Raw genomic sequence first — 57671 nt, 5'->3', positions numbered from 1 at the left:
CGACAACCTGCCCTACAAGTTCCGCCAGGACCCCGGCCCTTGGAATGTGCTTGGCCCGGTGCGGTTCAACTTCAACAACAACCACTCCGTCTATCTGCATGGCACCTCGAATGAGGAGCTGTTTGAACAAGCGACCCGTACGTTTAGCTCTGGCTGTGTACGTGTCGATGGGGCGCTCGATATCTCGGCCTATCTGGCCTCAGCCCATGACAAATGGGATGTGGATCGGGTGCAAGGCGTGGTTGAGAGCTATAAGACCCGCAGCGTGACCCTGGATGATCCAATGCCCGTGCATCTGATCTATCGGACCGCCTGGGTTGACCATGATGGCACCGTGCAATTCAGACCTGACGTTTATGACTGGGATGCGGTGCTAGACATCAAGTGGCGTCATGTGGCAGACGTGCCTTGTGTTTACGGGCTGCGCCAGAATGCGGAGCAGCGCGTGCTCGATGCCAATGCCAGCTTTGCCAATGGCGGCTAAATGAGCCAGGGCTGACTTGCCGTTCTAGTGTGCAATTCTAGGTAACGCTTCTAGTTCAGACTTCCCGGTCGTACTAAGGGCACAGCGAACGACGCTGACCCGGCCAAGGCCACCCGCACCTTCGTTCAAAACACCGATCGCATGCTTGGCAAAGTTGCGATCTTAACCGCCTGGATCACCGCCGATATGAGCAGCGATGTCCGAGCCGTCATCTTGTCCTTGGGGCCCTTACTGCTGACCTTCACCTTCTTTGTGATGGGGCATGGGCTGATTGGAACCGGGACGGCGATCCGTCTCGACCTTGAAGGTTTCTCATCCGATGCCATCGGGATCGTCGGCACGACCTATGCCATTGGATTCATGATCGGCACCCTGATCGTGCCGAAATTCATTGGGCAGGTCGGCCATATCCGGGTGTTTGCCGCCTTTGCCAGCCTGTTCGTGATCAGTGCCTTGGCCCAAAGCCTGTATGTCGACACCTGGCTCTGGGCCCTGCTGCGCCTGGTCGCCGGTTTCTCGATCGCCGGTATCTTCACCCTGGTTGAGGGCTGGATTAATGAATCCACGCCCAACACCGTGCGTGGCCAGGTTCTGGCCGCCTATACGGTCGTGAACTATTTCGGCATCAGCCTGGGCCAGGGCCTTATAGCCGTCGTCGACCCGGCGCAGAGCTTTATGTTCCTACTCACCGCTTTCCTGGTCTGCGCCTCGGTCTTGCCGCTGATGCTGGTGACGATCCAGGCGCCAACACCGATTGAGACTGAACGCTTTGCCTTAAGGCAATTGTTCAAGGTCTCGCCCCTGGGCTGCTTGGCCGTGATGGCAGCGGGGGTCTTGAACTCTGTCCTCGCCAACTTCGTGCCCGTGCTGGGCCGGACCATTGACCCTGACAATGCCTGGATTGCGCAGCTGATGCTGGCCTTCATCTTGAGCGGCATCGTCTTTCAGGTACCGCTTGGCCGTCTCTCGGACATGTTTGACCGGCGTATTGTCCTGATCGCCTGCGGTGCCGCCACCGGCGTGACCGGGCTGATCGGCCTGATGATTGGTATCGACGGCAAGGTGATGGCGCTGGTCCTGATCGCGATGAGTGGCGCCCTGATCCCGGCGCTCTACTCAATCGGCGTCGCCCACACCACGGACTTTGTCGATAACTGGAACATGGTGGCGGCCAGTGCTGGCCTGCTTATGATCTACGGCATCGGCACGGTCATCGGCCCCGCCATTGCGGGTCAGCTACTGCTGATCACCGGCATCGGCCCCGGCATCTTCCTATTCGTGCTGGTTATTGGTGGCGGCATGGCCGCGTTTGGCACCTATCGAAGCACGGTCCGTGACACGGTTGATGATGAGGAGAAGGGCCAGTTCCAGGCCATTCGTCCAACCTCCACCGTCGCGTTTGAGTTTGACCCCCGCGCCGAGGAAGACCAGCTCACTCTGGATATGGGTGAGGCGGGTGAGGCCTATCTGACGGCCAGTGCTGCCGGTCTCGAATCGATTGAGTATTGCGGTGAGGCTAGCGTCCTCGGCAACACCATGGTTCAACAGCCAGAGGCAACTTGACCGCCAGGCTGCCGCTGATTGTGTCACCGGCGCAGCGCTCCTGACGCCCCGACGGCTTTTCTAGGCCAATCCCACAACCGGCCTTGCCGCATCATTTCGGTAGCGGAAGGATAACGATGTCCTTTGATTTCGGGCCCGTTATCCAAACCATGACCAAGCCGCATAATTCGACCGCCGCCCTCACCTGCGACCTGCCTATCGCCGCTACCCATGATGGACCGGTGACCGATATTCATCTCGTTCGCGATGCGGCGGCCCTGACCGCCTGGAGCGGCAAGGCGAACAAATCCCATCAGGTGTATCTTGAGAACATCGACTTCTCAGCCAGTGCTAACCGTTGGGTGGCCCTGCCGAACCGTGATGGTTCGATCCAGATTCTAGGCACCGCCATGGGTGATCGGCCGCTGTACCAGACGGCCTATCTGGCCCCCCAGCTACCGGCGGGTGCATACCGGATCGCCAGCATCGATGGCAGCAAACCGGCCAAGGATGACCTAATCAAGATCACCGTCGCCTGGGGCCTCGCTAGCTATCGCTTTGCCATGATGAAGAGCAAAGAGGCGACATCAGAGCCAACGCTGTTGGTCACTGGTGACGAGGTGGATTTGGATGCCCTATCCCACCACATCCGAGCCACCTGGCTGACCCGCGACTTGGTCAACCTACCCTCAAACCATATGGGCCCGGCCGAACTTGCTGCCGCTGCTAAGGCACTAGCAAAGCATCACAAGGCGAAATTCTCTGTAATCGATGATCAGGAGGAGTTGGATCGGGAGTACCCGGCCATCTACGCCGTTGGTAAAGCCAGTGACCGTGCCCCGCGATTGATCGATTTCAGCTGGGGTAAGAAACGGGCACCGAAGGTGACGCTGGTTGGCAAGGGCGTCTGCTTTGATACCGGTGGCCTGGACCTCAAGCCATCCAACGGCATGCTCAACATGAAGAAGGATATGGGTGGCTCAGCCCAGGTGCTGGGGCTTGCCCACCTGATTATGGCGCGCAATCTGCCGGTTCGGCTGCGCGTGCTGATCCCGGCGGTTGAGAATGCCGTATCTGGAAATGCCTTCCGTCCCCGCGATGTAATCCGCACCCGCGCTGGGATGACGGTTGAGGTCGGCAACACTGATGCCGAGGGTCGTTTGGTTCTGGCCGACGCCCTCACCCTTGCCGATGCCGAGGAACCCGACCTGATGATCGACTTCGCGACCCTGACAGGGGCCGCGCGGGTCGCGCTGGGCCCCGATCTTCCGGCCATGATGACCGATGATGATGAGCTGGCTGACGGCCTCTACCAGGCTGGCATGGCGGTGGGTGATCCGGTTTGGCGCCTACCACTATGGAAGCCGTACACCCCGTGGTTGGATAGCAAAGTTGCCGACACCAACAACATCAGCAGCGCGCCATTCGCTGGCACGATTACCGCTGGCCTGTTTCTGAAGAAGTTCGTGAAGAAGTCCAAATCCTGGGCCCATTTCGATGTCTTTGCCTGGACGCCATCCGGTCGCCCAGGCCAGCCGGATGGTGGGGAGGCACAAGCCATGCGCGCCGCCTTCAGCCTGATCAGCAAACGCTATGGTGGCATAGATGATATGGCCAGCTGAGCCGGCCCAAGAAAGAGAATNAGTGAGGCAAGATGAGCGAGACCATCGATACCCAAACCGATCCCCAGGCCGACCCCCAGGCCGAAACCAATGGGGGGATGCCAGGCGGTGATGGCGCCGGTCTAACCAAGCTAACCGGCGAGAGCATGTCGCAACGGCTTGAACCGCTGGAGCTTTGGCGCCGGGTACATCTGTCCATCGTCCGCTCAGACGCGCCGGATTTGACGATCCGGCAATACGCGCTGCTGCTAGCTGTCTACATGAACGATCCACCCCACACGGTGCGGGGGCTGGCCGAGCAACTAAGCATCTCAAAACCGGCTGTGGTCCGGGCCGTCGATACCCTTTCCCGCCTCGGTTATGTGAAGCGCAAAGTGGATACTGAGGATCGGCGGTCGGTCCTGATCCAGCGTACGGTGCCAGGCTCCGTATTTTTGAGTGAGTTCGCCGATCTGATGCAGCGGGTGAACTGGGACTATGCCGCCGAACGCGGCGACCCCTTTGACCCTAACGGCTAAGCCAGTGTCAGTATGAGCAGTACCCTAGACCCGCGTATTCACGCCTATCGTCCAGACATGGCCGATCGGCGTTTGGAAGGTAAGATTGAGGCGCCCAGCTTTGTGGATGGGGCCACCTTCACCGTTTCCGTGACCCGCGTTCCGCTTTGGCAGAACAGCCGCCTCGACAGCCGTTGGGGCAGTGAACTGCTCTATGGTGAGACGGTACAGGTCTTCGATATTCGCGGTGGCCTCGCCTGGTGCCAATCGGATGTTGATGGCTATGTCGGCTATGTCGCCGCCGAGGCATTGCAGGCCGCCACCAACCCGCCAACCCATCGGGTACGGGCCATCCGGGCGCCTGTATTCCCCGAGCCTGATTTGAAGAAACCGACGATCAGCTGGCGCAGCATCGGCAGCCGCGTTTCCCTTACCGGGCAGGAGAAGAACCGGTTCGTCGAGCAGGCCGATGGCAGCTGGATCTATAGCCGCCATGTTGAACCCCTAGATACGGTTACCGAGGACTACATCGCGACCGCCAGACGGTTTATGGAGCTGCCCTATATCTGGGGTGGCCGCAGCGGTGCTGGGCTTGATTGCTCAGCGCTTGTTCAGCTGGCACTAAACTTCGCCGGGATGCATGACTGCCCGCGTGATACGGATCAGCAGCGTGAGGGGCTGGGCCAAATGCTGCCACCGGACACGCCACTCAAGGTCGGCGATTTCGCATTCTTCCCCGGCCATATCGGCATAATGCTGGATGACACCCAAATGCTTCACGCCAATGCGACCCATATGGCCGTCAGCATTGACCCCGCATTAGAGGTGGCCAGCTGGACCCTAAAAAGCGACGGCGCTGGCATTACCGGTGTGAACCGTTTGTAGCGTTGGGCGGTACCAGGGCACTCAAAACCCGCCAAACCGTTCTCAAACCCGCCAAAACGCGTTACACTTTGCCTGTTGCAGGATAAATGCTGATATTTGCATGAGCGGTAATGGGGTACGCAATTACGTTGTCGTGCCCTTTGGGGAAGTGATTATTGTCGCAAGCGACGACTGATAAGGACGCGCTGCCACTCGTCGGTGCGGGCTGTAAATCCGAAGAGATGCGTGAGTTGGGTGCTGGCCATGGGGGCGGCAAGCTGTCCCTCGACAGCCCGCCTGAGCATCTGCTTGCCGACGAATATTACTCCATCATCTTCCACAACGCGCCGACGCCGATCTGCATGAACATGGCGGATGGCACGCTGGTCCGTGGCAACCAGGCCTGGGCTGATTTCATCGGCTATGATCTGGAAGAGCTGGGCAGCGTTCATTGGCGTGAGATTACCCACCCCGACGATATTGAACCCGACCAGGCGATGGTCGATGAGATCCTGGCCGGCAAACGCTCCTCTGGCCATATGGAGAAGCGGTATTACCGCAAAGACGGCCAGATGGTCTGGGGCATGCTGAAGATGAACCTGATCCGCGATGATCAGGACAAGCCGATCTATTTCGTCTCGCAAATCATCGACATCACTGAGATCAAAGAGGCCCAAGAGGCCCTGAAATTCGCCCGCGATCGTCAGGCCGAGCAGGCAGACCGCCTGGCCCAGCTGAATACTGAGCTTGAGGCAGCCAAGCTGGCGGCAGAGGCAGCCAACTTCAATAAATCCGAGTTCCTGGCCCAGATGAGCCACGAACTCCGTACACCGCTAAACAGCATCATCGGCTTCAATGAACTGATCCGGGATGAGCTGCACGGCCCCCTCGGGGCCGATATCTATAAGGAATATGCAGGCTATATCGGACAGAGTGCCCAGCACCTGCTGTCGATGATCAACGATCTGCTCGACCTCTCCAAGATTGAGGCGGGCAAGATGGTGATTGAACCGGAGTGGCAATCGGTAAAGCCGATGCTTGAGACCGTCGTCACCCTGACCCGTGGCTACGCCAAAGAGTACCGGATGGAAGTGCAGGTCGAGATCGCGGAGGGGTTAGATGGCCTGTTCGGCGATGCAAGGGCGGCCAAGCAAATCCTGGTCAATTTGGTCTCCAACGCCATTAAGTACTCCGAAGAGGGGCGCATCGTTGCCCTGGCGGCAAAACCGCTTGAGGACCAGAGCGGGGTTGAGGTGACGGTGACCGATAACGGCATCGGCATGACCGCCGAAGAGGTTGAGGTCGCCCTACGGCCGTTTGAGCAGGTTGATAGCGAGCTTGCCACAAAGCGCGAGGGGACGGGCCTCGGCCTGCCCTTAGCGCGTGAGCTAGTACAGCTGCATGGCGGGCGGTTTGGTATTGAAAGCGCGCCCGGTGAAGGCACGAAGATCACCGTGACCTTCCCGAACCCAGCCGAAAATGCTGACGACGGTTAGGCGTTAAGCCACCGGTTTTGGCGCTTTAACGTACCTTCCAGAAATAAACAGACCGAATACGTGTCCGCCGCGAATGGGATGGGGGATGCGGCTGGACGTATCCGGTCTGTTCATGGCGACGAGCAAGACCTGGCATCCTAAGGGATGGGGAGTGATGCGAGGCCCGAATGGGGAGAGCCCGTCGTTATGTCAAAGCCCTAAAGGGCAGGGTTTTAGAAGATGAAGTCGCTATCGGTGAGGGTTTCACCATCGACATCATCAAGGGTCAGAGAGGCGCTACCGAAATCGATAACCGCGTCGCCATCACCGTTTTGGGAGATGTTCAGGCTGTCGACACCACCATTCACATTGAAGGCTGAAACGTCGATGCGGTCGTTACCGTTGCCGAAGTCGAGCACGAAGTCGTGGCCGCCAACACGGGTCAGAACGAAGATGTCTGCCGCGTTACCGCCTTCCAGAACATCATCACCGCGCTGACCATCGAGATAGTCTTCGCCGCTGCTGCCCTGAAGGGTGTCGGCATCATCACCACCGTAGAGGTCATCATTACCGGTACCACCGCGAACGGTGTCGTTGCCGCGGTCGCCATAGACGGTGTCATCACCGCCATTGCCGTTCAGACTGTCATTGTCGTTCTGACCGCGAACGATGTCATCGCCATCATTGCCGTCCAGGCGGTCATTACCGTTGCCACCGAACAGGGTGTCGTTACCGGTTTGGCCCTCAACGGTGTCGTCACCATTGCCGGCACGAACCAGATCGTTATCGGTCTCATCCGGTGAGATTTCAGCCAAATCATCGGTGCCAACGCCGGAGATGATGACATCATCACCATTGCCACCGAACACGGTGTCATCGCCGGTGAAGCTGCGGATCATGTCGTCGCCATTGCCACCATGGGCACGGTCGCCGCCGGTACCGCCGAAGATCTCGTCATTACCGCTACCGCCAGCCAGGCTGTCAGCACCGTTGCCGCCTTCAAGCGTGTCATCATCATTGCCGCCACGGATAGTGTCAGCGCCGTTGTAACCGAACAGATGGTCATCGCCATTACCGCCGGTCAGGCTGTCATTATCGCTCTCGGTTGGATCGAACGCATCGGCGTTTGGATCGACGCCACCGAACACACGGTCATCGCCATTGCCGCCATGGATCGTGTCATCACCGTGGAAGCCACGCAGGCTGTCATTACCGGAGCCGCCATGGACGCGGTCATCGCCATCATCAGCAAAGACGGTGTCATCACCGCCGCCACCAGCTATAGAGTCAGCACCGTTGCCGCCATCGAGGAAATCATTGCCCTCGCCGCCGCGCAGGGTGTCGGCACCCTCGCCAGCCTTGATGGTGTCGTCGCCGGTGTGACCGGTCAGGCTGTCATTGCCATCGCGACCTTCAATCGTGTCAGCGTCGCGGCCACCGTGGATGGTGTCATCGCCAGCCTGACCAAATAGGGTGTCACGACCTTCACCACCAGAGAGCAGGTAGTTGCCATCGGCACCCTCAATGAAGTCATCGCCATTGCCACCGCGGGCAGTATCATCGCCATTGCCGGTGATGATGGTGTCATCGCCATTGCCGCCGGTCAGGCTGTCATTGCCTTCACCGCCATAGATGAGGTCATCATCATTGCCGCCATGGACGGTGTCGTCACCGTCTTGGCCATAGAGGGTGTCGGCGCCTTCGCCGCCGCCGATGCGGTCAGCATTGTCGCCGCCCTCAACATAATCTTCGTCGTTGCCAGCATGGATCGTGTCAGCCCCAGCGCCACCGAAGATGGTGTCGCGGTCATTACCGCCGGTCAGGCGATCATCGCCGGTGCCACCATCGATTGAGTCGGCGCCATTGCCACCGTGAACGGTGTCGGCCTCAGCGCCACCGTCGAGGGTATCGTCGCCATTGCCGCCACGGATGGTGTCAGAGCCGGTGTCGTAACCTGGGCTCTGGGTACCGCGCTCATTATCGCCAGTGATGAAGTCGTTGCCGTTACCGCCGGTCAGGCTGTCATTGTGGCCGTCACCATAAAGGGTGTCGTTGCCATCGCCGCCGCGCATGGTGTCGTCTTGCTGACCACCGACCAGGGTGTCGTCGCCGCGACCGCCGAGGATGCTGTCATCACCCTTATGGCCATGGGCGTAATCATTACCGTCACCGCCGTTCAGCGTGTCCTGGCCATAGCCAGCGCGCAGGGAGTCATCACCAGCCATACCTTTAAGAAGGTCGTCACCACCACCGGTGGAGAAGGTGTCATTTCCGGATGTGCCGATTTTGATTTGGCCAGTCATGGTTTTTCATCCTGCAAATAAGCGTTCTATCTACGCGGCTGAGTTTCACCCAACCGGTTGGCCGTTATGGCCAGTCACCGCGACGCTACCCCAACGCTTCAGTTCTCAACGAAACCAAACTCGCGTTAACGATATCTAAAAAGCAGCACGGCTAATCTGTGTACGGGGCTTAATCTCGGTTAACGAAAGCACCGACGCCAAACTGGTCCGAAACTTGCTTATTCCAGCTATGCAGAAAGGCCATGTCTTGTGAGTTCGGCACTTTCGCAAAGCACGCGTAAAAACTGTGTCATACACAGTCGTGAAAGTGGATTACCCGCTTAGGCGAGTTGAACCACACCACTACAAAGTGTTTTAAATCAACGAATTAGGGTTACGCCCCCGGATCAACCGGTCGGCCGCCATTGGATAGTGTGTGTAATACAAAAAATAAAGCTTAAATTTTAAACATTTTCAAAATATGACACCCTCCTATTGATCAGGCTTGTTGATCAAATCCGGGGGCTCTGAGGCGGCAAAAACCGCCTCAAAAACAGGTGAGAATGGGTCACGTAAGGGAGTGCGACCATGTGGGGATTTAGTAAAGGAAAACAGAACGGCCAATCCGGCGCTGTGACTATCGGCGGCCGCAAGCCCGTTGCTGAACAGAATACCCGGGGATCAAACCAGCCAACACGGCCAGTTCGTGCACCACGGACCAGCTGGCATCTCTGTGTCGTCGGCGGCGATGTTGAAAACCTCCCACCCGTTTCTGGCATTACCTATGAGCGCCGGTTGAGCAAGAACACCGATGCCTTGCTGGCCATGCCGGGTGCCAACCCATCACGCATGTTCCGTGGCCTTTGGGCGAACCAGCGCAGCCTGCTTCCCGTAATCGATGCCATCGGCAATCTCCCACGCGCCGATGCCCGCATCCGCCGGATTACGGAAGAAACCCTGCGTGAAGCCCTGAGTGAAATCGAAGACGCTCGCAACCTGTTGGATGACATCCCTGAGATCCCAAGCGAGCAACGCGAAGAGTTCCTGGTTCTCGCCATGGCTTACTCACGCCAGCAACAGATCACCGCACAATGGGCCCCCCACAAGCCTGGTGTGACTGCCTACCCAACCCTGACCGGCATCCCATTCTCTAACGAACGACTTGAGAACCTGGCGAATGATGGCCTGCTTCAACGCAGCTTCTTCCAGCGCGTGCATGAGTGCAGCCATTGCGATTCTGCCCGCCTCATCGCGCAGGAAGAATGCGAGAGCTGCCACTCCAGCAACATTCAATCACTGCCTCTGATCCACCACTACAGCTGTGGCCACCAGGGCCTACGCAGCCAGTTTGTGCAGGGTGAGCGGCTTGTCTGCCCAAAATGTAATGAGCGCCTGCGCCATTACGGTGTCGACTACGACATCTCAGGTGACGTGACCCATTGTAATGATTGCGGCCACCAATCCGGTGATGTGGAAGTTGGCTTCACCTGCATGGATTGCGGTGAGCACACCGCCGGCAAGGATGCCGCGACCCGCGATATCTACCATTACGACCTAACCGCCGATGGCCGTCAGGCTGTTCTATCGGGTGCCCTACCTGGCCTGCTGGGTCAGATCGGTGAGCCCGCGCGGATCATTTCGGTCGAAGAGTTTGATCGCCTGGTCATCATTGAGGGTCGCCGCACCCGCCGCAGCAATCGCCCGCATGTAGTATTGCGCGTGACGCTGCAAGCCAGCAGCAAACAGATTGAGCGCCTAGGCATGGCCTCAATCAACGCCCTGTATAAGCAGGCCGCTGAGGTGACCGCAGAGCGTCTACGCGATAGTGACTTGCTCGCTTGGCGTGGCCCGCAGATCTATGTGCTGATGCCCGACACACCACCTGAGAATGTGCAGGTTGTGGTGAACAAGCTGTCCAGCTCGCTGCACGACCTGTTCGGCATCGACCCAAGCTTTGCCATGCTGTCTGGTGGTGAAGAGACTGATGTGACGGTTGAGGCCAACTGGTCCGACCTAAGCGCAGCCGCTTGAAAGTAACGGGTTAGGGCGGCGTCATGTTTTCCGATTGGCTCAAAGAGGGGTTCTTGTTGGCTGGCCAGCTTGACTGGCAGGCAGCCTTCTACCTGTTTTGGCCACTGTTCCTCTTTGACTTGCCGCGCTTCACCCTCTCAACCCTGGCAGTTGGCCTGACCTGGGCCCTGGTCCGGCGTCCACCGGCGCCAAGCCGCCGCGAGGTACCGGTTAGTGTCCTGCTAGTGGGCCATAACGAGGGCAGCCGCCTGCCGGCAGCGGTTCGCACCCTGCGCCGCCAGACCCAGGAAAACATCCAGATCGTCGTAATCGACGATGGCTCAACCGATGATATGAGCTCAGTCGCCCGCCGCCTAAAGCGTCAGGGTCTGATTGATGACTACCGCTCAACCGATCTACGTGGTGGTAAGGCAGCGGCGCTCAACCTGGGCTTCAGTCTTTGTAAGCATGATGTGTTGGTGTCCTGCGATATCGACACCAGCTTTGATGATGACGCGATTGAGCGCATCGTCGCCCGCCTATTATCCGATGATGAAATTGGCGCCGTGTCCGGCAATATTGCCGCGCGCAATGTTGACGACAATTTGATCACCCGGTTCCAGGCGATTGAGTATCTCGACAATATCAGCCTGGGTCGTCAGTTCCTCGATCAGATGGATTGGCTGATGATCGTCTCTGGCGCGTTCGGTGCGTTCCGGCGTGAAGCCGTTGAGCGTGTCGGCGGCTGGGATGTAGGCCCGGGCGATGACAGTAACCTGACCATCAAGCTGCGCCGTGCCGGCTGGAAGGTTGGCTTTGCTGAGGATGCTTGGTGCCTAACGAATGTGCCAGATAGCGACCTGGGCGTTATCCGCCAGCGCATGCGTTGGGATCGCAGCCTGATCCGCAACCGCTTCCGCAAGTTCCGCAGCGTGTTCAGCCCGACCTCTAAGCAGTTCCGCTGGCGCGATATCTTTGCCAGCGTTAATGCGCTGTTCTTCAATGTGTTGCTGCCGTTCAGCTGGCTGCTGTACCTGCCTTACGTGGTCATCTTCTTCCCGCATCTCTTGGTGCCGTTGGTCCTGTTCCTTTGGGCCGTTTACACCACGATGTCTGCTTTCACCTTCTTCACCTGCGCTTTGGTGGCGCCGCGCCGCGGTATGCACCGGCTCTGGATCTACATCCCGGGCTACAGCGTCTATGTTAGTTTCTTCCTACGTTTCATCCGGATTGCCGCCTGCTTCACGGAACTCGCGTTCCGCAGCAGCTACAAAGACAGCTTCTATCCGGAGAAAGTGCGCCGGAGCGTCCAACAATGGTAATGCGTCGTATCAAACCCAAGGCCCGCGTCGACCAACTGGTTACCGAAAAGCGTAAGCCTAAGAAGAGCTATGGCCGCCAGATTTATCTGGGGCTGCTGGGCATTGTTGCCCTGGGCATCGCCGACCTGGCCTTCGGTCACCTGCTATACCTCGATGCCGATGGTCAGGTGATGCAGGACAATTACGCCGTCGCGACTGAGCATCGCGGCACGGTAATGGAGCTGTTTGTTGAGGAAGGCACCGTCGTCCAGAAGGGCGATTTGCTGGCCCGTATCCGCAGCCGTGACGTGCTTGAGCGTCTGGCCGACCTCCGCTCCCAACAGCTCACCATGCAGCGCGATTTGAACGCCATGGTCTCCCGGCGTGAGGTGCTGCTCGCGACCCGCACCGCCGCACTCGAACGCTCCCGCATTTTGGAAGAGAGCCTGCGCAACACCCGCGACGCGAAAGAGCGTGGCCTGGTTCGTGCCGACCGGCTGGCCAATGCGGTTGATGAGGCGTTCACCAGCATGCGCGACGCGCAGCAGGTTATTGCTGACGCCAAGACCATCGACAACACGATCGAGTTGATGAGCCACAGCCTGGATGAGCTGACTGAGGCGTTGAGCCTTCTGGAAGACGCTTACAACAACGGTGATGTCCTTGCCGCCCATGAGGGGCTGATTGCCAATCTGAACATCCTTGAAGGTGCCGTCGTTGAACCCGGCGATAGCCTGATGGAGATCTACTTCAACAAGCCCTTTGTATTGGCGCAGGTTCCTACCGGCACCGCCTATAACCTAGAGCTTGAGCAAGAGGTCGTTATCCAAGCGGGTGTTGAGAGCATGTCTGGCCGGGTGAAGCACATCTATCCAGTCGCCTCCAAACTGAGTGAAGAATTCCAACGGACCTTCGAGCCAACGGATCGTCGCCAGCTGGTGCGCATCGACTTCATGCACACTGAGAGTGATTTGCCACTGTTCAGTAAGGTGCAGATCACGACCACAGCCCTGGGCCGTCCATTCAGCCGCCTGGCCGAGACGGTGTTCCGCCCCCGCGCCTATGCGGAAAGCGAAGAAACCGCACAACAGTAAGCGGCACCGCTAGCGCTCTAAACAATCCAGCGACTGCCCCAAGATCCATCCTTCGATTGATCGGAAGATTGGGTCTTCTGGGGTTGGTGCCGGTTGGTGGTCGGCAAGCACGGCAACCAACCCCAGCGCGCCAACAAAGCAGTCAAAACGGTCCTCACCCTTATCATCATCGCCAAAGCCATCGGCCAGCTGCTGCTTAGCGTCAGATGAAAGCTGAAGCTCCAGCTGGTCGATTGCTGCTTCTAAAGCTACGACCTGCTCCAACCGGGAGTCTCGCTTGGTCTTTGATCTGGGCTTGCAACCAAACCAGCCATAGATTTCACCCGGATAGGCCTCAACGACTGTGACCCGCCGGTCCTGGACGAGTGCCGCAAGGTCACCATCGAATGGCCAAAGGCCAACCTGATCCGCCTGATGGCGAAGCAGTGGTGCGATCAATTCAGACCAGCCGGACAGCGCTGCCTTACCTACCTGATTGGCCCCCTTGGTCCAAAACAGGCTTGCCGCTGAGGCGCGATCATCCGTGCCCAAGTCGCAGCGGCGATAGGTTTCCGCTTTCTCCATGCCCAGCTGCTTTAGCCAGTTCTGCTGTGGCTTGCCGCCCTGCTTGTCAGTGTCAGCGATATTACCCTTCGGGAAAAAGGGGCGGTTCGGGGTAACGGTCGCAAGCCGCTCAGACACGGTTGAGAAATCCGACCAATCTGGCCCCTCCTCACCTTTGAGGAAGCGACAAAAATCAGTGATCCCGACCCTTCTGGCATAGGGCTCAGGCAGGCCAATGGGCATGTCCAACCCGATCACCAACGGCGCGGGTAGAACGCCATCAATGCTGAGTAACTTGTCGAGCTGGGGCTGAAAAGGCTGTGGGCCAGAGGCTATCAAACGGCCATCAGTGGCCATGGTAATAGCGGTCATCCAGCGTTTAGCTGGTCGGATACTCCAATCCACATGCCAAACAGCGCCACCAGGGGGCAGCGAAATTGCGGTCATAGTTGGGAAGTATCAGTCGCGGCTTAGGGCAGCAACCACACGATCATGAAGCTGCTTTAGCGGGAATGGCTTAACCACCACGTCATTGGCGCCAGCACGCGCGGCCTTAAGCACCGTATCTTTGGAGGCATTACCGCTAAGGGCGATGATCGGCACCCGAAACAGATGATCATCCTCACGGATCTTCTTCATCACTTTGAGGGAGCAGTCCTGCTCAACATCCATATCGGCGATCAGTAGATCCGCGCCTTGACTGCGCATGGCGGTCATCAAACGCTCAGGATCCGTAATAACGGTTACATTCGTGAACTTGCATTCGCGCAGATGGTCACGGATCGCCCGCATCAATACCGGCTTATCACTGAACAGGATCAGGTTGGCATCCAAGGCCACGGTACTGGTCATGCTGCTCATAAAGGGATCTTAAAACTGATGCGAAATGAAACACTTTTGGCAGAGTATCCTTCACAAGACCGAAGAGCAAGCGAAGTGGTGCTAACCACTAAGTGACTGGAAAACAAAAAGGACGCCCGAGGGCGCCCTAATCAAAACTTACAATGGTATGTATCGCGCAATTTGCGCCGCCTACCGGCTAGTTCGCCTAGTTATCACTGAGTAGCGCGGCACTCCGACGCTGTTGTTTAAAGGCGTCAACGGCATCCCTTGAGGTTGGCTTCCGTTCACCCTGTTTAAGGCGATTGGTTCGCGCGGCTTGTTCCGCCATGGCGATACGCTGGGACATCTGACCAGCGATCATATGCTGGTGCACCTTACCGCCCTTCTCCTCCGCCATCTCACTCGCGGTGCGGCCATCGCTGGCTGGTAGCTCGCTATCAGCACCAGCGGCCATCAAAGGCTCAATCGCCTTCTCCCGTGAGTGCATAACGGCGATATGCAGAGGTGTACGGCCGGTTTCATCGTAGCTGTTCGCCACTTCCGGACCCTGGACCGCACGACGAAGATCATCGGCGTCATCAGTTAGAATAGCACGCACCATCCGCGCATATTCGAGCATAAATCCCCCACCTGTTCCGAGAGCCATAAGGCCCGAAGGTTAAGGTGCCAGCACCCTAACGCTAGTCAGTTCAGGATTAAGTATCCCCTCTTAAACGGCCGCAACTATCCGCCATGCATCTAGGTCACGACCAATCTCAACCCCATTGAGATTTGCCAAACCCCGCTCGACATTCCATGGAATGCGTAGCGATGAACACGCAGCACACAATCGCGCACAGATAATAACATACACTGCCAGTACGCCAGTTAAACCGCAAACGGGAAATTTTTCGAATATTGCTGTGCCTAGTTGGCCGGATCTAAATCGGAAGGCCAATAGTAAGGATCAGTCCAGTAGCCTTCCAACTGCTGCAGCGGGGTGAGCCGCGGCGCCTTCGGATACGTCATGCTATCTGGCCGTTCACCGTAGAGATAAGCTGGCTGCGTTGATGTCGTGCAGGCGCCCAAGCCGAGCATGACCATCACCATAAGAACCGTTACACGCCGCATCTTCGCCTCCGCCGCATTCTGCAGTCTGACCGTGATCAACGGCGATAGCCCATATCGGGCGGCCTGATCACTACGCTGTTCGCATTATGGCGAGTCTTTCTAAAACGCCCATGGCGACGACGACTCTGACGTGTTTTCTCAACGAACTGTGATTCTTTGATCAAGCCCACTTGCCCTATTCACCGCCCATCAGGCGTTGGCCATCTGTAATCCGGAAGCGCGCGCTTTCGCTGGGCTGTTGTAAGATTTGAGGGCAGAAGCAGCGGTAGAAACAGCTGACAAACCAGCCCTGCCAATTACGCACTTCAGACATTCATCGAATGTTACAGATATTTAAAGCACCAGCGGCTTTCTTACCCATCCGCTAAAACAGATTTGGACACAATTTTGCCTTATTTCGAATTGGCGCTATAAACCGCCGCTCGCAAAGGGGCATTCAACCGCCGGGTCTAGGCGCCGCCTAGGTCATTACCCGCAACAAGCATAGGGAGACGACGTCGCGTGTTCGCAACACTGATCGGTTACGCGCCAATCATGTTGATCGTCATTATGCTGCTCGGCCTAGGTCGATGCGGGGCAATGCTCTTTCGCGACTGGGAGCGGCGCCAAACCGCCCAGACCTTCCTAGCCAAGCTCGATCTTCTGATTGCTGAAGAGGGCCGGAACCGCCGGACCTTTGAGTGGCTGAACCGGCACGCCCGTCGGATTCAACGGGATATGGGCCGCCTGGGCATTGTTAAATACAAGCCACGTGGCGCCAAATTCCTGTTCTCCAAATACCACCTGGTCATCAACCTGATCGCCGATGTCGGCAAGAACCGCCTAAACGGCCACACTCATCTGGTGATCAAGGATGCGAATTACGTTCGGGACCATGTCGAACAGTATGCTGGCGGCCTTAATGTTGAGTTGCGCCGGTCGATTGAGGGTCTGATCAATCCGTTGACCTGGTTGGCTTTGGGCACCGGCATCTTCACCACCTTCCCGCTGCGCCTTCTGCGCAAATTTGGGTTCTGGCGCAGCATCGAGCCCATCTCAATCGAGCGTGGCCCCGTTGCCCGGGCGATTAATCTGGTGATTGCCTTGGTCTTTATGGGCCTGACCATTCTGCAGGCCGCCGTTCCGGCAGAAACCGCCATCTTTGCCATGGCCTACCTACCCTAAGCGTCATTTTTTACTGCTAAAGCGGGCGCGGGGCTTTCATCAAACCGGCCTAATGTTACAAGGGTGTTACCGCTTGTCGCAGCTTAGGCTGGTTTCGTGCCTTTAAAAGTTAAGCAAATAACCGATCGCCTCAAGGAAGAGGGCTTCGTCATGAAGCGCCAGAAGGGTACCCATACCCAATGGTTCCGCGAGAGTGACCGGCGCTATGTGACAGTGCCGAAGATGAAGCGGGTGCTGTCTGTGGGCACCGTCGCCGGTATTGAGCGCAGTACCGGGATCGACCTCCGCAACCGCGGTATCAAGCCAAGGGAAGCGACGGACCATACGTCACGGCCAGCCCCTTAAGTTTGGCCCGGCTCGCAAAGCCTGCTTGCGCATGAGCATCGAACCGTCATAAATCGCGGATTAGTTTGCTTCCTTGCTCACCGCTAATGCACCCTATTCCCCATGACTGACCGTGATCGCCCAACCTCTCGACGCCCAGCACGTGCTGGCGCACCGCCGCGCCCAGGCCGTGATCTTCGCGCCCGGGTGAAACTGGATGCGTTGGAGCCGACGGCCTATGCCGGTGTGTTGAGCAAGGATCCGGATTCCGAATACAGCATGTATTTCCCAGATCTACCTGGCTGTGTGACTGCTGGCCGGACGATTGAAGAGGCGCTGTTCTCCGCCCGCGAGGCGTTGGCGCTTCATCTACAAGGCCTCATGGAACTGCGACGCCGGCCGCCGCGCCCAACCAATCTCTATGACCTCGCCCGCGACCCACAACATGGCGAGGGGTTGGCGGTGATGATCGAGCCTTGGCCCGCCGATGATGACAACGAGCCAGAAACAATTGAACTGAAGCTCTCCGCCCGCACCATTCAGGCCCTCGATAACGCTGGAGCGGTGCGTCATAAGACCAGGGCCCAGATCGTCGAACTGGTACTTGCGGAGTGGTTCGAACACGTGAATAGTGACGACGAAGAATAACTCGGCCTAGCCTCCCGAAGCTGTAGGTTAGCCGATTAGAGGTCAGTGAGGGGACCATTGGCTGTCGTCAACACGCCATACCGCAACATGGCAAACATCAAGGATCGGCCCTCATCGGCTCGGATCCTAAACTTGCTGGAACGCACCCCCTCCGTCGCCAAGATGGTGGCCGATACGGATGGTGACTTCGCCCCCTTCTTCCGCAATGCATCCCTTAATCACGGCATCTTCCTCAAGCACCGCCTGCGCGAGGATGAGCTAGAGATTTTTGATGGTGGCCGCAGTGTCGGCACCAAAATCTTCGCTGCCTTTAACGCCGACCGCCTGGAAGAAGGCGGCAAGTATATCTTCGTGGATCAACGCGGCGCCGCCGACGTGTTCCATGAGCATTTTGGCCTAGGCCCAGAAACCAACCCAGACGATGTGGTGAAGGACATCAACCTGCTCCGCATCCTAGACCATCTGCCGTCGCTTGATCCGTTCCTACTACGCGAGAAAATGCGCCTTGAGGGCTACAATCCTCACATGGCGTATTTCGACCTGAACCCGGCGGAGTACAAGCAGATCCGCGGCTTCGTCGAACGCGAGTTCACCCCGCTGGCTGAGCTTGCCTATGAGGGCCAATCCGAAGGTGGGGCCACCAGTGATGAGAGCATTCAGCGGCTTGTCGACAAGATGTGGGACAGCCGGGATGTTGAGGCCATTCGCCCGCTGATTAATAGCCTGCAGATCAAGCCCGAGGATGCGCCAGAAGTGCTCTTCGCCTGGAAGGGCTTCATCTACTACAAGAGTAATCTTGGCATGGTGAAGCAGAAGTTTGAGGGCTTCCAGAACCGGGTCAAATACATGCGGATCACCCACTTCTCGAGTAAGGACATTGAGTTCCAAATCGAGGACATGCGCAGCACGACCATCACCGGCATGAAGCGTGAGTTGGTGGAGATCCAAAAGACCATCGCCAAATATGATCACGCCTATAAATCAGGGCTGATCCGTTCGCGCGATCCGAAGGCATTCCGAGCCTTCCTCGATGATGCACCAAAGATGTTTTACGATCTGGGAGCCTCAATCGCGGCGATTAAGCACGCGATGTCCTTTTGGGACTTCCGCTTTGGGACGGAAAGCAAGACCAACTGTACCGCAGAAGAGTTCCTCGACATCATGAACGACTTCCGCAAGGGCCTCCGCCCAGAATTCCTCAAACAGGAAGAAGCCGCCTAAGCGCGTATCCGTGGGCGGCCAATATCCTGCAGCGTCTTCAGCGCCGCGACCCCGGCCATTGGGGAGGGTTCGCGTTCAGGCTTATAGAGACGCGCGAAGCGGGATGACAGCCGGCTCGTCTTGCGCGCCAACTCTGGACGGCCAGTATCTTCCAGCGCGCCAGCAATGGTCGAGAGCACTGATTTGACCGTGGAGACCGCATGAAGGCTGCTGTGTACGCCTGCCTTAACGCCCTCCACACTCCAATCGACGCTCTTATTGTCGAGGACACCAAGGGCTGATCTAGCCGCGCGTCGTACTGGCTCTTTAAGCGTCCGATCAAGGTTCGTTGTTGTCAGGACCTTACGCAGACGCTCTGCCATGCTGTGATCGAGGGCATGCGGCCCACTTGCCAATGCTTGGGCCATTTGCGGCCTCCATTGCTTTGTTAACTCTTGGCATGGGGCGCTTATGCTAGCGGGCCTGCCAAGTTGCTGGCGGGCAATTAGCGCCTTTGTACTGAAAACACCAATTACACAGGCTGGGATCGGCATTGCGCTTTGTGCAGAACGAAAAAGACCAGGGGCCAATCGCAGGCCCCTGGTCTTTATTGTTTCATCAAGCTGACTAAGAGCGACTGCCCTTACTTGTTCATCCGCTGCTCAACCAGATCATCGACGACGGCTGGATCGGCGAGGGTTGAGGTATCACCCAGCGCATCATGCTCATTGGCGGCAATCTTGCGGAGGATACGGCGCATGATCTTGCCCGACCGGGTCTTTGGCAGGCCAGGCGCCCATTGCACCAGATCAGGCGTCGCAATCGGGCCGATCTCTTTCCGCACCCATTTGACCAACTCCATGCGGAGCTCCTCGGTCGGCTCTTCGCCTGCAACCAGGGTCACATAGGCATAGATGCCCTGGCCTTTCACATCGTGCGGGTAACCAACCACAGCGGCCTCAGCGACCAGGTCATGGGACACCAGCGCGCTCTCAACCTCTGCCGTACCCATGCGGTGGCCGGAGACATTGATCACGTCATCAACCCGGCCGGTGATCCAGTAATAGCCATCCTCATCCCGCTTACAGCCATCACCGGTGAAGTAGAGGCCCTTGAAGGTTGAGAAGTAGGTTTGGACGAACCGCTCATGATCGCGGAACACGGTGCGGGCCTGACCAGGCCAGCTATCGCGGAGGCAGAGGTTACCCTCGGTGGCACCATCTAGCTCTTTGCCATCGTTATCGACCAGCAGCGGTTGAACGCCGAAGAATGGCTTGGTTGCAGAGCCCGGCTTCAGCGGGATCGCGCCGATTAGCGGCGTGATCAGCGCTGCACCGGTTTCGGTCTGCCACCAGGTATCGATGATTGGGCAACGCTTCTCGCCCACCACCTCATAATACCAAAGCCAGGCCTCAGGATTAATCGGCTCACCAACCGAGCCGAGCAGGCGGAGGCTGGATCGATCGGTCTTCTTAACCGGCTCTTCACCTTCACGCATCAATGCGCGGATGGCGGTCGGGGCGGTGTAGAAGATCGTGACCTTATGCCGGTCCACGACGTCCCAGAACCGGGAAGCATCTGGATAGTTCGGCACACCCTCAAACATCAGGGTGGTCGCACCATTCGCCAGCGGGCCATAGACGATGTAGGAGTGGCCAGTGACCCAACCCACATCAGCCGTGCACCAGTAAATGTCATCAGGTTGCAGGTCGAAGACATATTGGTGGGTGAAGGATGCATAGACGAGGTAGCCACCCGTCGTATGCAACACGCCCTTTGGCTTACCGGTGGAGCCGGAGGTGTAGAGGATGAACAGCGGATCTTCCGCGGCCATCTCTTCTGGCGCGCAGTCATCGGAAACCTTGGCCACCTCATCATGGTACCAGACATCCCGGCCGTCCTGCATGGTGACGTCAGCGCCGGTACGCTTCACGACCACGACCGACTTAACCATATCGGCCTGGGCGACAGCCGCGTCTGTGTTTGCCTTCAACGGCACCTTCTTGGTACCGCGAAGGCCCTCATCCGCGGTGATCACGCAGTTGCTGTCACAATCGATGATCCGGTCCCGCAGGGCGTCCGGGGAGAAGCCACCAAAGACAACGGAGTGGATGGCACCAATCCGCGCGCAGGCGAGCATGGCGTAGGCCGCCTCTGGGATCATCGGCATGTAGATGGTGACCCGGTCACCTTTGCTAACGCCCTGAGCTTTAAGAACGTTGGCGAACTTGCAGACTTGGCTCTTCAGCTCAGCGTAAGAGATGTGCTGGGGCGCTTCGTTCGGGTCGTCGGCTTCCCAGATGATGGCGGTGCGATCTGGTGTCTTCTCAGCATGCCTGTCAACGCAGCTCTGAGTGACGTTTAGGGAGCCATCCTCAAACCATTTGATATCGACGGGGTCAAAAGAGGTGTTCTTCACCTTGGTGTAAGGCTTCATCCACTCAACGCGCTTGCCATGCTCAGCCCAGAATCCCTCTGGGTCTTCGACAGAGCGCTTGTACCAAGCCTCATAGGTTGCCTGGTCGATCAGGGCCTTGGCCGCCACTGACTCTTTGACAGGGAAAATCGCGCCGTCAGGCATGGGTCTAATCCTCCGCTTACTCTCTTATTCGTTGTCTTTTCGCCGGTTTCTCAGCAGCGCTGGGCCCGGGGTAATTTGTTTGTGGACAGCAGAGTGCAATGTAGCGGCCCGCGCGACAAGGAATTTGTCCGTGCTGCGCCGCACCACGCCTGGCTAAAGCGAATTAACGAAGCCCTAGGCAATTGCCGTCATCGTGCATGACAAGGCCGGTGTCACCGGTCGATCCCCGCTTTCAGGAGTCAGGCCCGTATGAGCGCCCCGAACAAGGTTCTTCCACTTCAGCTAAACGACGAAAACCCAGCCGACATGGCCGATCAAGCACGCCTGGATGCAGCGGAGGCTGGCTGGCAGACGACATTAGAAGCCCTGAACCTTGTGCTGACCGCAGCGGGGCAAGTTGGCCACCCGGATCAAGTCGCCCTTGATACCGTCGCCCTGGCAAAATCAAGGATCGATAGCGCGCTCGCCATGATGGAGCGGGTACAGGATGTCAGCGATCAGCTTGAATTTAGCGCCACCAGCACAGCACAGCACTGACAGCGAGCTCAGCTTACGGGTCGACGCCGCCAAGCTTACAGATGTGGTGCCACTCATCTGACCTGACCGGGCAAACCGACAGCCGTGACTGCTTAATCAACGCCATGTTCTCAAGTGCTGGGTCGGCCTTAATCTGCTTGAGGGTCACCGGCGTCTTCATTGGGTAAAGTGCCTTAAAATCCACCATGCCAAACCGGCCCGTCTCGTCGGTGTGATCTGGATAGTAGAGCTTCACAACCTCAACAATGCCGACAATCTCCAACCCCTCATTGGAGTGGTAGAAAAAGGAACGGTCACCCAGCTCCATCTTCTTCATGTTGTTGGAGGCCTGGTAGTTACGGACACCATCCCAATGCTCAACCCCCTTCTCGACCTGCTGGTCCCAGGACCATTTGAAGGGTTCTGATTTCACCAACCAATACTGCATCGTCAATATACCTTACGATTAACGCTTTTAGCCATCAACGGGTGGAACAACCTGCTTCCAGCGGCCGATTTCAACACTCTCAAACAGCCCCGCCTTGGCATAGGGATCGCCGGCGGCAAAGGCATCGGCCTCCGCACGATCATTGAAGTTTAGGATCAACAGGCTGCCAATCATTCCCTCACCCGCCTCATCCTGAAGCGGACCAGCGGCGACCAGCTGCTCTTTATGCTGGCCGAGATAAGCAAGATGCGCTTCACGGTTCTGCATCCGAACCTCGGCGGCGCCGGCCTTATCTTTACAAAGGAAATAGAATGCCATGTCGGGCCCTTTCTGGGCTGTTAGCCGTTTTTTAGGGGTGTCACCAAGCGCGGCTGCGCGGCAACAACTGGAAGCGGGACGGTACCGATATGGGGCAAGACGGGCAAGATGCCATCGGAATGCCGCAAGATCACTGCAACCTGGTCATCACAAGACCACCAGGACTTAGAACCAAGAGCAGCCGAGTAACCCATGTCGCAGAAAAAGCTCGCCGTCAAAGCGCCCGCGAAGGTCCAACCAGCGGTCAAGCCGACAAGAACTGTCGCGGTAAAACCGAAAGGCTCCGGCCTGTTTGGCATGATCCGGCGCCTATTCTCGATGGTGCTGTTGCTTGCCATCTCGATGCCGCTAGCGCTTATCCTGTGGCTTGAGACTGTCGATTGGCGGGCACCGCCAGACGCCCTGCCAAGACCAAGCAGTGACGCAACAGCCCGCGCTTCGGGTGAGCCAAAACCGGTTGGGGACCTCGACACGGCACCCCACCTCCAGGACTGGACCATCGAGGAGCCAGCCTTAGGCCAGATTGGTTTTACCGTTCAGAAGCCAGCACAGCTGGAAGAGGAAGAACGCCTGCCCGTTATCATTCTGCTCGGCGGTGCACCAGAGGGGCGGCAGGCTCTGACCTATATGCCGCCGGTTGGCCAGAATGCGGTCATCTCGCTCGACTGGCCAATGCCAGTGCCAGACGACATGCCCCGTGGCTGGGACCTTATTCCTGCGGCACCAAGCCTACGCACGGATATCCTGGCAGCGCCCGGGCAAATCGCGGCCATCTATCATTGGGCAAGGTCACAGCCCTGGGTTGATGCAGACCGTATTAGCCTGGTGAGTGTATCGCTCGGCGCCTTAATCGCACCTGCGGCCCAGTATCTGATCCAAGAGCAAACCGAGGGTCAGCCACTTGCCGCCACACTTCTGGCTTTTGGTGGTGCCGGCATTGATCAAATGGTGCGCGCCAACCCAACACTCGCCCAATCCCCGATCTTCGAAGGTCGCGATTGGGCCCAAGAAGCCGTGGCCTGGGCAGCCGGACGTGCGCTTTATCCCGTCGAACCATCGCATTATCTACCCCGCTTGGTCGGGCAATTCATGGTGGTGAATGCGAGCGCGGATAGCGTTATCCCGGCCAGTTCCGTTGAGCTACTGACCAACCTAACGCCGAGCCCGAAGGACACCCTGACCATTGATGGCGGTCATATCGGCCCTGACCCGGAAACCCCGCGGATCCTTCGGACGCTAACATCGGTGGCAACGGGCTGGCTGATCGGCCAGGGCGTTGTAAACCCACCGATCACCGAACCATCGGAGCCAGAGAGCGCGGACGGCATCATCGACGAGATCGATGCTGTTGAGACAGAGGCTGTGGAAGTAGAGGCGCTAGATTAGGCGGGCGCGATAACCGGCTGCTGCACCAGCGCCCAGGCCGCAGCGCGGGCATAGTCCGTTGCCTCATTAGCACCGAAAAGGCGCGCCTCAGCAATCGCCCCCTCAACCAGCAAGAACAGCTGACGACCCAGAACCTGGGCTGCGGCGTCATCGACGGCGGCCTTCTCATGTGCAGCCGCACGGGTGCACAGATCGGCGAGCAGCTTTTCCTTATGGGCACGGGCCTGTTCGATGATGCCAGGTTCGGCATCGCCAAACTCACCAATCGCTTTAAGGAACAAGCAACCCTGCGCCGTTTCCCCGGCCAGCCAGTCACCAATGGCATCAACGGCCGCCAGGACCGGGTCGCCATGGCTCGCCTGATGCTCGGCCGTCATCCTGCCGTAAAAGGCCCAGAACCGTTCGTCACGACTGGTCAGCACGGCCTCAACCAAAGCGGTTTTGGAGACGAAATGCCGGTATAGCGTGCGTGGGCTAACCCCCGCCTTGGCAATCACCGCATCAACGCCCACGGCATGAAAACCATTGGCATCGAACAGGGCCTCTGCGGCGGCCAGAATGTCATCGCGCTTGCTCATTCTGCCGGTATAGAAACCGTTATCCGCCTTGGCAAGCCTCTGATTGCAGAACCCTTAGCCCGCTGGCGATTTAAGCTTCCCGCGCAGGGCCAACGACTTCCGGTTTAGGGCATGCAAATCCGCACGATCATTTAGCACCGCCTCACCCAACCGAACCGCCCGCGCCAGGATGGGCGCCGGTGCGTTTCGCCAGGCGGGCGCTTGAATAACCTCACGCCAGGCCCGGCCACAGGCATTGTCGAGCAGGATGCGAGCAAAGCAATGGTCCAGATGAACCGGCCAATCACGCCCGTCAGCGGCCGCTGGCATGTCTTCCATCACCAGTCGCTTCCAGCGTGCCCGAAGTTCAGGCGCCTCATCCGGCACCTCACCAAACAGATCGCGCCGATCACTGCTCATGCAGCGCCCAATTCAGTCAGCGGCCATCGGGGCCTCGGCTGGCAGGTCAGATCATCGATCAGGCCTAAGCGCAGGCGTTCAAGACCCGCCCAACCAATCATCGCCGCATTATCGGTGCACAAGGCCAATGGCGGTGCGCAAAACTTGAACCCCTCAGCCTCGGCAAGCTCGCTAAGCCGACCATTCAGGAACTGGTTCGCCGCAACACCACCGGCCACAACGAAACCAGGACGGTCAACATCACCGTGCTTTTCCCTGAACACCGCCATCGCCCGGCGGCCACGATCAACAAGCACATCCGCCGTTGCGGCCTGAAAGCTAGCGGCCAGATCGGCCATCAGCTGCTGATCCTGGGCGCCGTCGGGCCACCCCTCAACAACTTGCCGAACCGCCGTCTTCAAACCAGCGAAAGAGAAGTCGCAGCCAGCCCGCCCCATCATGGGCCGCGGCAAATCAATCGCTTTGGGATCACCATCCTTAGCCAGGCGCTCAATCACTGGACCGCCCGGATAGCCGAAGCCCATCAGCTTCGCTGCCTTATCGAAGGCCTCACCCACCGCATCATCGCGGGTGGTGCCCAATAGGTGGTACTGGCCAACACCCTCAACGCTTAGCAGCTGACAATGCCCGCCAGAAACGAGGAGCAAGAGATAGGGAAAGGCGAGACCATCGGTTAAGCGCGGGGTCAGGGCATGCCCCTCCAAGTGATTAACCCCGATAAACGGCTTGGCCTGGGCAAGCGAGATGGCCTTGGCCATGGTTACCCCAACGATCACCCCACCGATAAGGCCTGGTCCAGCGGTGGCGGCGATGCCATCAAGGTCATTCCAGATACAGCCCGCATCTTCCATAGCCTGGGCGATTAGCTGGTCAAGATGACTTAGATGACTGCGCGCGGCGATTTCGGGCACGACGCCTTTAAACGCTGCATGCTCATCAACCTGGCTTAACAAGCATTGGGCCACAATTTGCCCGGGACCATCGGGCCTCGCCGGGTCCAGCCCGATAATGGCCGCCGCGGTCTCATCACAGCTTGTTTCGATACCAAGAATTCGCATCTGCTGGCCTCAATGGCCCCCTAATGATAGGTGTCATTCGTTCTTGCTCGCGGTCTTAGCACCCTGCCACTGGCCGCGTCGATATGAGCCTTCATCCAGGCCCCATCGCAGGCCCAACCGACCGCACTCTTCCGCCATGGCCGATACCAGCATCTTTGACGGGCCCATCAGACTGGCCAGCCGCGCCTCCCCCCTGGCACTTGCCCAAACCTATGAGGTGCGGGACCGGCTGCTTGCCGCCCACCCGGCGTTGACCAAAGAGCAGTTTGAAGTTCTGGCCATCACCACCACGGGTGACAAAATCCAGGATCGGACCCTGCAGGCCGCCGGCGGCAAAGGTCTTTTCACCAAAGAGGTGGAGGAGGCAATGCTGTCCGGTGAGGCAGATCTCGCCGTGCACTCGATGAAGGATATGCCGGATCAGATGCCCGATGGCCTGATCATTGATTGCCTGCTGCCCAGGGCCGATGCGCGTGATGCCCTGATATCGCTCAATCATAAGTCCATCGCCGACCTGCCGCCCGGAACCGTGGTTGGGACCGCTAGTGTTCGACGCCAGGCCCTGTTGCTCCGCCAGCGACCCGATCTGAAGACCGTGCCGATCCGTGGCAACATCAATACGCGGCTAAAGAAGCTTGCCGCCGGTGAAGTTGCCGCAACCTTCCTGGCCATTGCAGGGCTAGAGCGTATTGACCAAGACATGTCGATCGCGACCCCCTTAGAGCCGGAGGAAATGCTGCCCGCCGTTGGCCAGGGTGCCATCGGGGTCCAGCAGCGTATTGGCGATGATCGAACGACCCAGCTGCTTGCTGGCATCAATTGCGCGGCCACCACCACCCAGGTCACGGCAGAGCGCGCAATGCTTGGCGTTCTCGATGGTTCATGCCGCACACCAATCGCCGGATATGCCCGACTGTCGGACAAAAATGGGCGCATTTGGCTACGGGGATCGGTTACCCACCCCACCGGCGGCATGCATACCGCTGACGAAATTGAAGGCGACAGTGGGGATGCCTTTGAACTTGGCCATACGCTGGGGGAGAAACTTCGCCCCCACTTTGATCGGATATTAAACAGCGACTGATAGTCCTGGATGCACGCCATACTCTGTTGTCGCTCGCGCTGCCCGGCTAATATCGCTACCCTCAACCAATCACAGATCCAACCTCTCGGATTACCACTTGTCTAAAGTCCTGCTGACCCGTCCACTCGACCAATCGGTCTCGCTAACCGAGAAGTTGAAGGTTCATGACATCGAATGTGCCGTCGCGCCGATGCTGGAGATTGAGTCCATGGTCTCGGCCATCCCGCCGGTCAACCATGCCCAGGCTCTCGTGTTCTCCAGCCAGCATGGGGTGAACATGTTCTCCCGCCGGTGTCGCGAGAACGAGGTCGATGCCCGTCACCTGCCAGCCTATTGCGTTGGCGATGCCACCTCAGCAGCAGCTGAGCGGGCGGGCTTCAAAAAGATCCGGAACGCTAAAGGCGACGGCGCTGATCTTGAACGACTGGTCCTCGCTAGCACCAAACCGGAAGGTGGCGTCATCGTACACGTACGTGGCGCAGATGTGGCCAATGACCTGGCTAAAAGCCTACAGACCAAAGGCTATCAGACCGAAAGCACGGTCATCTACAACGCACGTACGAGTGAGGGTATTGAGAAGGAGATCATGAACGAGATGTACGCGGGCGAAATACCGTATGTCATGTTCTTCTCCCCCCGAACCGCTGAGACCTTTGGCATCCTTGGTCGCAATCAGGGGTTTGCGGCGGCGGCCCCACAAATGACGGCGATCTGCATGTCCAGGGCGGTAGCCGAGGCCGCGCGCGTGGCCGCCCACTGGCGCTCGGTTCGCATTGCGGATGAGCCGCGCGAGCAGGCAATGATCGATTGCCTGCGCGATTTAGTTGAAGGCTAGCAACAAGGCCTGCGTACGCCGTCCCCAATCCTGGTGGACGATGTCCAAAATTGGCTGACTCAATTGTTTGTACCTGCACAAACCCGCGTGTAAGGTACGGGTGCTTTAGGCGAGCTCTCGCCAATACAGCGGCAAATCAAGCATACAAATTGGCCCTATCAGGGACCAACAACTGGAACACGCCCATGACCAGCACATCGGAAACCGGCAGCGGGATCAAATCTGATCCATCAGCGACCGAGCAGCTAATCAAGCTATTCGGCGGCATTCGCCCCATGGCAACCAAGCTCAAAATACCTGTCACAACGGTTCAGGGCTGGAAGAAGCGTCAGGCAATCCCAGCCAACCGGCATGAAGAGATTGCCGCCGGTGCAACCAAGCTTGAGATTGAACTGCCCGCCGATTTGCTCGCCTCCACAGCGCCAGATGAAGCAGCTGATACGGCCAAGAAAACAAAGACCGCCAGCGCGGCTGTAAGCACGACAGATAAGACCGCAAGCAGCTCCGATAAAACTGACGCAGCGGCAAAGACGGACACCAAAGCGTCATCGAAAGACGCTAGCCCGGCTAAAGACGATGACCCGGCGAAGGCACGCCAAGCAGCGGATGAGCAGAACCCATCGGCCATCGATCGCGCACGTGAGGTGAAAGAGCGTGCCGCCGCCAGCCGGGGCGAAACAGCGGCACGCCCAGCGGACGGTTCTGGAACGGCCAGCACGGCATCAACCAGCAACACAGCAGCACCAGCGAAAGTTCGGGTTGTCGGCTCGAAACGTGCGAGCCTTGCCGTACTGATGAGTTTTGCGGCGCTGGGCGCGATTGCGACCCAACCCCTATGGGTCAACGATCTCTACAGCCTATGGCAAAAACCGGCACCGGGCGGGAATCCGAGTGACCGCCTAAACAGTATGGACACCGCCCTAACCGAGCTGACCCAAGATGTGATCCGCCTGTCTGGTCGTGGCGAGGGGGTACAGGTTGAGCAGCTTCAACAGGTGATCGCCCGTATTGATCAAGACATCCAGCAGCTGGAGCAAAGCCTAGCCCAGGGTGTGGCAAGCAGTGGTACTGGTGTAACCAGCACTGCGCCCACCGCGAACCCGCAGGCTATCGAACGCCTCCGCCGCGATATTGGCCGTGATTTGGAGCCCCTAGCCAGCAACATCCAGGATCTGAATGACCGCCTCGATGCCCTTGAAGCGACGGACCAGGCGGGTGTTCCAGCACGCCAGGTCAATACCGTGCTGGCTGCCGGTACGTTGTTGAGCGCGGTTCGCGGCTCATCCCCCTTCCCGGCTGAGTTATCCGCCCTGATCCGCCTGGGCCCATCGGACCCGGCAATTGGTGGGGCCATCACCACGCTTGAGGCCCATGCCAATAGCGGCGTTCCAACGGCACAACAACTTGCCGACAGCCTCGCCGATAATGCCGGTGCCGCGCTGAAAGCGATCCATATGGATGAGGATGCCTCCCTACTCGACCGTACCTTGGGCCAGCTGCAAGGGCTGGTTACCGTCCGCCGCGCCCCTGGCCAGGTGGAGGGGGATGACCCCGCCGCTTTGCTAGCGCGAGCTGAGGATAGCCTGCGCGCCGGTAATGTTCGCGCCGCCCTGGATTTGGTTGGTCGCCTGCCAACACCGGCAACCGAAGCCCTGGCCACCTGGCGTGGTGAGGCAGAGGCCCGGCTAGATGTTGAAGAGGCGAGCAGGATTATTCTGTCCCGCGCCACTGATCTAGCCCTAGCCGAGGGTGCTGGCCGATGATCAAGATCCTCAGCTATGCGATCAAAATCGCGATCATCCTGGCCATTGGCTACTGGTTGATTGAAAACCCAGGCACCCTGACCCTTGATTGGCAAGGCTATATCGTCAGTGCCGACACCCCGATCGTCGCCCTAATGGCGCTGGTTGGTATCGGCGCGATTGCCATCATCTATCACCTCTACCGCAACCTGCTTGATTGGCCATCCCGCTGGGGCATTGGCCGGGGGATCAAAAAGCGCAGCCGCGGTTATGAGGCCCTAACGAAAGGTCTGATCGCCGTTGCCGCCGGTGATGGCGCCATGGCGGTTAAGCTATCCGCCAAGGCGCGCAAGCTCTTGGATGATGCGCCGCTCACCATGCTGCTATCGGCCCAGGCGGCGCACCTGTCCGGTGATACCGAGAATGCTCGGGACAGCTTCCGCGCCATGTTGGACCAGCCTGAACTGGCCTTCTTCGGCATTCGTGGCCTGCTAACCCATGAGCTGCGCACCGAGGGTCGCCAGGACAGCACTGGCCAGGTGAACCGAGAAGCGCTGCGCCTAGCCCGCGAGGCATTCCGGCTTGAGCCATCAAGCCCTTGGGTCGTTGAAACCCTTTTCGATCTTGAGATGCTGGCCGAGGATTATGATCGCGGCCTTGGCCTTGCCGATCAGATGCGGCGCGTCGGCCTGATCGATGCCGACACCGCCAAGCAGCGCAAAGCGGCCATCTATCTTGCGCGCAGTATGGCAGCCGAGGCGAAGGAGCATCTGCGCGATGCCCGGAACTATGCCGAGAAGGCGGTGAAGCTGCAGCCAAGCTTTGCCCCCGCGGTTACCCGCCTTGCCAAATTCCATGCCGATGGCGGCAAGCTTCGCAAGGCGCGCAATATCCTGGACCGGGCCTGGGCACAGAACCCGCACCCGGAACTGGCCACTAGCTGGGTTGGCCTGTCCCCCTGTGATGATGCGGAAGGCAAGCTGCGCTGGATGCGCCGTCTCTGCGCTGGAACGACCGTTGAAGACAAGCTGGCCCTCGTCCCGGTCCTGCTCGAGAATGCCGAGTGGGAAGAGGCGCGACGCCTACTCCTCGCCGCACTGGAACAGAATGGCGGCGTGCGCGCCATGCGCTTGCTCGCCGATCTTGAGCTGAAAGAGGCCAGCGACACCGTGGCCGCGACGGCTTGGCTGGATCAGGCGGGCAAGGCCACGCCTGCGCCAACCTGGGTCTCCGTTGAGACCGGTGCCACCCAATCAAACTGGACCCCGTTTTCAAAGGATACGGCCCGCTTTGACGTACTGGCTTGGTTGGTTCCGGCACCCGCAGGCACCAACACCATCAGCATCGCACCGCCAGCCCAGAAGGCCATCGCCGATGCCGCCAGCCAACCACCAACCATTGATGCCCCCTATCAGGAGGTTGATGGCAAAGGTGAGAAGGATGGCGCGTCAGACGCTGATGAGAAACAGGCAGATGATGCCAACGGGGATGCCGCTGCGCAGCCGAAGCCAGCGGCCTGAGGCGACAGAGGGTGAGCGGCACTTGCACCAGCCCGGTAGCCAAGGCATCGCCACATCACTCACAGTGCGAGCATGAGTGACAGCACCACCATAGACGCTAACGAACCCAGCACCCTGGAGGCCTGGCAAGCACGGCGCGACGGCATCATCGCCCCAGCCTGGGCCGGTCGCGCGCTGCTGGCCATCGCGGTTGGCCATCTGCTGGCGGCGGTTGTTTTCTTCTTTGCTTTCAACTGGGCCGCGATGGCGCCCATGACCAAGCTGGGCGTGATTGGCACCGGTATTACCCTCGGTGTTGGCATCTTTATTTTCAGACCCGCCGGTGATCTGGCCGGCCATATCGGCGCCATGGTCGCCACCGTCCTAACCGGCACCTTATTCGCCGTGATTGGCCAGATTTATCAAACCGGCGCCGATGCTTGGCAGCTCTTCGCCGCCTGGGCAGCGCTCAGCCTGCCTTTTGTGCTGATCGCGCGGCATCCGGCCCATTGGTTGATCTGGCTGGTTATTGCCCATGTTGCAGCGACCATCTTCGCGGGCCAGTACGCGATACCATTGGATTGGGTTAGCCGTGAAGGCGCGTTGACCATTATTGGCCTGATCGGGGCGGCCATCTTCTTCACCACGGTCCATGCCCCCAGATTCATCCCCTTCTGGCCGAAGGCGCCGCTTTGGCTGGCCTGCCTGATGGCGCTCTCGGCCCTCGGCTATCTAGGCACCGTGACACTAGGTTTGATCTGGTCATTCCGGGACCATGGGGATAGCGCCGCTGCCTGGATTGGTGCCGGAAGCTTTATTGGGCTGGGGATTGTCTTTGCCCTGTTCTTCCGCCGCCGCCACAACTTCGCGATCGCTAGCCTTGGCGGTGCAACCCTGGCCCTTGCCACTGGCATGTTGGCGGCCCGACTGATCTTCGATGACAGCCTTGGTGGTGTTGATGAGATCCTGCCGCGCCTGATCGTGATGACGCTTTGTGGTCTGGGCCTGGTTGTCGCCTACGCCACCTGGGTTAAGCGGCAATGGGCACAAATGAAGGGCATCAGTCAGGAGGCCACAGAATGACCGCCACTGACACCCAAGCGATAGCCGCCAAGCGTGAGGCCAACGATCATGAACAGGATGACACCCCCTGGTTCGTGAAGGCCTGGATTGGCCTTGGCGCCTGGATCACCACCATGTTTGGCATTGGCACCGGCCTCGCGCTGATGCACCTGCTCGACCTCCGTGATTATGGCTGGCCAATAGCAATACTCGGCCTCGCTAGCCTAGTGGGCGGCCTTGTGATTGGCCCCGGCAAAGCCAGCATTTTTCGCGAACAGGCAAGCCTCCTCTTATGCTTGAGTGGCCAAGGACTTGCCGCAGCAGGGGCCGTGATCGGCATCGAGAACGGGCTCGGGGCTCTACCGGTTTGCCTTGCTGTCACGGCATTGCTGGTGGCCAAGCACCCTAGCGCCGCATTGGCCTTCCTCTCCACGATCATGACCGGCATTGCAGCAGCTGTTGCTTTGGAAGAGCTTCAGGCACCTTACGGCTTTGACGTTCTTATGGTTTTAACGATCGTGGCCGGGGGATGGGCCATGCTTAGCCAGCGTGACAAACCTGTCCGGATCGCAGCAGCGGCGAGCTTGCTACTTATGGTGCCTGCTGGCGCTCTAATGCTAAGCGTAGACGGCGGTCAACTGAATGATCTGGTTATCCAATATGGCCGCGCTGAGCCTTTTGCTGGCTGGCCCACAAAGCTTGCTTGGATGGGGATGGCTTGGCTTGCATTAGCCCGCATGAAGCCAGCCCTAACGCAACAGCAGCTCTGGTCAGTTATGGCCGCGGTGTTCGCCTTGATGATACTTGGCCCACTGACAACTGCCGCAGCACTTGGGTTGATGATCCTGGCCTATGTCGTCGTCTCACGCGGCCTACTTATCATCGCGGCTTTGCTTGAGGTCGTGGCGATTGCTCGCTTCTACTACAGCCTTGATCAAACGCTGCTGGTGAAGTCTGTCATCCTGGCAGTAATCGGCGTAATTGCCCTGATTGCCTGGTTCGACCTGTTCGCAAAGCCTAGGGCGGTGGAGCGAGCCTCCCTCGACCCAATGCGGCCAGCAGCCATTGGGGCGCTTGTCGGGCTAGCTCTGGTTGGGGTTGTGGCCACCCAGGCTGTGACGAGCCGGGAGCACGTTATTGCCACCGGCAAGACAGTGCTGCTGCCTTTAGCACCAATTGATCCGCGCTCTATCATCCAGGGCGATTATATGACCCTGCTGCTTCAACAAGACATCCTGCCACCACAGGATATTGAGCCTCGCATTGGCAGTATTGAACTTGATATCGATGCCGATGGGGTTGTGCTGGCCCGCTCCGAACAGGCCTCGAATGGTGCGGTCAATCTCGACCGCGCCCGAGGGGCGGTTGATCGCATCACGCTGCGCTATCATCCCCAGCGCGGTGGCTTCGGTCGCGGCGGCCGGGTTGAGTACGGGATCGACAGCTTTTTCTTCCAGGAAGGGCTCGCCCCGCTCTATCAAACCGGTCGATTTGCCGTCCTTAAGGTCGCGGAAGACGGATCGGCCGTCCTGATAGGCCTTGCGAATGAGAACAAGCAATTGATCACGCCGAATTGAGGCTGTATGTTCCGCGCTCATTCGCGTGGGGGCGCCAAGCCCCGAAACCCGCGATGCCGCAGTAGCTCAGTTGGTAGAGCACGTCATTCGTAATGATGGGGTCGGAGGTTCAAGTCCTCTCTGCGGCACCATTTACCAGTAGCTTAAGCAATAAAATCCGGCGAACATCAGTTATCGGCCACTGGCAGATTGCTGCTGCCCGCCCTTGGTCGACATCTTGACGCTAACCGGATGGAAACCATGATGCCCTTATCGCTGGCCACCCCCACGAATCGCCAAATCCGCTCTATCTTTGTGGGCGTCTTGGCCATGCTCGCCATGGCCATCGGTACCAACCAAAGCCAGGCGGCCGAGACTGAAGAGATCATCGTGGCCGGCGGTTGCTTCTGGTGCGTTGAGAAGGATTTTGAATCCGTCGAGGGCGTGGTTGAGGCAGTGTCCGGTTACATTGGCGGCCGAACCGAGAACCCAACCTATCGGCAGGTTACCGGCGGCGGTACCGGGCATTATGAGGCCGTGCGCATCATCTATGATCCCACACAGATACAGCCACGCGAACTGTACGACCTGTTCTTCCGCTCAATCGATCCAACGGATGCCGGTGGCCAATTCTGTGACCGCGGCGAAAGCTATCGTACGGCAATCTTTGCAACCGGCGACAACGCCGCCAAGGCCCAGGCCGCCAAGGCGGCAGCGCAAGAAGAGCTGGGCCGAACCATCGTGACCCCAATCCTGCCCGACGCTACCTTCTATGTGGCTGAGGATTACCACCAGGACTACTACAAGAGCAGCGCCATCGTGCTGACCCGCTTTGGTCCAATCACCCGGGCGCAGGCCTATAAACGCTACCGTAAAGGCTGCGGACGTGACGCACGGGTTAAGGCCCTGTGGGGTCCCGATGCCCCCTTCGTCAACTAACCATGATCATGCGCATGGTTGATGGGGGTGATGGTCGGCGAACCGCCACAGCCGCCCTCCGAAACACCGCTCCCCTTATCGAGACTTTGCAGACAAGGCTCCCTGACCGTGGGCGTGTCTTAGAAGTGGCGAGCGGCACGGGCCAGCATGCCGCTGCCTTCGCTGAGGCGTTTCCAACATTGGAATGGGTGCCATCAGACATGGACCCGGCGCAGCTGTACAGTATCGCAGCATGGCGCCGGGAGAGCGGCCTGAAGAACCTGGCCGCACCGGTAACGATCGATGTCTCTGCCCCATGGCCAATCACACCCGGCACCATGCAGGCGGTACTGACCATCAATCTGCTCCACCTCATCCCCGAGCCTTATGTCACCCACTTCTTCACGGGTGCCCGGGTAGCCTTGGACGATCGGGGCCAGGTCATCATCTATGGCCCGTTTATGCGGGGGACGGACTACGCCTCCGACGGTGATTGGGCCTTCGACAGCTCACTACGCGCCAGCGACCCGACGATTGGCTACAAATCGGTAGAAGCGGTCGTGGAGATGGCAGCCAAGGCGGGCCTTACCCAAGTTGCAACCGATGCAATGCCCGCGAACAACCTACTCCTGACCTTCGCCGCCCAATAATCATCTTGCCAACAGCGTCACCATAAGGCGTCGGAAGCGGAAGCTTGGACGGGTGAAAAGTGCCGCAACCAAGATGCCCGTCATCGCGCCCGCAATGGTGGCGGAGACGGTGTGGGCATCGAGCATGAAGCGCGCATACATGGTAAGGAACAGAACCGGCCAGACTATGAGGCCAAGCCAATGCGAGTATCGCCGGACCGTGTAGTAAGCGCCTGCACTGGCGAGTGTTGAATGGCCTGACGGCATGTTATGGCGGCTATCGGATGATTTTGGCCGCTCACCCAATCGGGTGCCCATAACTTCTACATCATTCAACAATCGCTTAGGTCCGTGGGAGGCGACAATCCCAGTGAAGACGATTGCCGCTGCCTGCTTGAGGCCGCCGACATCCCGAAGGGCAATGGCAATGACGATTGGGATGATGGTGTTCAGATGCCGCCCATACTCCTCAACCCCAACAACGAGATGGTTGTCCCGGCCATTGCGGGACTCGCTGTAATGCGCCTCAAGATCCGTTGGATAGAAGGTGGCACAGAGCAGGATGCCGATGGCAATCCACCAGCGTTTTGACCGAACGAAATCTTGTTTAAAAAGCGCCATGGATGCCCCCTTGTTGATGGGGGCATCCTTAGCCAGCGGATTCACATCAGATTGGCGTCAGCCATACAAATCTGTAACGCCCTGATCCTATCCACAGGTAAGGCATTTAGCCTATTTCAGCTTATTGGCGATGGCGGCGATGCCAGCCTCGGCACAGATATCATCGAACTCTTTGCCGCTCTCATCTTCACCTGGTGACCCGGCAATGCCTATGCCGCCGATAACCTCACCGTCATAGAGGATTGGAACACCACCAGAGAGGGTGATGAGGCCAATCTCATTAAACACCGCACCTAGGGTTGGCTCATGCTCATTCTCCGCCTCAATCACCGAGGTGGCGACGCGACGGGATGCGGCGGTGATGGCCTTCCGGTTACTGGTCTGAACCGTATGCGGGAAGGCACCTTCTCGCATTAGCTGCACACGAGGTTGCGCCCTTTGGTCAACGACTGTGACGGTTGTAGCAAACCCCATCTCAGCACAGACGTCAGATGCCACCGTCGCAGCCTCTAGGGCCCAATTGAGCGGGATGCTCATTTCAACATGGGGCTCTGCCTTTGCGGTGCCTGCGAACGCGACACTAAAAACGGCGGCCATGCCAAGTGACTTCATGAAGCGGGTCATGATCTTTCCTTCTCAATGATTAAGAGCTTGGAAAATAGGGCGCCCGGCCACGCCTTTCCTGACCGCAGATTTACATTTCTGTAAGGGGCTTAAATCGAACCGAAACCGTCAGGCCGCGCCCACCGGGACCATCACTAAGCGTGAGTTCGGCGTCGTGAAGCTCGGCAATCGCACGCACTAGCGACAGACCCAGCCCGGCCCCCTCACCCTGGCGCGATGCCTCCCCCTGATAGAGGGGTTGCAGAACCTTCTCCCGCTCCCCGGCGGGGATCCCAACGCCCTGGTCACTGATGGTCAACATGGCGCCCTGAACCTGTAGCACGATAGCCTGCCCCTCCGCACCATGGCGGAGGGCATTCTGCACCAGATTGGCGAGAAGCTGGACCAACAGGGCCCGGTCGCCATTTACGCTGGCAGGTTGATGCCGGTCGACCGTCAGGGCGTGGCCCGTATCCTCAATCACCGGACCAAAGGTCTGGGCGATGTCATCGGCCAGCTCACCAAGATCAACCGGGGCAAAGGCTTCACGGCCGGCGCCACTCTCAATCCGGGCCAAGCGCAGCAAGGCCTCAAAAGTGCCGCTGATCTGGTCAATTTGCTCCAGCGCTGCTTCCAACTCGGCCGGTTCGACGGCATGCCCCCTCTCTGTCGCGGCGATGAGGCTGGTTTCGATTTGCGCACGAAGGCGGGCCAGCGGGGTACGCAGATCATGGGCGATATTGGATGACTGAACCCGCATCTGGGTCATGGCATCGTCGAGGCGCGCCGTCGTGTCATTGATGCGATCGGCCAACTCGCTCAAATCATCCTGACCATCCAGAACAATCCGCTGGTTCAGTCGGCCCTGGGCCACCTCGGCCAAGCCAGCACTGATTGTGTTCAGTCGCGCCTGCCCACGCCTGGCGAGCCAGACACCAACCAGGCCACTTAACAACAACGCACCGAACAGGCTGACCTGCATGCCTGCGGTCAGGATATCGCGAAGCTCCTCCTGACGCTGTGTGTTCTCGCCAAGCCTAATACGCCCATGCTGAGTGGTCTGTAACAGGAACCGCATCTCAGGACCCGGCGGGGCCATATCCACCGTCTCGAAACCATCTTCCTGATCCGTTCGAACGATGGCCGCCGTCTCACCAGTATCCGGCAGCGGCAATCCCGATCCTGCATCCAAGGCCGCGATGGCCGCTTCCATCCGCTCATTCAGCCTGGTGTCGACGGCGAGGGTCATTTCCCGCTGCACCAACCAATAGGTGCCGCCCCAGGCAACCAAGGTGATTAGGGAGAACAGCCCCAACAGCCAAAGGGTTTGACGCATGGCGGACAGGCGCAACAGGGCTTTAACTCGGCTCAAAAACATAGCCCGTGCCACGGATGGTGCGAATGAGGGTATCGCCGAACGGCTTTTCGATCTTACCGCGCAGGCGGCTGATATGGGTTTCTACAACGCTGGTCGTGGGATCAAAATTCATATCCCAAACCCGTTCCAACAGCATGGTGCGGGTCTGCACCCGCCCTTTGGACCGCATGAAAACCTCGAGCAACAGGAACTCTTTTGGGTTCAAATCGATTGGCTGGCCCTGCCTGGTGCAGCTGCGTTTATGCAGATCGATAATGATGTCACCGGCGGTGAGTTCTGAACTCTGCTGCTCCGTCGCCCCCTGGCTCCGCGCTAAAACCTCAATCCTGGCCAGCAACTCACTAAAGGCGAAGGGCTTAACCAGATAATCATCCCCGCCGGCCCGAAGCCCCTCAACCCGATCATCAACCTCGCCCAACGCGGTGAGGAAAATCGCCGGCGCTGTAACCTTGGCCTGGCGGAGGGAACGAAGTACCGAAAGGCCATCAAGCCCAGGCACCAAGCGATCAAGGATCAGCACGTCGTAGCTCTGGCCCATGGCGGCAACCAGGGCATCCTTGCCATTGGCGAATAGGTCGACCACATGCCCAGCCTCACGCAACCCCTTCTGGATCCAGGGACCAAGGGTGTCATCATCTTCGAGAACCAGTAATCGCATTAAGCCTATCTCTACGCGTCATCGCCCGTGAGACTTTGGTAAATCACAAGCGCCCGCTCTGCACCTTACAGTTTTGTAAGCCAGGGCGGCGAAGCTGTCAGATTTGTAAACTTGGTGACAGGCTAGCGCGATATCCGTCGCCTCATATTGCTGGGTGGGCAGTGTTCATGCCCGTCCCGTAATATTGAGGAAACTCAAATGAGTGACCGACCAAACCGCATTCAATGGGTCCCTATCCTGGCCACCGCCATCGCCGTTGCCATCCCACTTGGCATTATTGGCGCCAAGGCCCTGGCTGACTCAGAGCCAAAGCCGCCGCTTGCCTCCCCCCTAACCTTTGACCAGGCAATCGCCATCGCCTTGGAACAGCAACCAGGCACAATCGAAGAAATCGCGCTGGAGCGGGAGGATGGCAAGGTCTTCATCGAGATTGAGGTGCTTACCGATCAGGGCGATGAGGTTGAGTTCATGCTCGACCCACAAACCGGCGACATCATCTCAAGCTGGACCGACGACGACCCCTCCGATGATCCGGGTGAGGAAGACACTGACGGCTAATCCCTTTAGTTAGACTTACCCCCTCAAGTAGCGCGGCTGGCTGCAGTTCAATTGAGTTGCAGCCAGCCGCACTGTTGGTTATTCGCAATCACACCAGACAATGATCCGTGATGCGAGGGCAGGGCTATTTCTAAGCGTAATTTTGAAACTGTGACGAAGGCTGAGGTTGTGGCCGCCCAGCGTGCCTGGTCGAAGCATGTGACCGAGCAGAATGTTGAGGCACTACTCGACCTCTATGATTTTGGCGCGCCGGATGAACCGGTTTTGTTTAAGCCAACCCTGGCTGATGTGATCCGCCTAGACCGGGCGGGCGCCCGCTCTTACTTCGTTGGTGGCAACCCCAGCTATCCCAATGATGATGGGTTCCTGAACCGGGGCTGGGTGCGGGTGGACTTCCAAAGTGCGGCTGGGCCAATCCTGAAGGCTGGCGGCCTCGGCTATAAGGATATGGGCCACTACACCTTCGTCGATGGTGACGGGAATGCGACCCGGGCCGACTATACCTTCGCCTATCATAAGCTTGATGGCCGGGTGCTGATCTCCCTCCACCATTCCTCCCTTACCTGGCTACCGCCGGTGGAGGAGTAAGGGACCAGTATGACCATGACGGTTGTCATCACCGGTGCCTCTGACGGCATTGGGGCGGAGCTGGCGCGGCAGCTGGCGACCAAGCACGGCGCGGCCATCGCGCTGGTCCTTGCCGCACGCAATGCGGACAAGCTGAATGCCGTTGCCGATGCCGTGCGTTCCGTGGGGGCTGCCGCCACCGTCATCCCGACCGATGTCACCGACAGGGAGGCCTGCCGCCAACTGATCAATGGCACGATTGAAGCCCATGGCCGGTTGGATGTGCTGGTTCAGAATGCCGGCATGTCGGCCCATGCGAATTTTGCTGATCTGACCGATGATGACCTTGCCTGGTATCAGGATTTGATGACCCTGAACCTTTGGTCGACGGTATGGCTGACCAAGGATGCGCTGCCGCACCTGACTGAGAGCAAGGGCCAGATTGTGGCCGTCTCCTCCGTCGCTGGGCTGGTTGGGGTGCCGGGACGCAGCGCCTATTGCGCTAGCAAGTGGGCCATGGGCGGGTTCTTTGAATCCCTACGCAGTGAGGTTGCCCATCAGGGCATCACCGTCACCATCGCCTATCCCGGCGTGGTGGCAACCGCGATCCGAGAGCGTGGCTATGCGGCTGGCGGCCAACCACTCGGCAAAAGTGGTGTGCGGGAAGACAAAGCGATGTCGGTGGAAGAATGCGCCGCGCGGATTATGAAGGGCATGGATGCCCGTAAGCGGGACATCATCATGACGCGGCAGACCCATCTGGGTCGCTGGTTGCGCCTATTGGCGCCTGGCCTGCTGGATCGCATTGCGATGAAAGAGATCAAGCCAGAATTCCGGTCGGACAAAGCCTAGGCCAAAAAACAAAAAGGGCGCCATAAGGCGCCCTTTTTAGAATTCTTATCGATTAAGCGAGTGCAATGTTGGTTGCAGCTTCGCGGCCATCGCGGCCTGGCTCCAGATCGAAGGTAACCTTCTGGTTGTCTTCGAGGGTGGAAAGACCCGCACGCTCCAGGGCAGAGATGTGGACGAAAACGTCCTTGCCGCCAGTTTCAGGGGCGATAAAGCCGAAGCCTTTGGTGTTGTTGAACCATTTCACGGTGCCAGTGGCCATTTCCGTGTTCTCCTATTCAATTTTGCTGCCCACGGGATGCGGCAGCCCGGCATAGTCAGTCTGTATCGTTCAACTGGTAGCCGTAGGAACGGAAGGCAGTGGTCCGATTAGAAAAACGCTAGCTGCCCCTTCTATGGCCGCCCATGCCGAAATACTCAACAGGTGATTTTGACCCAGGCGTCGAAAAAATGGCGCCAATGGCCCTCCTCAAGACGCAGCAGCCCGTCGCTGCTCCCGCTTCATCAGCGTGTAGCAGAGGCTCGGCACGAATAGCAGGGTCAGTGGCGAGGCCACCAATAGACCACCAATCATGATCGTCGCCATCGGCTCAAACAACGAGCCACCGGCAAGGGCCAGCGGCACCAGACCAAACACCGTGGTCAGTGAGGTCAGCATGATCGGCGTTGCCCGTTTCTGGGCCGCACTGACAATGGCATCCTCAATCGACATGGTCTCAGCATCCAGATCTATCTGGTTAATCAAGACGATGGCGTTGTTGATGATGATCCCCATCAGGGACATCAAACCAAGCACGGCAAAGAATGACATTGGCTGCCCCGTGATGATCAGGGCGAAGGGGGCACCGATCATGATCACCGGGATGGTCATGAAGGTCGCCAAAGTCCGGCGCATAGAGTTGAACTGAAACACCAAGGCGGCCAGCATAATGCCGAGCGCGATTGGCAGATTGCCGCCAATCTCACCATAGGTATCGCCGCTATCCTCAAGCTCACCACCGATGGTGATGGCGTATTCAGGCCCCAAATCTAAACCATCAAGAACCGGCTGGATCTCAGCCAACAGACCCTGGGCAGAGAAGTTCTCACTCTTGCCATAGATGGTGATTTGGCGGACCTGGTTCTCACGCCGGATTTCCGAGTACTCCAAGCGCGGCTGGAAGGATGCGACCTGATCGACAGAGATAAGGCGATCGCCCACATTGACCGACATATTGGCCAGGTCCTCAATACTATCCCGATCTCGGGTTTCCGCGCGGAGAACGATTGGGATCTGTTGATCGGCCTCCCGGAACACTGAATAGGCGGAGCCTGAGAAGTAGGCTTCCATCACCTGCGATAGGTCTTCTGAGGTAATGCCAGATTCCCGGGCCTTATCCTGGGCGATGTCGAGGACGATTTTCAGAACTCGCTTACCCCAATCAATCTCGTTCCGGCTGATACCGGGAACACCGGCATAGGCGCGCTCAACCTTATCGGCCGCATCCATCAGGACAGCGGCATCAGGGCCGGTGATTTGAACCTCGACAATGCCAGACTCACTACCGCCCATTGAGAGACGGGTGATGCGGAACCGGGCGGCTGGAAACTGTTCAATGAAGGCACGGCGCACCCGGGGCACAATCTCCCGAACCGCATCGACATCAGTCATATTGACGGCGAAGAACGCGCTCGACGGGTTAGCGTCAGCAGGACTTAGCGCCAGATAGAAACGGGGGCCGCCATAACCAACATAGGTGGCGGTGTTCACCACATCTGGGTTGACCGACTTATCCGACAGCCAAGCCTCAACCTCGAGGGCATAGCGCTCGGTCTCTGAGATCGCCGTGTCCTCAGGCATATCCATATAGATGATGAAGTCACCGCGATCGCTAAGCGGGAACATCTCCGGCTTCACGTTTGAGAACTGGGTCACAGCCCCAGCGACCAGCAGATAGACCAGCACCGTTAGCGGAATGCCGTAAGGCAGCAGCTTGCGGGTCAAGCTTCCATACCAAGCAAGCTTGTTGGCGGACTCTTTCTCTTCCTGCTTCGGCTGCTTGAACAGGCGGGCACTCAAGAAAGGCAGGACATAGAGGGCTGTTAGCCATGAGCCTAACAGCATCAAGGACACAACCGCGCCGAGGGAGAAGGCAAACTCACCGGATGAACCCGTCATCATCAGCATCGGCACGAAGGCAGAGATGGTCGTGATCGACGCCACGCCGAGGGGGATCATGTATTGCGACCCCGCCTGCTTTGCGGCCTCAGCCGGGTCGACCCCGTCTTTGATGCGGCCCTGAATATCCTCAACGACCACCAGGCCATTATCGACCAACAGGCCGAGCGAGATAATCACGGCGGCGATTGAGACCTGTTCAATATCAACACCGACAATGCCCATATTGCTGAGTGCAAACATCACGGTGAACGGCACGATACACGAGATCACAAAGGCCGCGCGCAGGCCCAAGAACAGCAGCATCACAATGAAGACAACGATGAAGGTCTGACCCACATTGGACAGGGCGCTGTTAATCGCCGCCGTCACGTTGGTCTCTTGGAATGCTGAGATGTGCAGCTCTACCCCGATTGGCTGACGCTGTTCGAAGTTATCGAGTGCAACCCGTAAGGCCCGGCCCAAAACCTGAATATCTGCGGTCTCCGCCATCTCAGCGGCCAGGATCACCGCGGGCTCGCCATTGATGAAAACCGGATCATCCTTGGGGTCGATATAGCCCCGGCGAACCTCAACCAGATCCGACAGGCGAATGAAGCCGTCCAACCCATCAACCTTGGTCAGGACCTCACTGATCTCTTCGACTGAATCTAGATCACCATTGGCTTCCAGCACGACACGGGTGCCATTGGCGTCAATCTCACCCGCTGGCAAGATGACGTTCTGCGCCGCCAAATCCTCAAGCAGCTGGCCGATCTGACCACGGACAGACGCTAGGCGACGGGTGTCGAGGTCGAGCCAAATCCGCTCATCCTGAACACCATGCAGGGTTACCTTGGAGATGCCGTCGAGCAGGTACAGCTCTCGCCGTAACTCCTCTGCGATGTCTTCCAATTGGGCGAGGGAAAAGCCATCACCAGTGATGCCAACCGTCGCAATGGCCACATCACCNTAATCGGTGTTCACAAACGGACCTTGGGTTCCATCGGGCAGCTCGGCCGCCACATCGCCCATCTTGTTACGGAGGTCTTCCCAAGCGTTCTCAATATCCGCGCTGGGCACCTCATCATAGAGGTCGGCATAGAGTAGAACTGAGCCATTGGTGACAGTGGTTCGAATATCCTCGATCTCACCAATCTCACGCATCTTGCGCTCGATCGGGATCGCCACAAGCTCCTCAATCCGCTCCGGTGCCATGCCCTCGAAATAAGCGGCGACGGCGGCCGTTCGAATGGTAATGGCCGGGTTCTCGCGCTTTGGAATGTCGAAATACGACATGATCCCCATAAACAGGACCAGGACCATCAGCAGGTAGGTGAAGCGGCTCTTTTCCAGGCCAAAGACGGTAATCATTTTGTGGGTTCCACCCTAATGCGAGACGAGGGCCATTTACGGGGACCAATAGCGGGGATTAAGTGGCCAACTATTGGGATGGCTGATCCTCGATCAGCTTCACGCGCATGCCGTCATGAAGGAAGGACACGCCAGCGGTGGCAACACGCTCCCCGCTTTCCAGCCCCTCAATGACCATGAACATGTTGTCGCGCATGCCAGCCGCCGTCACATCACGGCGCTCAACGGTGCCAGACTGCGGGTTGAAGACATACATCTGCAGGGGAAAGACAGGGTCGCGGCCTGCGGTTTCGCTGATCTGCTTTTGGGTGATTGCGGCACTCAATGGGATCAGGAAGCCCTCATTCGCCGGAATCGGGAACTCCAGCTCAACCTCAACCGACATGCCGGCACGGATAAGCGGGTTACGTTCGGCAACTGAGACAATCACTGGGAAGGAGGAGACGGTGTCCGCTCGCTTACCAACCTCAGTGACAACCGCAAGCAGCGCAATTGAGGGGTCATCCGCCAAACGCACCACGGCGGGCATGCCCACATCAATGCGTGAGACGATCTCAAAATTCACCGAGAAAGAGACCTCAAACACATTGGGATTGTAGATCGAGGCAACGGCCTGACCGGTGCTGACGGTCTGGAAGCTATCGGCATCCACCGAGTTAATCACGCCATCAAAGGGCGCATACATGGTGGCGTCCTCGAAGTCTTCCTGTGCTGCCGTCAGGGCCTTTTCAGCCTGGGTCAAGCGCGCCCGGCTGGCCTGGAAATCGGTCTCTGCCTGATCTAAGGCCAGCTTGGTGCCAGCACCGCGTTCTAACAAGAAGGCCTGGCGCTCGACGTCTTCGCGGTCTTGGTTCAGCAGAACCTGTGCCTCTTCCACCGAGGCAGCGCGGTTTTCAATCTCGGTCTCAAACTGCTTAACGTCCAGTTTGGCCAGAACTTGGTTGGACTGCACCTGCTGACCAACACTTAGGGCAAGCTCACCAAGGCGACCGCTCACCTCAAAGGAGAGGGTGGTGATTTCCTGCGGCTCCAACACGCCCGGATAGCGGCGCTCAATGCTCTGCCCGGTATCTTCAACCAGCGTTGTAATCAGCCCACGAACCGGCGGCTCAACAGGAGTATCAGTGGCGGCTTCATCGCAGGCAGCTAGCAACAAAGCGACCGCGAACAGGCTTACAACTCGGATCATCAGAAATCTCTTCGACAAGCGTGTTTTTAGGAATTGCTGCAAGGTCTACAGCAAGCCTGCTATGGGTCAACTCTCTAAATCCCAGCCGCCCTGCGCTTTAGCCTCTTTCAACGGGGTGAACTATACCAGTTGCGCAACTGGCGCCCAGGCAGTGCACAGCCTGAAAATCAAGATAAGGCCAGTTGCGTAAGGCAGTTGAGACAATGATCCAAACTCCCGAGGGTCGCATTCCGGATGGTGCCCGCACAAGCGAGGACCCCGCCCGCCGTCAGGCGTGGCGGCGGCAGTTCATCCGTGATGAGATCGATCGCATCGATCCCCAAGACCGCCCGCTGAACCCGCGGCAGGCCAATGCCTTCTGGCTGGAGATTGGGCAACCCCCAAATTTGGGCGATTTCCGGGGCTATGCCGACCGGATGGGTCTCACCGTTCCTAAGGGCCTAACAGAAATCCGCGCCCAGTATGGTGAGATCAAAGAGCTGCTCTCAATCTGCCAGCATGGCGATACCCGAAGCTTCTACGCTGGCCGCAGCTTGGGCCAGCCAGTAAGCCCGATTGATCAGTATCGTGCCTTTAAGGGAATCAAAGAATTGGATGCCTGGGCGAATGAAGTGCTCGCACGCCCAGAGGTTCAAGAAGCCCTCACCCACGCCCACGAGGCTCGAGACTTTAACGAGCATTTCTATGTCGATGACCCGTTCCTGCCCAAGCAGCTGGCCCGCTTGGAAACGCAGGTAGATCAGAACTTCCGTGCCATCTATGCCGATCCGGCTGAGGCAAAGCAGAAGTTTGAGGACCTGACCGTTGCCATGGGCTTCGAGAAGGCCATCGACAAGCTTACCCGCCGACCTGGCCAGCTGGGCCGGATGGTGGGAACCGGTCGCGGCATCTTTAGTGATGAGCAGCGGCACCGAGCGAAGTACTGGGTCGGGCATGCATTGGCCCCAAACTTAGAGGCGCTAAACGAGGCTCAAGAGAGCCACGCCGTCATTGAAAGCGATATCGCGAAGGCGGGCGGTTTGTACCCGGTTGATGAAGACCTATTGGCCTTTGAACGAGCCGCCGTTCGGCTTAGCTATTCGATCAATCTGAATGATCGGATGTCGGAAGCGGCCACCCGGATACGGGGTGACCTTGACCATGCCGTTGAGGCTAAGGCCGCAATGGCAGAGCTTGCACCCGCCGCCGCAGGCCCTAACGCCGACAAACGCGGCGTTCCCGACATCTAGGCCCTGACTTTCGAAATTCGGTGATTCAGCAAGCTTCGTGTATGATGTAATCGTCACGAAGGAAGGGGATATTGGCGCGCCTATGTCGAGCGGCCTGAGTAGGGATTTAGTAAGCCTAGCGAATGGGGATGCACCGTCCGCCAGCAGCCCCGCTCAACCTACCCACTTCGAGACCCATCTTAGCAGCAGCATCGACCAAGCAATCGACTACATGCGGGGGGATATCGCCGCGCAGTATTTGAATGCGGCACCAAAGGCCCTGCTTTACGGCCTGTCGCAGCCAATGCGCGATAAGCTGAATGAGGCGCTAAAGACCGAGCCGGTGTTGGACCATCAGCAAGAGGCCCAAAGCCGAATGCGGGAACTGGCACTCGGCACTGGTGAATTTGCCCAGCTCGATCGGATTGAACTCGACCTCGCCTATTTTGAGCATTTGGGCCCGCTTGGCGGGCAGCTCGCCGCTAACAAGACAGCGGAGTTTATCAACGGCTTGCCTGAATTTGAGCCGATGTCGCTGCAGACCGACACCCAGATTAAGATGATAAGGGCGCTACAAGTCGCCCGGGAACCGACCGAGGCTATCGCCAAGGCACGTGGGGTGCTGCATTCCTCAATCGATGCCGGTGAGCCCTACTACAAGCAAGAGACCCAATATCGCCAAGAACTGGCCGATAGCCTGGCCCATGACCCAATGGTGCAGCAGGCGCTGATGGATTGGCCGGGCATGGACGAGAATGCGCGGCTCAACGTGCTTCAGCATGTGGTCAACAAGCAGGCCAAGCTGGGCGGCTTTCAGCCGGTCGAAGTGAAGACCAAGGATTGGCCGACCGTCATAGGACCCGAAGGCCAGAAAAGGACCAGGCGCGGCACCTACAGCCCCAGAAGTCGGGACATATCTGTCAATCGGGCAGCTGAAGATTTCTGGGAAGATCCCGTTCAAGTCATTGGCACCACGGTTCATGAGAACACCCATAGCCGCCAGCATCAGCTGGGTGAGGATTATGAGAAGGGCTTCCTTGAAAAGGATGACCCGAAATACGTCGCGGGTGCGATCTTTGCCGATGGCCTAGTGCATGGATATGTCAGCTCATCCGTTGATCACACGCTTTATCGTGACCAGCTGGTTGAGCAGCAGGCCAGGCGCGTCCAGGCCACCGTGGTAAACCGACTTGAGGACCTGGGCATCAAGGCGAACCATAAGGCCGATGCCGAAATCGCAGCCTTCCTCGCCGAATACGGCAGTGATGATGCCGATCTCGAGATCGAAATCGTTGCCATGCCAGCGGACAGACCAAACGGACCGTAGGTTAATCTGTAAGCCCGCCAGGCTAGGCCCGCTTAGTTAGTGCAAGCCAGATACCGCCGCCGATCAGTGCGGTGCCACCAAACCAATCGAGCAACTTGCGCCGCTTAGCGGTCAGGAAGCCGCCGGCCTTACCCGCCGCGACGGCATAGGCGCCGTCGAGCACGGTGGCGACCACCATAAAGGTGGCGCCCAATATCAGAGTTTGCCCGACAACTAAATCGCCGGGCACCACAAACTGCGGGATGAACGCGCCAAAGAACAAAAGCGCCTTGGGGTTTGACCAGATCACCAGCACGCCCTGCCAAAAGTAATGCCACCAGCGAAACTTGGCGGGCCTATCCTTGGCCAGAGCTTCCGGATCCTCAAGATCGTCATGGCGCGATCGGATGATCTTGATACCTAGATAGATGAGATAGGCAGCGCCCGCGATCTTCACATAGAAGAACAGCGCGCCCATGGCCTCAATGACCAGCTGCAGGCCCGCAGCCAGAACCACCAACATGACGGCAAGACCAAGCTGTGTGCCCGCCACATTGGCGATACCGGCGCGGGCACCATGGCGCAGGGAATTGGCGATGATCACCGTCACGGTCGGACCAGGCACAATCACCACCGCGACACATGCGGCGACAAAGGCGAGATAGGTGGCGATATCAAACATGGGCGACTACATCCTTACCAGCGTAACAGAGGCATACTGAGCCACGCACCCCGGCCCGGCACAACCCCTTAAATCAGGCACCCCTAATAGAATGCCCTCAACCACCCCGCCCAATACCCTTAGCATTGCCGGCTCTGACCCCTCCGGTGGCGCCGGTATTCAAGCTGACCTCAAGGCCATCTCCGCCAATGGCGGCTATGCCATGGCTGCGATTACGGCACTGACGGCACAGAACACCCAAGGTGTCACCGGTGTTGAACTCGTCGCACCAGAATTTGTCCGCGCCCAGATTGATGCCGTGTTCGCCGATATCGAGGTGCATGCGGTCAAGGTCGGCATGATCGCGACGGCAGAGATTGCGGCTGCCGTGGCCGATGCCCTCACCGCCAATAGGGCCACAAACATCGTTCTGGACCCGGTCATGGTGGCCAAGGGCGGTGACCGTCTATTGGCCGAAGAAGCGGTTACCACCTTGCGTGAGCGCCTCGTCCCCCTGGCCACCGTCATTACACCAAACCTGCCGGAGGCCGCCGCCCTTACCAACCAACCGGAAATCACCAGGCGTCAAGAGATGGCCGATCTCGCCGCCGCCCTCCTGGCCCTCGGGCCTAAAGCGGTGCTGCTGAAAGGTGGTCATTTGAGCGGTGATCAGAGCCCAGACCTATTGCTAAGCGATCAGGGCGAGGCCTGGTTCGACGGGGCACGGGTTGCGACCAAGAACACCCATGGCACCGGCTGCACCCTGTCAGCTGCATTGGCCACCCAGCTTGCACTGAACGACAGCCTGGAGCCAGCGGTTCAGAAGGCCAAGGCCTACATTGCTGGCGCCATCGCTGGGGCTGATCAACTGGCTGTTGGCAGTGGCCATGGCCCAACCCATCACTTCTGGGCGGCGAGCACCTAACGGCAAATCGCTTCCTCTAATGGCAGGCTGTAGTGAACACCACCAATAATAAATTTCGCGCCAAAATTAAATGTGGATGCACTAAAAACAGGATCATAGAAAGCAGAACTACTTGACAAGGCGTTTCCGACCTCAGGAAAAGGCATCATCACCCTCTAGAAATAAGTTTACTTACAAACAAGATTGCACTCATGTTGAGAATAGATAAGTTTTAACAATCTTCTGACAAAAGCATTGGCTGAGCGCGTTTCAAGTTCATTAACAATGTTCTCGTGTGACGATACAAATTTTAATATATTAGCGGCTCTATTAAGCAGGGCATACTCACCTAAAAATATTTTTCCGCCACTAACATGTATTAAATTTATCAAAAACTCATATTGAGCAGAATTTTCCCCCACTACCTCACAATCAAAAACAATATTTAATAAAGCATAATTTATATTATTGTCTGATTTTTCTCTAATAAAATTCTCATAATTAGTAACTATATTTAAATTTCGATCCACATTCAAATTCTTTGATACCTCTAAAATTGACTTTTCGTATGAAAGAAGCATCGAGTTAATGAAGCTTTGATTGTTTTGTATATTTTCTTTCCTATAGACAATTTCCTCTCGTTCGCTGGAAAAACTCCGCTCACCCAGAGAGCAACTTTTCAAGTTACTCCAGTTCATCATTTCAGAGTTTTTAACAGAAATAAATATTACTAATGTATCAATACCCCTAAGACCATTCCAATACTCTTGGTTATTTGAATCTCGCAAACATGGGCATAAGAAATTTTTCGCACCGTCTTTTGAGTATGATTTTTGAGGGACAAGAATAAATAACCCCATTAGAATAATGGGTATAAATCTTTTTGTGTTTTTTATTTTATTATACATTTTATCACCGCTGAATGGATTATGTCCTAAATGGATCAGAGTAGGCATAACTGCAGTGATCCAATCATACGAGTTTATGGAAGAACTGACTACCGCAGCCGATGGATCACTCGGCATGTCCGGCACAACGCCTGCTGCCATGTACATGATCACAGCGATCAACTCATTCACGCCTGGGCTGCCCAAGCACTTGATAGGAATGGCATTGATTGGCGCGTCGGAAGACCTCAGTGTTGGTCAGGGCCACGGCCCCACCCACCATTTCTGGGCGACCAGTGGCTAGCGGCAAATCGTAAGAAACGGGCTGCTAGCCATTGGCAAGCCACCTAGGGTGGAGCGTTCCTCCACCAGCCCCTTAGGCCGCGCCATGACCACCGCCACCGCTAGCCCAACCACACCATCCATGGGCCTGACCGAATGGGGGATGCTTATCCTGCTATCGGTGCTGTGGGGTGGGTCGTTCTTCTTTATTGGCGTCGCGGTCACCGAGCTGCCGACCTTTACTGTGGTGGTCAGCCGGGTGGTACTGGCCGCCCTAATCCTGCTGGCAATCATGATGGTGACGGGCCGGAAGATGCCCAGCATGGCGACCGCAGAAGGACGCCGCATCTGGCTCGCCTTCTTTGGCATGGGCCTCCTAAACAATGCGATCCCGTTTAGCCTGATTGTCTGGGGCCAGGCGCATATCGCCTCGGGTGTGGCCGCGATCCTGAATGCCACCACCCCACTCTTTGGCGTGGTGGTTGCCCATCTGCTCACCGCGGATGAACGGATGAGTGCTGGCAAGGTTGTCGGCGTGATCTTGGGATTGATTGGCGTTGCCGTGATGATTGGTGGCACGGCACTGCAATCCCTAAGTTCCGCGGTCGGTTTAGAGGTCTGGGCCCAGATGGCAATCCTGGGTGGCGCCCTCACCTATGCCTTTGCCGGGGTTTTTGGACGGCGGTTTAAGGCGATGGGCGTGTCACCGATGGCGACCGCCACCGGTCAGGTGACGGCATCCAGCATGCTGATGATCCCAGCCATGCTAGTGGTCGACCAACCCTGGACCCTACCGATGCCGGGCTTCGAGACGATTGCCGCGCTGGTCGGGCTTGCAGCCCTATCGACCTCGCTCGCCTACATTCTCTATTTCCAACTACTCGCCCGGGCCGGGGCCACCAATCTCTTGCTGGTGACCTTCCTGATCCCGATCAGTGCGATCGCCCTCGGCATCGGTTTCCTAGGCGAGGTGCTGCTGCCCAAACATTTGATTGGGATGGCGCTGATCGGCCTTGGTCTCGCCGCGATTGACGGACGCCTGATGGTCAGGCTTAGGGGCTGATTAGAGCTTGCGGCGCGCAACCTCTGGCGATGGGCCTGCAGCATCGGCGGCAGGCCCTGCGGCGGCCGCAGCCTTCCGCTGCTCATCAAGCGATTTGAAGGTGCCATTCAGCTTATCTGTGACATCTTCCCAGAAGTAATCCATCCCGTCGGGATCTCTAATCTGATCGCTAGAGAGCGCCTCAAAACGGCTTAGCAGCTCTGGCATGTTGCGCTCGGTCAGGGTGTCGGGCTGGCCGATGGCTTTCACTGCCTGCTCTAGTAACCGGTGGTGGTAGAAGCCTTCTTCATGGCTATACCCAGCCATGGCCGCAACGAACTCATCCGTTGGCACTTCATGCTTCGGTGGCTCAGCGGCGGCCAGAACATCTGGTGCAAGCTTAGCCATCAGGCGCTGGGTGGCCTCAACCATGTAGGGGCCGGCACTCTCTGCCCAGGTTTGGAAAGTGTCTGGCAACGCCTTGAGATACTACGCCAATTCAGACTGGGTGGCACCGCCCGGAAATGCATCAAGCAAAGGCGTCACCACATGGGCTTCGGCATCCGCTGAGAAGCCACCAACCTCAGTATAGGCATCGACACCAGCCCGGCGACCGGAAGGTGGGCTAACGAGATCGAAGGTCTCTGGGTTGCTGCGAGCCTCGGCGGCAAATTCGAGCATAATGCGTCGCACATCCATACGCAGCTGAGAGCCGCTGTAACGGGCCATTGCCATAGTCTTCACCCCCTTAAATCAGGATATTGGTTTGGTTAGGTTCTGCGCGTCGGCGCGGCGGTCTGTGTGACTGCTGATACCGCAGTGTTGCCGGTAAGGTTGGCTTGCAAGCCCTCTTTGCCCGGTATCTGACCCAGCATGCGGATTAGCGGGGTCGTGCCCTCATAGGGCCGGGTGTCTTCAACCACCTCCAGCCGATGCATCGCCTGCCGCTCAAGTACCAGGGCACGGCGCATGGCCTTGCCACCATCGCTGCGCATCTGGCCACCGCCGGAGCGGATCCAGATCATATCAAGGTCATCTTTAAGATGCGGCAGCTGCGCTTCCAATTGTAGGGCGCGGGTCAGGGTCTGTAAGCGGCCAGTATCGGCGACCCAGCGATCCGCCTGGTCACGGCCGATTGACACCCGTCGAGCGATCTTCAGCTGTTCCCAATCTTTGGGCGGGTAAATCTCGGTCGCTGCTAGCACGCCGAGGCGATGGCGATCCTGCTTACCCAGATCGGTGCCACCAGCCACATAGTCGATGACGCTGCGCACTTCCTCATCCATCCGGGCCATATGGCCGAGGCGTTGTGGATTTGGCAGGGTCTGCGGGGCGAACCATTGGGCAATCTGTGAGCGGCTCTTCGCCCGCTCTGCACGGCTTTGCCGCCAGGCTTCAGGAATGTTGAGGGATTTGGCCACACGCTCCATCGGGCGGGCCATGATCTCATGCACCATCTTGGGCCGGTCCGCAGGTTGGCGCGCCCAAATCGCCCGGAACCGCTTTTCAACGTCCGGATGGGCGGCAAACACATCGGCTAAAAACCGACGGTCATTATCCGCGATATGGGTTGGTATCTGCCGCATAGATGGCCAAGAGCCCAATCAAAAATCCCGCGCACTGATTGCGCATTTGATAATCGATACACCCGTATTAAGAAAGGCCACAAAACAAAACGCCCGCCGCTGGGGGTCCAGGGCGGGCGTCTCGTTAATCGCTTTATGTCGGTTAGACGAAGGTCACGTCATCCTCGCTGGTGATACCGACCAGGAGAACAGTACCGCCATCGGTGGTGATCAACAGACCTTCCGGCGTCACCTGGCTGCCAATGATCGTGGCATCACCCAGATCGATTGCATCCCCGTCGCCGAAGTCACTGATCACATCGTCACCGAAGTCGCCACCGAAGGTGAAGACATCATTGCCGGACCCACCGATGAGCAGGTCATCGCCTTTGTTACCGAACAGGGTGTCATCACCCTTATTGCCGTAGACAATGTCGTCGCCGAGGCCGCCATAGGTAACATCGCTGTCCTGACCGCCATACATGGTGTCATCGCCCTTGTTACCGTAGATGCCGTCATCGCCCTTGTTGCCATAGACGACGTCTTCGTTCTGGCCACCATAGCTGGTGTCGCTACCCTGGCCACCGAACAGGGTGTCGTCACCCTTGTTACCGTAAACGATATCGGTGCCCTGGTTACCGTAGGCAACGTCGTTGCCGTCACCGCCAAGGACGTTGTCGTCACCGCCAGCGCCGCTGATGCTGTCGTTACCGGAACCACCATCGATGCTGTCAGCGCTTGATGAACCGGTCGCGGTGTCATCGCCATCCAACAGCTCAACCACTTCACCTTCGCCGCCGGTGAGGGTTTCCTCATCCGAACCGAAGGAGCCGCCACCGCCGCCGCTGCTGCCGCCGCCAGTGGTATCGGGCAGACCGTCGAAGTTATCGGCTTCTAGCGTGCCCGACAGATCGATGAAGGTGAAGGTTGTGCCGCCACCAGTCACCGTCGCATTGGTACCAACCTGGTTGATCGTCACAGCACCATCAAAGTCGATGGCATCGGTCTGCGCCTCAAAGCCCTGGATGGTAATGCTGGCACCAGTATCGGTGACCACAATTAGATCCTGGAAGCCAGGGATCTGTCGGCCGCCGCTGTTATCCAGCCGGATAAAATCATTGCCGCCATCAGCGTAGATCGTGTCAGCACCACGATAAGCATAGATGCTGTCATTACCGGCCCCGCCATAGATGACGTCATCACCGTTGAAGGCAACCACCCCGTATTCTGGATCACCAAAGAGATCCTCGATGCCGCTGCTAAACAGGTTATCGCTGGTTTCGCCATAGACGACGTCGGCACCGTCACCACCATAAATGGTGTCATTACCGGTACCACCTGAGAGAGTATCCTCATCAGCGTCGCCATACAGAACATCGTCGCCGGTGTTACCGGATAGTCGGTCATTACCATCGCCACCCTGAAGCGTATCAGAGTCGGTGGTGTCGTCATTGTCGGTGCCACCGATCAGGGTGTCATTACCAGCACCGCCAGATAGGCTGTCATCATCACCGTTACCAAACAACCGATCATCGTCCGCACCGCCGAGCAGGGTATCATCGCCATCGCGACCGAAAATACTATCGTCGCCGACACCACCATCAATTGAGTCATTGCTGGTACCGCCATAAAGGACGTCATTGGCTGCCGTCGGGTTAACCTCAAGGGTAAAGGCGCCACCATTGACGGCCCCCGCGGTCACGTTGCCATTGTCAGTAAAGACCGAGAACGTAACCGGTCCGCCCAGGGTGCCACCGGTCAAGGTGATGTCGGTCTGGGTGCCTGAGATGTTGGCGACGCCAATCGAGAAGCCAGTGGCATCGGTGACAAGAATGGTGTCGTGATTACTCTCAAAGAAGTGAATCTCGTCACCATCAAGCTCAGCCGCCGCACCGGCAAAGGTGTCCGCGCTCTCCACGATGCTACTAAACTGATCACCACCGTAGAGGGTGTCGTTACCAGCGCCGCCATCGATGTAATTGTTCTCGTCGCCGTAGTCGCCACTGCTAAGGAAGGTGAACTCACCAGTGCCGTAAATCAGGTCATTGCCATCGCCGCCATAAAGCGCATCACCACCATAGCCACCAACGACGGTATCGTCGTTATCACCACCGTAAAGGGTGTCATCGCCGGTATTGCCGTAGATGCTGTCATCACCGGCACCGCCATCGGCGTAGTCATTGCCGTAGAGCCCGTAGAGGAAGTCGTTACCATCCTCACCAAACATGGTGTCGCCGCCATAGACGCCGTAGATGGTGTCGTTATCCGCACCGCCATAGAGCAGGTCATCGCCACGGCCACCATAGATGCTGTCGTTACCGGCATCGCCATAGAGGGTGTCATTGCCGTAAAGAAGGTCAGCGGCATCGCCATAGATGGTGTCATTGTCGTCACCACCATAGAGCAGGTCATCACCGCCATAGGCATAGATTTGGTCATCGCCGGTGCCGCCGTAAACGGTATTAGCGTCCTGAACGCCATAGGCGCTGGCATAGATGTAGTCATCGCCGGCATCGCCATAGATCAGGTCATCGCCACCATAGGCATAGATGTCATCAGAGCCATCACCGCCATAAACGGTATCGTTGAAGCTATCTTGCTTATTATCGGCGTAGATCAGATCGGAATCATCGTCGCCATAAATCAGGTCGGCGCCGCCATAACCATAAATGCTGTCATCACCGGCCAGACCATTGATTGTGTCGTTGCCATTCGTGCCGTAAATGCTGTCATTGCCAGCGGTTGCGCTGCCGCTCATCAGCGGGTCAGCGTTGATGGTGAAGGCACCGCCTGAAACCGCACCCGCGGTAAAGGTGGTACCGCCATCCACATTGATCGAGATCGTGGAGGCACCAAGGTCACCGCCGGTCAGCTCAAATAGCGTGCCACCGCCATTGGCCGATGTTGAGACGGTGAAGCTATCGGCATCCGTGACATGGATTTGGTCAACACTGCCATAGATTGAGAAGAGCTGATCACCGTCTAGCTCAGCGGCGGTACCCTCAATCGTATCGGCGCCAAGACCCTGGCGGTCGCCATAGATCGAGTCGTTGCCATCGCCACCAACAAGCAGGTTGTCGCCAGCAATGCCGACAAGGGTGTCATTACCCTCACCACCAAAGAGTGCATCACCACCATAGCCGCCGCGGATCGAGTCATCGCCGCTGCCGCCATAGAGGGTGTCATTACCTTTACCACCGGCCAGGCTATCGTCACCGAGGCCGCCATAGATTAGGTCCTCGCCTTCCTTACCCTGGACGGTATCGTTGCCAGTGCCACCATCAACGGTGTCATCACCAACAGCGCCATAGATTTCATCATTATCAGCACCGCCATAGATCAGGTCGTCGCCGCCGAAGCCATAGATCTCATCATTGCCATCACCGCCATAGAGCGTGTCATCAAATGCCGGCAATGGGCCGTAGATGCTGTCATCGTCATCATCGCCATAGATTTCGTCATTGCCAGCGCCACCATAGAGTAGGTCGGCACCATCATTACCGTAGATCTCGTCATCGTCGCCGCCGCCATAAAGGACGTCAGCGCCGTCATTGCCGTAGATCTCGTCTCTACCGGAACCACCATCAATCGTGTCGTTACCGGCATTGCCGTAGATGTCGTCGCTATCCGCAGCACCGTCGATGGAGTCGTTGCCCTCCTGGCCGTAAATGCGGTCATTACCGTCGCCACCGACCAGGCTGTCATTACCAGTCTCACCGAACAGGGTATCGTTACCCGCGCCGCCATCTAGCGTGTCGTTGCCGGCACCGCCGAGGATGGTGTCATTGTCAGTCCCACCGTAGAGGGAGTCGTCATTGGCGGATTGGAGAGAGTCGTTGATGGAGCTCATGGTGATCTTATCCCTATGCTCAAGGCGGCGAATGGCGCTCAAAGCCACGCCGCAAACGGCGCCGCGCAGCCGCGCGGGCAATTGAATTTCTGATGTTCTCTTGTGTGTTAACCGCCCATGCCCCGGCGGCTAAATCCTGCGTCCCGTTTCTTTCTTGGGGATTTGGATACGACGATTGCGCGTAAGCGACAACCGGAAACAGCCCAAACCCGATTAGAACGCATTTGAAATCAGCACGTTACCTTACCAATACGTAAGATTTCGACGAATGATGCCGAATGTCCGTCGTCAGGTAAATTGAGACAGCAAGCGGCCTGACTAAAGGAGGGTCTGGCACATCTGGATTTCAGTTAAGCAGCGGATTTGTTGTGCAGCAAGCGCCGTTGTTTCATGGTCCTCCTTTTGATCTTTTCCCGTTCC

At 58.0% G+C, this 57671-nt stretch carries 55 protein-coding genes and 1 tRNA gene (1 of these 56 running past the window's edge); 31 read left to right on the top strand and 25 right to left on the bottom strand.

The annotated features are described in order from the left end of the window. From KI792_00735 to KI792_00710, 6 genes are all read left to right on the top strand, one after another. Positions 1-484, top strand: partial view of a L,D-transpeptidase family protein gene (locus tag KI792_00735; protein MBV6631535.1) — the end only. 941 nt of this gene lie to the left of the window's left edge; only the last 484 of its 1425 coding nucleotides appear in the window; its start codon lies beyond the left edge, outside the window; it ends in the stop codon at positions 482-484. Positions 485-625: 141 nt separating this feature from the next. Further along, a complete protein-coding gene (locus KI792_00730; protein MBV6631534.1) occupies positions 626-2047 on the top strand; it encodes an MFS transporter in 1422 nt (473 codons plus the stop codon). Between the two features lie 149 nt (positions 2048-2196). Then, complete coding sequence (locus KI792_00725) at positions 2197-3648, top strand: leucyl aminopeptidase family protein (GenBank protein MBV6631533.1); 1452 nt, start codon at positions 2197-2199, stop codon at positions 3646-3648. A 146-nt stretch (positions 3649-3794) separates the two neighbouring features. Then, positions 3795-4166 carry a MarR family transcriptional regulator gene (locus KI792_00720; GenBank protein ID MBV6631532.1) on the top strand — a complete coding sequence of 124 codons (372 nt, stop codon included), beginning with the start codon at positions 3795-3797 and terminating at the stop codon, positions 4164-4166. Positions 4167-4178: 12 nt separating this feature from the next. Continuing rightward, positions 4179-5030, top strand: a complete 852-nt coding sequence (locus tag KI792_00715) for a C40 family peptidase (GenBank protein MBV6631531.1) — start codon at positions 4179-4181, stop codon at positions 5028-5030. 155 nt (positions 5031-5185) lie between these two features. Continuing rightward, on the top strand, positions 5186-6505 hold the full coding sequence (locus KI792_00710) for a PAS domain S-box protein (protein ID MBV6631530.1): 1320 nt from the start codon (positions 5186-5188) through the stop codon (positions 6503-6505). A 212-nt stretch (positions 6506-6717) separates the two neighbouring features. Here the strand turns inward: KI792_00710 and KI792_00705 are convergent, their stop codons facing one another. Further along, a complete protein-coding gene (locus KI792_00705; GenBank protein MBV6631529.1) occupies positions 6718-8787 on the bottom strand; it encodes a hypothetical protein in 2070 nt (689 codons plus the stop codon). 567 nt (positions 8788-9354) lie between these two features. Between KI792_00705 and KI792_00700 the strand changes: the two genes are divergently transcribed. Genes KI792_00700 through KI792_00690 form a run of 3 tightly spaced genes read left to right on the top strand, consistent with a single transcriptional unit; the run spans position 9355 to position 13171 of the window. Then, on the top strand, positions 9355-10797 hold the full coding sequence (locus tag KI792_00700; GenBank protein MBV6631528.1) for a hypothetical protein: 1443 nt from the start codon (positions 9355-9357) through the stop codon (positions 10795-10797). A 23-nt stretch (positions 10798-10820) separates the two neighbouring features. Then, on the top strand, positions 10821-12098 hold the full coding sequence (locus KI792_00695) for a glycosyltransferase family 2 protein (GenBank protein ID MBV6631527.1): 1278 nt from the start codon (positions 10821-10823) through the stop codon (positions 12096-12098). After that, positions 12098-13171, top strand: a complete 1074-nt coding sequence (locus KI792_00690) for a biotin/lipoyl-binding protein (GenBank protein ID MBV6631526.1) — start codon at positions 12098-12100, stop codon at positions 13169-13171. Before KI792_00695 ends, KI792_00690 begins: the two co-directional genes overlap by 1 nt. A 9-nt stretch (positions 13172-13180) precedes the next feature. Here KI792_00690 and KI792_00685 read toward each other — a convergent pair whose 3' ends face one another. The 4 genes from KI792_00685 to KI792_00670 form a co-directional block, all read right to left on the bottom strand. Then, on the bottom strand, positions 13181-14161 hold the full coding sequence (locus KI792_00685; GenBank protein MBV6631525.1) for a DUF429 domain-containing protein: 981 nt from the start codon (positions 14159-14161) through the stop codon (positions 13181-13183). Between the two features lie 12 nt (positions 14162-14173). Next, on the bottom strand, positions 14174-14575 hold the full coding sequence (locus KI792_00680; GenBank protein MBV6631524.1) for a response regulator: 402 nt from the start codon (positions 14573-14575) through the stop codon (positions 14174-14176). A 187-nt stretch (positions 14576-14762) separates the two neighbouring features. Then, positions 14763-15176, bottom strand: a complete 414-nt coding sequence (locus KI792_00675) for a hypothetical protein (protein MBV6631523.1) — start codon at positions 15174-15176, stop codon at positions 14763-14765. A 287-nt stretch (positions 15177-15463) separates the two neighbouring features. Next, positions 15464-15706 carry a hypothetical protein gene (locus KI792_00670; GenBank protein MBV6631522.1) on the bottom strand — a complete coding sequence of 81 codons (243 nt, stop codon included), beginning with the start codon at positions 15704-15706 and terminating at the stop codon, positions 15464-15466. 462 nt (positions 15707-16168) lie between these two features. Here KI792_00670 and KI792_00665 point away from each other — a divergent pair, with 462 nt between their 5' ends. The 4 genes from KI792_00665 (at position 16169) to KI792_00650 (ending at position 19024) form a co-directional block, all read left to right on the top strand. After that, on the top strand, positions 16169-16831 hold the full coding sequence (locus tag KI792_00665) for a hypothetical protein (protein MBV6631521.1): 663 nt from the start codon (positions 16169-16171) through the stop codon (positions 16829-16831). A 150-nt stretch (positions 16832-16981) separates the two neighbouring features. Continuing rightward, on the top strand, positions 16982-17176 hold the full coding sequence (locus tag KI792_00660; GenBank protein MBV6631520.1) for a hypothetical protein: 195 nt from the start codon (positions 16982-16984) through the stop codon (positions 17174-17176). 102 nt (positions 17177-17278) lie between these two features. Continuing rightward, complete coding sequence (locus tag KI792_00655; GenBank protein MBV6631519.1) at positions 17279-17803, top strand: type II toxin-antitoxin system HicB family antitoxin; 525 nt, start codon at positions 17279-17281, stop codon at positions 17801-17803. A 132-nt stretch (positions 17804-17935) separates the two neighbouring features. Then, a complete protein-coding gene (locus tag KI792_00650) occupies positions 17936-19024 on the top strand; it encodes a hypothetical protein (GenBank protein MBV6631518.1) in 1089 nt (362 codons plus the stop codon). Here the strand turns inward: KI792_00650 and KI792_00645 are convergent. After that, the gene (locus KI792_00645) at positions 19021-19431 is read right to left on the bottom strand and encodes a hypothetical protein (protein ID MBV6631517.1); all 411 of its coding nucleotides are present in this window, start codon (positions 19429-19431) and stop codon (positions 19021-19023) included. The two genes, KI792_00650 and KI792_00645, sit on opposite strands and share 4 nt — an antisense overlap. Positions 19432-19646: 215 nt before the next feature. Beyond that, entirely contained in the window at positions 19647-21584 is a 1938-nt protein-coding gene (gene acs / locus KI792_00640; GenBank protein MBV6631516.1) for an acetate--CoA ligase, read from the bottom strand. 249 nt (positions 21585-21833) lie between these two features. Here acs and KI792_00635 point away from each other — a divergent pair, with 249 nt between their 5' ends. Continuing rightward, positions 21834-22121, top strand: coding sequence for a hypothetical protein (locus tag KI792_00635; GenBank protein ID MBV6631515.1), 288 nt, complete (start codon positions 21834-21836; stop codon positions 22119-22121). Positions 22122-22134: 13 nt separating this feature from the next. Here KI792_00635 and KI792_00630 read toward each other — a convergent pair whose 3' ends face one another. Then, a complete protein-coding gene (locus KI792_00630; protein MBV6631514.1) occupies positions 22135-22548 on the bottom strand; it encodes an EVE domain-containing protein in 414 nt (137 codons plus the stop codon). Between the two features lie 27 nt (positions 22549-22575). After that, complete coding sequence (locus KI792_00625; protein ID MBV6631513.1) at positions 22576-22866, bottom strand: YciI family protein; 291 nt, start codon at positions 22864-22866, stop codon at positions 22576-22578. Between the two features lie 192 nt (positions 22867-23058). On the opposite strand from KI792_00625, the gene KI792_00620 reads away from it, so the two are divergent. Continuing rightward, positions 23059-24252 (top strand): hypothetical protein, encoded by a 1194-nt coding sequence (locus tag KI792_00620; GenBank protein MBV6631512.1) that lies wholly within the window; start codon positions 23059-23061, stop codon positions 24250-24252. Here the strand turns inward: KI792_00620 and KI792_00615 are convergent. The 3 genes from KI792_00615 to tsaD all read right to left on the bottom strand — a co-directional run bounded on the left by KI792_00615 (position 24249) and on the right by tsaD (position 26287). After that, positions 24249-24830 carry a TetR/AcrR family transcriptional regulator gene (locus tag KI792_00615; protein ID MBV6631511.1) on the bottom strand — a complete coding sequence of 194 codons (582 nt, stop codon included), beginning with the start codon at positions 24828-24830 and terminating at the stop codon, positions 24249-24251. The genes KI792_00620 and KI792_00615 overlap by 4 nt on opposite strands. Positions 24831-24884: 54 nt before the next feature. Continuing rightward, entirely contained in the window at positions 24885-25148 is a 264-nt protein-coding gene (locus tag KI792_00610) for a GCN5-related N-acetyltransferase (GenBank protein ID MBV6631510.1), read from the bottom strand. A gap of 77 nt (positions 25149-25225) precedes the next feature. Next, positions 25226-26287, bottom strand: a complete 1062-nt coding sequence (tsaD, locus tag KI792_00605) for a tRNA (adenosine(37)-N6)-threonylcarbamoyltransferase complex transferase subunit TsaD (GenBank protein ID MBV6631509.1) — start codon at positions 26285-26287, stop codon at positions 25226-25228. A 151-nt stretch (positions 26288-26438) separates the two neighbouring features. Here tsaD and hemC point away from each other — a divergent pair, with 151 nt between their 5' ends. The 9 genes from hemC to KI792_00560 all read left to right on the top strand — a co-directional run bounded on the left by hemC (position 26439) and on the right by KI792_00560 (position 35633). Further along, on the top strand, positions 26439-27371 hold the full coding sequence (hemC, locus tag KI792_00600; GenBank protein MBV6631508.1) for a hydroxymethylbilane synthase: 933 nt from the start codon (positions 26439-26441) through the stop codon (positions 27369-27371). A 97-nt stretch (positions 27372-27468) separates the two neighbouring features. Then, positions 27469-28206, top strand: coding sequence for a uroporphyrinogen-III synthase (locus KI792_00595; protein ID MBV6631507.1), 738 nt, complete (start codon positions 27469-27471; stop codon positions 28204-28206). 185 nt (positions 28207-28391) lie between these two features. Next, entirely contained in the window at positions 28392-29969 is a 1578-nt protein-coding gene (locus KI792_00590) for a hypothetical protein (protein MBV6631506.1), read from the top strand. Continuing rightward, entirely contained in the window at positions 29966-31468 is a 1503-nt protein-coding gene (locus KI792_00585) for a tetratricopeptide repeat protein (protein MBV6631505.1), read from the top strand. Before KI792_00590 ends, KI792_00585 begins: the two co-directional genes overlap by 4 nt. Positions 31469-31540: 72 nt before the next feature. Beyond that, the gene (locus KI792_00580; protein ID MBV6631504.1) at positions 31541-32530 is read left to right on the top strand and encodes a DUF2157 domain-containing protein; all 990 of its coding nucleotides are present in this window, start codon (positions 31541-31543) and stop codon (positions 32528-32530) included. After that, positions 32527-34086, top strand: a complete 1560-nt coding sequence (locus KI792_00575) for a GDYXXLXY domain-containing protein (protein MBV6631503.1) — start codon at positions 32527-32529, stop codon at positions 34084-34086. Before KI792_00580 ends, KI792_00575 begins: the two co-directional genes overlap by 4 nt. Positions 34087-34141: 55 nt before the next feature. Beyond that, positions 34142-34217, top strand: a tRNA-Thr gene (locus KI792_00570). Between the two features lie 112 nt (positions 34218-34329). Further along, complete coding sequence (msrA, locus tag KI792_00565) at positions 34330-35004, top strand: peptide-methionine (S)-S-oxide reductase MsrA (protein MBV6631502.1); 675 nt, start codon at positions 34330-34332, stop codon at positions 35002-35004. Between the two features lie 2 nt (positions 35005-35006). Continuing rightward, complete coding sequence (locus tag KI792_00560) at positions 35007-35633, top strand: DUF938 domain-containing protein (protein ID MBV6631501.1); 627 nt, start codon at positions 35007-35009, stop codon at positions 35631-35633. On the opposite strand, the gene KI792_00555 is transcribed toward KI792_00560, so the two are convergent. From KI792_00555 to KI792_00540, 4 genes are all read right to left on the bottom strand, one after another. Next, positions 35634-36233: a phosphatase PAP2 family protein gene (locus KI792_00555; GenBank protein ID MBV6631500.1), complete on the bottom strand. Its 600-nt coding sequence runs from the start codon at positions 36231-36233 to the stop codon at positions 35634-35636. 111 nt (positions 36234-36344) lie between these two features. Beyond that, positions 36345-36857, bottom strand: a complete 513-nt coding sequence (locus tag KI792_00550) for a heme-binding protein (GenBank protein MBV6631499.1) — start codon at positions 36855-36857, stop codon at positions 36345-36347. Positions 36858-36927: 70 nt separating this feature from the next. After that, entirely contained in the window at positions 36928-38208 is a 1281-nt protein-coding gene (locus tag KI792_00545; protein MBV6631498.1) for a HAMP domain-containing histidine kinase, read from the bottom strand. Beyond that, positions 38195-38872, bottom strand: a complete 678-nt coding sequence (locus tag KI792_00540) for a response regulator transcription factor (protein ID MBV6631497.1) — start codon at positions 38870-38872, stop codon at positions 38195-38197. The genes KI792_00545 and KI792_00540 overlap by 14 nt, the downstream gene beginning before the upstream one ends. Positions 38873-39070: 198 nt before the next feature. Between KI792_00540 and KI792_00535 the strand changes: the two genes are divergently transcribed. From KI792_00535 to KI792_00525, 3 genes are all read left to right on the top strand, one after another. Next, a complete protein-coding gene (locus KI792_00535) occupies positions 39071-39430 on the top strand; it encodes a PepSY domain-containing protein (GenBank protein MBV6631496.1) in 360 nt (119 codons plus the stop codon). A gap of 150 nt (positions 39431-39580) precedes the next feature. Beyond that, complete coding sequence (locus tag KI792_00530) at positions 39581-40018, top strand: hypothetical protein (protein ID MBV6631495.1); 438 nt, start codon at positions 39581-39583, stop codon at positions 40016-40018. A gap of 9 nt (positions 40019-40027) precedes the next feature. Further along, the gene (locus tag KI792_00525; GenBank protein MBV6631494.1) at positions 40028-40849 is read left to right on the top strand and encodes an SDR family oxidoreductase; all 822 of its coding nucleotides are present in this window, start codon (positions 40028-40030) and stop codon (positions 40847-40849) included. Between the two features lie 52 nt (positions 40850-40901). Here KI792_00525 and KI792_00520 read toward each other — a convergent pair whose 3' ends face one another. The 3 genes from KI792_00520 to KI792_00510 form a co-directional block, all read right to left on the bottom strand. Further along, positions 40902-41108, bottom strand: a complete 207-nt coding sequence (locus KI792_00520; GenBank protein MBV6631493.1) for a cold-shock protein — start codon at positions 41106-41108, stop codon at positions 40902-40904. Positions 41109-41315: 207 nt separating this feature from the next. Beyond that, positions 41316-44357: an efflux RND transporter permease subunit gene (locus tag KI792_00515; GenBank protein ID MBV6631492.1), complete on the bottom strand. Its 3042-nt coding sequence runs from the start codon at positions 44355-44357 to the stop codon at positions 41316-41318. Between the two features lie 70 nt (positions 44358-44427). Next, positions 44428-45546 carry an efflux RND transporter periplasmic adaptor subunit gene (locus tag KI792_00510; protein MBV6631491.1) on the bottom strand — a complete coding sequence of 373 codons (1119 nt, stop codon included), beginning with the start codon at positions 45544-45546 and terminating at the stop codon, positions 44428-44430. 203 nt (positions 45547-45749) lie between these two features. Between KI792_00510 and KI792_00505 the strand changes: the two genes are divergently transcribed. Both KI792_00505 and KI792_00500 read left to right on the top strand, forming a co-directional pair. Further along, a complete protein-coding gene (locus tag KI792_00505) occupies positions 45750-46775 on the top strand; it encodes a hypothetical protein (protein ID MBV6631490.1) in 1026 nt (341 codons plus the stop codon). Positions 46776-46857: 82 nt separating this feature from the next. After that, on the top strand, positions 46858-48081 hold the full coding sequence (locus KI792_00500; protein ID MBV6631489.1) for a hypothetical protein: 1224 nt from the start codon (positions 46858-46860) through the stop codon (positions 48079-48081). 22 nt (positions 48082-48103) lie between these two features. Here KI792_00500 and KI792_00495 read toward each other — a convergent pair whose 3' ends face one another. Further along, entirely contained in the window at positions 48104-48742 is a 639-nt protein-coding gene (locus KI792_00495) for a LysE family translocator (GenBank protein ID MBV6631488.1), read from the bottom strand. A gap of 91 nt (positions 48743-48833) precedes the next feature. On the opposite strand from KI792_00495, the gene thiD reads away from it, so the two are divergent. Next, the gene (thiD, locus tag KI792_00490; protein ID MBV6631487.1) at positions 48834-49646 is read left to right on the top strand and encodes a bifunctional hydroxymethylpyrimidine kinase/phosphomethylpyrimidine kinase; all 813 of its coding nucleotides are present in this window, start codon (positions 48834-48836) and stop codon (positions 49644-49646) included. Positions 49647-49813: 167 nt separating this feature from the next. Here the strand turns inward: thiD and KI792_00485 are convergent, their stop codons facing one another. Then, positions 49814-50704 carry a hypothetical protein gene (locus tag KI792_00485; protein MBV6631486.1) on the bottom strand — a complete coding sequence of 297 codons (891 nt, stop codon included), beginning with the start codon at positions 50702-50704 and terminating at the stop codon, positions 49814-49816. 196 nt (positions 50705-50900) lie between these two features. Here KI792_00485 and KI792_00480 point away from each other — a divergent pair, with 196 nt between their 5' ends. Further along, on the top strand, positions 50901-51857 hold the full coding sequence (locus KI792_00480; GenBank protein ID MBV6631485.1) for a DMT family transporter: 957 nt from the start codon (positions 50901-50903) through the stop codon (positions 51855-51857). Here KI792_00480 and KI792_00475 read toward each other — a convergent pair whose 3' ends face one another. The 4 genes from KI792_00475 to KI792_00460 all read right to left on the bottom strand — a co-directional run bounded on the left by KI792_00475 (position 51858) and on the right by KI792_00460 (position 57251). Beyond that, the gene (locus KI792_00475) at positions 51858-52268 is read right to left on the bottom strand and encodes a hypothetical protein (protein ID MBV6631484.1); all 411 of its coding nucleotides are present in this window, start codon (positions 52266-52268) and stop codon (positions 51858-51860) included. A gap of 57 nt (positions 52269-52325) precedes the next feature. Next, positions 52326-52565, bottom strand: a complete 240-nt coding sequence (locus KI792_00470; GenBank protein ID MBV6631483.1) for a hypothetical protein — start codon at positions 52563-52565, stop codon at positions 52326-52328. Between the two features lie 41 nt (positions 52566-52606). After that, positions 52607-53422: a hypothetical protein gene (locus KI792_00465; protein ID MBV6631482.1), complete on the bottom strand. Its 816-nt coding sequence runs from the start codon at positions 53420-53422 to the stop codon at positions 52607-52609. A gap of 142 nt (positions 53423-53564) precedes the next feature. Beyond that, positions 53565-57251: a hypothetical protein gene (locus tag KI792_00460; protein MBV6631481.1), complete on the bottom strand. Its 3687-nt coding sequence runs from the start codon at positions 57249-57251 to the stop codon at positions 53565-53567. Between the last annotated feature and the right edge of the window lie 420 nt (positions 57252-57671).

The sequence above is a fragment of the Alphaproteobacteria bacterium SS10 genome (assembly GCA_019192455.1).
GTDB lineage: Bacteria > Pseudomonadota > Alphaproteobacteria > TMED2 > TMED2 > TMED2.
The sequence above is the reverse complement of the archived record's forward strand: the minus strand, read 5'-3'. Positions and strand labels throughout refer to the sequence as shown.

What these genes read in the sequence shown, in the direction of transcription:
- KI792_00505 (MBV6631490.1), top strand. Translation starts at nt 45,750, where the DNA reads ATGATCCAAACTCCCGAGGGTCGCATTCCGGATGGTGCCCGCACAAGC.
- KI792_00555 (MBV6631500.1), bottom strand. Translation starts at nt 36,233, where the DNA reads ATGGCGCTTTTTAAACAAGATTTCGTTCGGTCAAAACGCTGGTGGATT.
- KI792_00480 (MBV6631485.1), top strand. Translation starts at nt 50,901, where the DNA reads ATGACCACCGCCACCGCTAGCCCAACCACACCATCCATGGGCCTGACC.
- KI792_00510 (MBV6631491.1), bottom strand. Translation starts at nt 45,546, where the DNA reads ATGATCCGAGTTGTAAGCCTGTTCGCGGTCGCTTTGTTGCTAGCTGCC.
- KI792_00550 (MBV6631499.1), bottom strand. Translation starts at nt 36,857, where the DNA reads ATGACCCGCTTCATGAAGTCACTTGGCATGGCCGCCGTTTTTAGTGTC.
- KI792_00695 (MBV6631527.1), top strand. Translation starts at nt 10,821, where the DNA reads ATGTTTTCCGATTGGCTCAAAGAGGGGTTCTTGTTGGCTGGCCAGCTT.
- KI792_00655 (MBV6631519.1), top strand. Translation starts at nt 17,279, where the DNA reads ATGACTGACCGTGATCGCCCAACCTCTCGACGCCCAGCACGTGCTGGC.
- KI792_00580 (MBV6631504.1), top strand. Translation starts at nt 31,541, where the DNA reads ATGAGTGACAGCACCACCATAGACGCTAACGAACCCAGCACCCTGGAG.
- KI792_00500 (MBV6631489.1), top strand. Translation starts at nt 46,858, where the DNA reads ATGTCGAGCGGCCTGAGTAGGGATTTAGTAAGCCTAGCGAATGGGGAT.
- KI792_00625 (MBV6631513.1), bottom strand. Translation starts at nt 22,866, where the DNA reads ATGGCATTCTATTTCCTTTGTAAAGATAAGGCCGGCGCCGCCGAGGTT.
- KI792_00715 (MBV6631531.1), top strand. Translation starts at nt 4,179, where the DNA reads ATGAGCAGTACCCTAGACCCGCGTATTCACGCCTATCGTCCAGACATG.
- KI792_00495 (MBV6631488.1), bottom strand. Translation starts at nt 48,742, where the DNA reads ATGTTTGATATCGCCACCTATCTCGCCTTTGTCGCCGCATGTGTCGCG.
- KI792_00720 (MBV6631532.1), top strand. Translation starts at nt 3,795, where the DNA reads ATGTCGCAACGGCTTGAACCGCTGGAGCTTTGGCGCCGGGTACATCTG.
- KI792_00520 (MBV6631493.1), bottom strand. Translation starts at nt 41,108, where the DNA reads ATGGCCACTGGCACCGTGAAATGGTTCAACAACACCAAAGGCTTCGGC.
- msrA (MBV6631502.1), top strand. Translation starts at nt 34,330, where the DNA reads ATGCCCTTATCGCTGGCCACCCCCACGAATCGCCAAATCCGCTCTATC.
- KI792_00540 (MBV6631497.1), bottom strand. Translation starts at nt 38,872, where the DNA reads ATGCGATTACTGGTTCTCGAAGATGATGACACCCTTGGTCCCTGGATC.
- KI792_00685 (MBV6631525.1), bottom strand. Translation starts at nt 14,161, where the DNA reads ATGACCGCAATTTCGCTGCCCCCTGGTGGCGCTGTTTGGCATGTGGAT.
- KI792_00630 (MBV6631514.1), bottom strand. Translation starts at nt 22,548, where the DNA reads ATGCAGTATTGGTTGGTGAAATCAGAACCCTTCAAATGGTCCTGGGAC.
- KI792_00475 (MBV6631484.1), bottom strand. Translation starts at nt 52,268, where the DNA reads ATGGTTGAGGCCACCCAGCGCCTGATGGCTAAGCTTGCACCAGATGTT.
- KI792_00730 (MBV6631534.1), top strand. Translation starts at nt 626, where the DNA reads ATGCTTGGCAAAGTTGCGATCTTAACCGCCTGGATCACCGCCGATATG.
- KI792_00460 (MBV6631481.1), bottom strand. Translation starts at nt 57,251, where the DNA reads ATGAGCTCCATCAACGACTCTCTCCAATCCGCCAATGACGACTCCCTC.
- KI792_00575 (MBV6631503.1), top strand. Translation starts at nt 32,527, where the DNA reads ATGACCGCCACTGACACCCAAGCGATAGCCGCCAAGCGTGAGGCCAAC.
- KI792_00590 (MBV6631506.1), top strand. Translation starts at nt 28,392, where the DNA reads ATGACCAGCACATCGGAAACCGGCAGCGGGATCAAATCTGATCCATCA.
- KI792_00660 (MBV6631520.1), top strand. Translation starts at nt 16,982, where the DNA reads ATGAAGCGCCAGAAGGGTACCCATACCCAATGGTTCCGCGAGAGTGAC.
- KI792_00675 (MBV6631523.1), bottom strand. Translation starts at nt 15,176, where the DNA reads ATGCTCGAATATGCGCGGATGGTGCGTGCTATTCTAACTGATGACGCC.
- thiD (MBV6631487.1), top strand. Translation starts at nt 48,834, where the DNA reads ATGCCCTCAACCACCCCGCCCAATACCCTTAGCATTGCCGGCTCTGAC.
- KI792_00645 (MBV6631517.1), bottom strand. Translation starts at nt 19,431, where the DNA reads ATGGCCCAAGCATTGGCAAGTGGGCCGCATGCCCTCGATCACAGCATG.
- KI792_00585 (MBV6631505.1), top strand. Translation starts at nt 29,966, where the DNA reads ATGATCAAGATCCTCAGCTATGCGATCAAAATCGCGATCATCCTGGCC.
- KI792_00470 (MBV6631483.1), bottom strand. Translation starts at nt 52,565, where the DNA reads ATGGCCCGTTACAGCGGCTCTCAGCTGCGTATGGATGTGCGACGCATT.
- KI792_00525 (MBV6631494.1), top strand. Translation starts at nt 40,028, where the DNA reads ATGACCATGACGGTTGTCATCACCGGTGCCTCTGACGGCATTGGGGCG.
- acs (MBV6631516.1), bottom strand. Translation starts at nt 21,584, where the DNA reads ATGCCTGACGGCGCGATTTTCCCTGTCAAAGAGTCAGTGGCGGCCAAG.
- KI792_00725 (MBV6631533.1), top strand. Translation starts at nt 2,197, where the DNA reads ATGACCAAGCCGCATAATTCGACCGCCGCCCTCACCTGCGACCTGCCT.
- KI792_00680 (MBV6631524.1), bottom strand. Translation starts at nt 14,575, where the DNA reads ATGAGCAGCATGACCAGTACCGTGGCCTTGGATGCCAACCTGATCCTG.
- KI792_00560 (MBV6631501.1), top strand. Translation starts at nt 35,007, where the DNA reads ATGATCATGCGCATGGTTGATGGGGGTGATGGTCGGCGAACCGCCACA.
- KI792_00620 (MBV6631512.1), top strand. Translation starts at nt 23,059, where the DNA reads ATGTCGCAGAAAAAGCTCGCCGTCAAAGCGCCCGCGAAGGTCCAACCA.
- KI792_00705 (MBV6631529.1), bottom strand. Translation starts at nt 8,787, where the DNA reads ATGACTGGCCAAATCAAAATCGGCACATCCGGAAATGACACCTTCTCC.
- KI792_00700 (MBV6631528.1), top strand. Translation starts at nt 9,355, where the DNA reads ATGTGGGGATTTAGTAAAGGAAAACAGAACGGCCAATCCGGCGCTGTG.
- KI792_00535 (MBV6631496.1), top strand. Translation starts at nt 39,071, where the DNA reads ATGAGTGACCGACCAAACCGCATTCAATGGGTCCCTATCCTGGCCACC.
- KI792_00465 (MBV6631482.1), bottom strand. Translation starts at nt 53,422, where the DNA reads ATGCGGCAGATACCAACCCATATCGCGGATAATGACCGTCGGTTTTTA.
- KI792_00635 (MBV6631515.1), top strand. Translation starts at nt 21,834, where the DNA reads ATGAGCGCCCCGAACAAGGTTCTTCCACTTCAGCTAAACGACGAAAAC.
- KI792_00690 (MBV6631526.1), top strand. Translation starts at nt 12,098, where the DNA reads ATGCGTCGTATCAAACCCAAGGCCCGCGTCGACCAACTGGTTACCGAA.
- KI792_00615 (MBV6631511.1), bottom strand. Translation starts at nt 24,830, where the DNA reads ATGAGCAAGCGCGATGACATTCTGGCCGCCGCAGAGGCCCTGTTCGAT.
- tsaD (MBV6631509.1), bottom strand. Translation starts at nt 26,287, where the DNA reads ATGCGAATTCTTGGTATCGAAACAAGCTGTGATGAGACCGCGGCGGCC.
- KI792_00610 (MBV6631510.1), bottom strand. Translation starts at nt 25,148, where the DNA reads ATGGAAGACATGCCAGCGGCCGCTGACGGGCGTGATTGGCCGGTTCAT.